The sequence below is a fragment of the Arthrobacter sp. genome, assembly GCF_031179985.1.
GTDB lineage: Bacteria > Actinomycetota > Actinomycetes > Actinomycetales > Micrococcaceae > Arthrobacter.
The window spans coordinates 1-44,049 of record NZ_JAPSHJ010000030.1 but is presented as its reverse complement, the minus strand read 5'-3'; the positions used below and the strand labels follow the sequence as shown (position 1 = coordinate 44,049).

The window sequence follows — 44,049 nt, the reverse complement described above, 5'->3', positions numbered from 1 at the left end:
TGGCGGCAGCGAGACGGGTGGAGCCGGATCCGTTCGTCGGATTGGATTCAGGGTTTGCTCAGGTGGCGGTAGATGGTGGGGCGGGTGACGCCGAATTCCTTAGCGATGTGCTCGACCGTGTGGGCGCGTTTACCGTCCGGGCCCTTTTCCTCGTACATTTCCCGGGCGAGTTTGACCTGACGGGGCCCCAGTTTTGGTTTCTGCCCACCGGTCCGGCCCCGTGCACGGGCAGCGGCCAACCCGTCACGGGTTCGTTCCGACATCAAAGAGTGCTCGAACTCCGCGATTGAACCCAGGATCTGGAAGAACATCCGCCCTATAGCGGTCGATGTATCGATGCCCTGGTCAAGCACGACAAGGTCCACCCGGCGTTCCTGCAACCTCCTGGACAGCTCGATGAGGTTTTCCAGTGACCGGCCAAGCCTGTCGAGCTTTGTCACGACCAGCTGGTCCCCTGCCCGGTTCGTCGACAGCAGCGCCTTCTCGAGCTCGGGCCGGCGGGCGAGCTTCCCGGAGGCCGTGTCGATGAAGACCTGCTCGCAACCGGCCGCGGTCAGTGCATCGTGTTGGGCTTCTGGATTCTGTTCATGGGTGGAAACCCGCCCATATCCGATACGCATCACCAAAACGTATCTCTAAGGGTGGAGAGCATTACGTAGGCGAGTACACGGGAATCATTACAAGCTCGTTTGCGTGTCAGTCGTCAGCAGGGAATCCGACCTCAGGCCGATAGCGGCCCTTTTCTTCGAATCGGGCCACCCCGATGGGACACCCACCGCCAAGGTGCCAATTGTTGCAGAAAGGCCCGCGGACCAGGCGAGGTCCGCGGGCCGGGGTCTGCACTTATACATACCTGGGTGGATGGGTGTGCAGTTGCGGGATGAGTCCATGCGTTAGGGGACCATCTTTACCGTTCCACCGATGGTGAGTACCGCCGAAGCCGTGCGCCCCGCAATAAGCATTCTGAACGAGAGCTGGTTTCCGTAAGTGACTGTTTCATAGTTCTTGACGTTGCTCATCGTGCCGTGGAAAAAGTAGTTCGCAGGAACACTGTGCGGTGCATTCTTTCCCTGAAGAACGCCGGCCTTGTACCAGACGAGTCCCGACTCATTCACATTGCCAGTGATTTGACTGGCAAGTCGTAAGGATATCTGGCAGCTCCAATTGGCATTGTTGTAAGGGCAATTATTCCGGATCTGGAATGCGCCGTTTGTATCCGAAAACCGGTAGTTTCCGATCCTGCAGCTGATGTTTTGATTAGTGACGGGCCCGTTGACCAGCGGAGGAGTCGCGCCACTTTGTATCTGCATCAGGGGCGTCTCCGCAAGTGAGGACTTGATCTGGCGGGCGGCCTCTTTAGAGATCGGGCCATCAAACTGGATTTTTAGCGTTGAATCAACGGTAGCCGTGTCATGAACGATGACGATCTGCGAATCTGCTGTGTCAGCAGCTGCAGCGGTCGGAACAAGACCAAAAAGCAGCAAGCCGATTGCGGTGACCAGCCCTAGGAACAACTGCGTGATTTTCATACTACTTGTCACTTTTCCCGCAAATGGTTGCTATAGAAGGCCGTTTCTTCCAAGTCGGTTTTCTCGGCAGTCGTAGGTACGCTAACAGTAGAATTCACCGCACAAGGGAACATTTGACCGCAATGCAGAGAAAGGAGATTCTTGTGTCCGAAAAGATTGATGAGATCCTTGGCTATGTACTGAGGGACGTGACCTCCAGTGGGCTCGAAACTCCACGCATTGAACCGGTCGATTGGTATAACGATCCGCAAGTATCATCGGCAATGATTTACAGCGTAAGGGACTCGACCGGGCGCGGCGTTTCCGTCCAAAATGATCTTTCACTGGACCGGCAACTAGTCGCCGTCGCTGACCAGATCCAAGAGTGGGTCATCGAAGAAGTCGGGACAACACACAGCAACTGGCCCCAATGTCCCTTGCACCCGAACAATCATCCACTCGCCGCCCGAATCGTAGATGACCGTGGAGTGTGGGCATGCCCAGCATCAAATACCCCTGTGGCACGGATCGGCGAACTCGGCCCGGCCTAGACGACTCCAGCTCCTCCATTCAACGACCAGTTGAACGTCAACGAACAGGGTTGTGGATCCACACCGGGTTCTATCGTTGCCGGTGATTGCGGGTCTTCGCTGGCATGGATCAAGACCTGCCCGACTTACCCGGCACCAAAAGACTGCATCCTCCGCTGATCGCCACGGTCCAAGGTCAGAACTCAATCAGGTTAGAGTTTTGACCGGAAGCAGTTTCGATGTCGATTTTCGACGCACTCCCCCACCATACTTCCGGTCCGGAATACGACTCCCGGGAGTACCAGTCATAAGGGGTCGTTTTTTACGTCAGCAGCGTTCGCGCGTGATGAAACATGTCTTCCAGATAGGGGGCATGCCCGTTGTCCCGCCCGCGGTTGCTTTTAGCGTCCTCAGTCGAGTGCATACACCAGTCCCCTGTAGTGTCGTGGGAACGACAGTATGGGGGTACTGGTAGATGTCACAGTTCAGATTGCGCGGCTACCGTCAATGGTGGACCTTCGCGGCAATCCTCATTCTTGTCGTGATGGCTGCGGTTCCCATTTCCGTCGTCGTTCACCACGTCTTTGACAACGCTGTTGGCCGGACCACAGTAGCCAAAGTCGCCGACGGTACAGAACGCACCGTGTACTGGCGCGAATATCCAAGTGTTGCCGGGATCGATCCCCAGCAGATTCTGGAAGGCCCCACTCCGCAGCAGGGCTACGATGCCGGGCAGACGGTGATTGCCGAGATCAAGGCCGCATTGTCGGAGGAATTTCAGCTCGAATGGGCCCCCATGGCCGACACCCGTGGCGGCAGTCCATTTCATAGGCCAATCGAGAACGGCTACGGAGGCGAGTCGCTCCTTACCATTGTCAATGGTCCAGAATCCCAGAGCACCAGCGTGCCGCAGACGTGGGAAGAAAAGCAGAGGGCAATCAGCATTATCGGGGATGTGACCCGCCGATACGGCTTCGAGGCGCCGGCCATCGACGGGCTTGAAAGCTGGTCTGCCGAAGACCGCATCCGAGACCTCGGCGGGCTTACTCCCGACAAGCAAGTTATTGTTTCGGGGGTCGCGCTGGGTCGGGCCGGTCAGTGGCTATCCTTCAAATTCCAGGATCTTTCAAGGGACACAAACGGCATCTTCGAGGAACGGCTCCGGCCGCCAGAAGGATCACAATGGCAGATGAATACGCTCGCGTTGAGTTACGGGGCTAACGGTCTGCTGGCAGCGGAAGACCGCAATGAATTCAAGTCCCGTCTTGAGCCGTTTCAAGGGCTCACACAGCCGGAGCCACTGGAGAGGTAGTTGTACTGTCCCGGCAGGTCGATGACACGGGGATTCAGTACCTTTCCCCGTGAGATGAGGTGTGGCCGTGAGTTTCATGGAAAGGTGGCTGCGATGATCTCCCGCGCGGGCATGACGGCGGCGTTCAGAACAGTACGGTCACCAAGTGGTCGCTCGAGATCGACTGTGACCGGCGTCGCCGGGTTTGACTGACAGGAGCCCCCTAAACCAGAGGCCCGCACCCCGAGGACGATCTCGACAGTGGACTCGGTTTCGGTGAGCTTAACGAGTTCGACCCGTCCCTCGGCGCTTTGACCCGAATTGCACGCGAACTCCGTGACGAGCAGTGCAAGGCGGTCAGAATCAGGAGCGGGTGGCAACGAGGAGTCGAGAGAGACGGCGCCGACACTCAGCTCGCCAAGGTCGAGCGTGGGCGTGCAGGTCGACGCCCCGACCAGCGCCCATCCCGACTTACCGGGTTCCTCTGGAACGTCGGTTGAAATGACAATGTACTCGTACTCGCGGACATCGCCCCAGCCGTTATCTTCGGGAACTGCGAGCTTGTTCATGAGCATCACGCGGTCGCTACTCTCCTCTGCAATCAGCCATCCGACCGGGTCAAAGTTCGAGACGTCGCGGCCGCCAAGGGCCGGTGCGGCATCGGGTGCCAGCTCGCTCGCCGGCCTCGGGTTCTTCAGCGCCTGCACCGGGACCTCGATACCCTGGCACAGCACTACATCGGGTTGATTGTCGGGGATCTGGCTCTCGGCGGAACGATCACGCGGCGCACACCCCGTTGCCAAGAACATGATGGTTACGCTGACCACAGTCAGTCGCCTGACAGCCGGTGACAGCGCCTTTCCCATGCCGCTCAGGCTACGCCTCTCGTCGGCTGAGGCCGCGTATTCAAGCGTGCTCACCACAGCCCTTCCTCCCCGGATTCAACGTTTCCCATGCCCTGTGGTGTCCGGGAACATCAAAAAGGTTTCACAAGAGCAGAAAAATACTAGGAAATTCGTCGCCCCTTGTCCTGATGCCTGATGATCATCCCCAGCGGTTCCGCACCTCCCTGTTGGTACCTGGCAGCCGGTAGTCCGCAACGTCGCTGCTGCCATATGCAAGGCGTCGTGGCGGATTTGGCTATGAACCTGGGCCTCCGGGCTGCGGCACCCAGGGATCAGGAGTGCGCAGCACAAAAGTGTGATTCCAGCCCGGATTCGTCGTCTCATTCGTCCCCCACCACTGGACCATACGGTCGGCGGCATCATGTAGAGCAACAGTGGCGGCTACGCTGCCTCAGTCCTGGGTCAGCCAGAGCATCGCATCGTTCCTGGAGGTGAAGAAGCGGGTGGGACATGGCGCTATGTGGACACCGAGGAAGAAGTTTGCCAGGACCCGGTCAACAGGGCTGGTCCCAAGCAAGGCGATCCGGGATGCAGCACAGGGGATAGAGAAAACAGCACGGGCATGACGGTGCACGGACTCCGTGGTGGCCATGTCGACCAGCATGGGATATTCCAACCCGTTGCCAACCATGTTCACAGCGGCCATAGCCGCCTGGGCGTCGAAGGCCTCGATATTGACTCTGGCCTTCCATACGAGGTGAATTATCCCGTCAGCCCCGAGTTCAACGGTACCTTTGCCACCGTCGACCGTTATGGCTTCCATTTTCGCCTCCCATTGAGCCGGCACCCCTCACGTATCGGGGACGAGGGCCTTCTGCGCGGTTTGCAGTCCCTACATAATGTTCACAGGGGAAATGGCAGAGGTTACCTTACTTGGGAAATCCTTAGTCAACCCTTCGGCGATGCTGAGGAAGGGCCTCCTCTAGGGGGAAGTGTAGGTGCCCCCACCTGAATCGAACGGCTGCGAAGTGACTGGCGGACCGTCGAATGGTGTCATTTCGAGTTGATAAACGCGATATCCTGCGGCGGTGACTTTTGAAGCCTCGCGTCTGCGCCCGTTCCATCAAGTCGATGTCTTCTCGGATCGGCCCTATCGAGGCAATCCACTCGCAGTCGTGGTCAATGCTGAGGGCCTCAGTACCGAGACCATGCAGCATTTCGCGAACTGGACCAATCTCTCTGAAACCACGTTCCTCCTCCCTCCCACTGATTCGCGCGCCGATTATCGCGTGCGCATCTTCACGGGCAGCGAGGAGTTCCCGTTCGCGGGGCATCCCACGCTGGGTTCTGCGCATACCTGGCTTCAGGCCGGCGGCGTGCCGAAAACTGACGGCGTCCTTGTACAGGAGTGCGGCGCGGGCCTGGTTCGGGTGAAGCACGACGGCGGACGGTTGGCTTTCGCTGCACCGCCGCTGACCCGCTTCGGTCCAGTGGACTCCGCCGTCCGCTCCCAGTTGGCAGCAGGACTGCGACTTCCGGAGAACGCACTGTTGGACGCAGCCTGGCTGGTCAACGGACCTGAGTGGGTTGGTGTCCTGGTTGCCTCTGCCGAGCAGGTGCTGGCCATCGAACCCGACTGGATTGCACTGGCTGACCTCAAGGTCGGTGTAATCGGCGCCCAAGAGCCGGGTGCCGGCACGGACTTCGAAGTCCGGACGTTCATTCCAGGTGACGCGATGATGGAAGACCCGGTGACGGGCAGTTTCAACGCCGGTGCGGCGCAATGGCTTATTGGCAGTGGCCGCGCGCCCGAGGAATACGTGGCTGCTCAGGGAACCGCACTCGGCAGGGCAGGGCGAATCCATGTGAAGGCTCAGGACGGAGATATTTGGATCGGCGGGGAATCGGCCACGTGCATCCAGGGCACCGTCATGCTGTAGGCGCTTGGAACCTCGCAATGCAGGCCAGTTGCGTCGGGCGTCAGTCTTTCTTCAGTTGCTGAGCGAGCATTACGAGGATTCCGCTGGGACCCCGGAGATACGTGAGTTTGTAGACGTCGGCGTAGGTGGCCACGCCGCGTAATGGATGGCAGCCATGCTTTGCAGCTACCTCGAGGGCCTCGTCGATGTCGTCCACTGAGAAAGCCACCCGGTGCATGCCAATGTCGTTGGGACGTGTCGGGTGGGACTCGATCGCCTCCGGATGGATGTATTCGAAGAGCTCAAGCCGCCCGCTACCGTCGGGGGTCTGGAGCATCGCGATCTTGGCGTGGTTTCCATCAAGCCCAACGGCGGTATCGGCCCAATGGCCGCTGACCGTGTCACGGCCCATGACGGCAAGACCGAGATCGGTGAAAAAGGCGATTGCTGCTTCGATGTCGCGAACAGCAATACCCACATTCTCAAATTTGATCGCCATAGGTTGAAAGCTAGCAAGGCAGAGCCATTACCTCCAGTGGCCAGCGGGCACTGCCTGTCCGTCCCAGTTGTGGCACTGCCTACACTTCAGAGCCCGCGATTCAACGCCAGGTCGGCCTCAGGACGACCGAGCCCGGTGGGCAAGGCGTAGTGATCTGCAATCGAGTCCAAAGTGCGTGCTTGAGCGCGGCGCGAATGGCCCTGAACGACCAACATCACCTCGTCCACACCCGTTTGATCATGAAGCTCCTCCAGGCCGGCTGCTACTTCGGCAGCGGTTCCGTGAAGTGTTCGATCCGTGTATTCCCTGATAACCTGTCGCTCCTGGCCGTTGCCTCGGAAGGCCTCCACTTCCTCGGGAGGAAGCAGCGAGAAGGACTTGCGCTGAAACATTCTCAACATTGCCATAGCGGTGGAAGCCGACTGACGCCGGGCCTCTGCGGGATCCTCATCTGCGACCGCCCCAATGCTGACCAAGCTGTACGGTTCGTCGAGGAAAGGCGATGGGCGGAAATTTTCGCGGTATATACGCACGGCATTTAGAACGTCGGCGCTGCCAAATTGAAGAGCAAAGGCATATGGTCGACCGAGTCGGGCGGCAACCTGCGCGGAGTATGTCGATGACCCCAAAATCCAGATATCAGCACTGGTCTCCTGTTGCTGGACCCGGTTCTGCTCGGCCTGCCAGGGCCCCGGCACAGCGTGCACGTGGCGGTACGGATGATCTTGAGGGAAGTCATCATTCAGAAAACCCAGTAGTTCTGCGATTTGCTCGGGAAATTCGTCGTTCGCTGCGTGGTGGCGGCGCAAGGCTGCAGCGGTTGCTCCGTCCGTGCCGGGAGCCCGCCCCAGCCCTAGATCGATCCGCCCAGGCGCGAGCGCGTCGAGCATGCCGAACTGCTCGGCAACGATCAGGGGTACGTGGTTAGGCAGCATAATTCCGCCCGCTCCGAGCCTGATGCGCTCGGTCTCGCCAGTGAGCCGCGCCAACATGAGCTGCGGCGAAGGTACAGAGGCGCCGGGCATTGCATGATGCTCCGACATCCAAAAACGCTGGTAGCCGCGCCGATCAGCCAACTGTGCAAGGGCAATAATCTCATCGAAGGTTTCCTGTACGGGATGTCCAACACCAGTAAAGGCGTTGTCGAGTACCGACAGAACGAATGGGGCAGTGCCGCAAGAGCGCGGACTATTCATGAAAATCCTCATATAACGGGACATTAGCTTTTTTAACGTGATAATCACTGTAGGGGCTCTCACGCCAAACTGCAACTGATACCGTGATAAGCATGAAGGTCCCACTACCTCCCGCTCCCGGAACCAGCAAGCATCCCTGCCTGGCGCTGGTCAACAGCATCGTTACTCTTCCCGGCGAGCATCAGGTGGATGAGCTCAGCAGTCCGGAAAATGCCACTGCATGGCTGGTAATGCACCACCTCGCTCCCGAGGGCACCGGACTGCTGGAATATTGCCAGCTGCAACTCACCAATCTAAGAGGAGACCTCAGAGGGGTGTTGGAGTCGCACATCGAAGGCGTCGCCCCGGATCCTGCTTCCTTGGACGGCATCAATCGCGCCCTGACGGCGGTGCCCAGTGCGGCACCGCTGCGATACCAGCCCAATGATGGGCTGTTCCGGGTTCCGAATCATCCAGTAACCCAACTCGTCGATCACGCAATGGCGACTATCACCGAGGACGCCGCTTCACTGTTGACCGGCCCCGTTGCGCATCGCATCGCTCAGTGCGCGTCCAGGCCGTGCGATCGATTCATGATCCGAACGCACTCCAGGCGACAGTGGTGCTCTGAACGATGCGGCGCCAGACAACGCGCCAATCGCGCCTATGCCCGCAAACAGGACAAGAGTTCCGCAGGATGACAGCAGTGACTGGAGTAGACGATGCAGGTGCAAAATGCTCATAAGTGGGTTGTCTTCTTTCAGCCGCAAACGCTCCGAATCGCCCCCTCAGCACCTGGCGGCTGAACTACGCCGACCCCCACATGCGAGACCTCATGGACAAAGACGGCCGGTTCAAGAAATGTGCCTATGACGGCCACAAACCCTACGCACCGAAGGTCTGGCGTCGCTCCCGCACATTGAACCTGAAGCCGGCATCTTCGGCTGAGGGAAAGGGGGCCGAGTGTCAGTGTAGGAGTGCTGAAGGCGCGAGTCCCAGCCACCCCTCTCGGGCTACTTCCCATATGCCGCCCCTTTGGGAAGCTGGTCGTAGTTAGGAATCGTCCTGCCGTTCGCGATCCTCTGCTATTCAAAAGCCGCTCTCGACTGGATTACGAGAAGTCCTTTACAGGCCCTGAATTGGAAGTCGGTTGAACTCTTCCCATGATCCGGTTCGAGCAAGGCGGGAAATGCATAGCCGACCGCACATTGCTATCAGAATCAGCTTTGCCTTTGTCAGCTCTTGCTGAAGACCAGACATACGTTTTGGCCGCCGAATCCAAATGAGTTGGAGATGGCAGCGTTTTGTGTGCAGTGACGCGGTGACATGACAACGTCCATTCCTATCTGGGGGTCAACGTTGCCTTGGTGGAGATTGCGTGTGGGCGGGATAGCATCATGCGCAATGCTTTTGACGGTCAGGATGGCTTCGACTGCTCCCGCAGCTCCAAAGAGGTGGCCCAAAGAGGCCTTTGGTGCGGTCACGACTGCGGATTGACCGAAGACGGTCCTGATTGCCTTTGCTTCTGCAAGATCGCCGACCGTCGTGCCGGTGGCATGTGCATTGATGTGCCCTATGTCTGCTGCGTTCAGGTTTGCATCTTTGAGGGCTTTACGGATGGCGGTTATCTGGCCCGATCCGTCTTCCGCCGGCGCAGTCATGTGGAATGCGTCGGAGGCGATTCCAACTCCTCGAAGGACCGCGTGGATGACAGCGCCCCGGGCTTCGGCGTGTTGGGCGCTTTCCAGCACCAGAATGCCTGCGCCTTCGCCCAGAACAAAACCGTCGCGGTCCGCCGCGAACGGACGTGAAGCTGAACCCGGGTCGGCGGTACGCGTTGATATCGCCTGAGTCTGGAGAAAGGCTGCGACAGTTATGGGGGTGATCGCCGCCTCAGTTCCACCGGCTATAACCACGTCAGCTTCACCCGAGCGAATCAACCGTGCTGCCTGGACGAGCGCTTCCGCGCCGGAGGAACACGCTGAGACGGGGGTGTAAGAACCGGCCATGGCCCCATAGTGAATGCTCAAGGCCGCAGCGGGACCATTGGGCATCAACATTGGCACGGTTCGTGGTGAGACGCGACGCTGGCCACGACTTTCAAGAACGTCGTCCTCTCGGAGAAGGGTGCCTATGCCTCCGACACCTGTCCCGACAACCACCGCAAGCCTGGTGCCGTCAATCTGCGCAATACCAGCGTCTGCCCAGGCTTCCTCGGCCGCGACCATTGCAGCTTGCTGAACGCGATCCAACCGCTTCGCTGCCACCGGACTAAGAGACGTGGCCGGGTTTGCCGCCATTGGTGCGGCGATCGCGACTGAGAGCCCTGAATCCTGCAGGAAATCCATGCTGACATCCCGAATGCCGGAGTTGCCCGCCAAAAGGGACTCCCATGTCGTTCTCACGTTCCCACCCAAGGGAGTAGAAGCCCCCATCCCTGTCACCGCAATATCTGTTGCGCGCATAGCAACCACTCCATTCACTTTTTGTATGTCATACAAAATAACCACTTTAGTTGTATAAAGTACAATTTTTGAGTGGAAGTTGTACGCAATAGAAGACGCCGCCCGGAGGGGCCATCCCAGGCACGGGGGCATTCAACCCGGCAACGAATTTTGCACAGCGCCGAGAAGATCTATCTCTCCAAGCCAGCCGGCGAAGTCAGCGTTGCGGCCATTGCAGCTGCCGCGGGGGCTTTTCCTAACCAGGTGACCTACTATTTCGGCTCGAAGGACTCGCTCTTTATCCACGCCGCTTTCCTGGCCCTGTTGCATGATGCTGAACGCGTTGAGGGTGTGGGGCTTTCGGTGGAAAGTCCTGCATCGTTCCGCAACGCCATGGCCAGGACCGTGCTGATACTGCCCTCTATGCCGCTCGTTGTGCGCGCCTTGGCGGTGGGAACATCACGCTCGGATCTCTCGGCCGTCGTCGATCAGCATCTGAACCTGCTTTTCCGCCAGTCCGAGCGATACTTGACCCGCCTGCTAAAGCAACGAAGCTGGGAAATCCAGCGTCCTCTACCCATTGAGACGAGGACGTTTTGGAGCGCAGCGTTTGGTGCGACCCTCCTTTCGCAAGCGGGTGTCACAGGAAACGGCAATGATCTGGATCTTGCAGGAACGTTGACCGTAAGAACTGTTGAGAAAAAGCGATAGGATTCTTAGCCCCCGGCCCCTTCTGCGTGCGCTGACGGAGGCCCGGGGGATTCCCCTGCGACGCACCATGCTCCACTAAACGGGGGTCCCCCAGCGCAGGCACCATTTCTACTTCATCGTGCGGCTGAACTCCGGTTGACCGCCAAATGCCCACGCGCGTGACGGGTTGTCCAGGACTATGCAGGACACGGGATCGGCGCCGAGTAGGTCGCTGAGACGCGGGGTCACGGTGGCGAGAAGGGCTGTCGGGCTCTCCCTCCATATGGTGTGGGGCCGAGATCAGCCGACCCCGAACAGCCGACCTGAAGGAGCCCTTTGAGCATGCCACTCTTCAAAGTGAACGGCAGATAGTGAGAGAGGCTATCGTCATGGGGCAGATGACAGTGCCCTTTAGGAGTTCTTCTCGTTGATGTCCTGATCGGGTTGGCGGAGCTGCCGGGATGCCGTCTCCCGGACCGCGTCGGAGAGCAGAGTAAGAACCGGGGAGTTGATTTTCCACCGTTGCCAGTACAACGACACATCCACCGGATGCGCCGGCGCCAACTCCACGAGCTCGCCATTCCGGAGACCTACCAAACACTGCTGCTCCGGCAGTACGCCCCACCCCAATCCCAACCGGATGGCCTCCGCGTACTCCCCCGATGACGGCACGTAGTTCCGCGGTGCAGTCAGTTCTGCTCCCGTCAGCCTGCGGAAGAACCCGCCTTGAAGGTCATCCTTGCGGTCAAAATCCATCACAGGAGCAGCACTGTCTGTGGTGAAGGCCGGGCCGTCCGGCCACCAGGTACTGATGTAGCCGGGGCTGGCCACGGCGCGGTATCTCAGCGCGCCCAGAGGTTCAACACTGCAGCCCTGGATCGGCTCGGGGGTTGCGGTGACAGCTGCCATTACCGTGCCGTCGCGAATGAGCTGCGTGGAATGATGTTCATCTTCCCTGAAAAGTTCAAAGTAGACGCGCGCATCCACGGGAAGGCTTGCCAGCGCTGGCAGGACCCACGTGGACAGTGAATCGGCGTTCACCACCAAAGGAATGGGCACAACGGGCCCTTCCCTGCCGCCGCCAAGCTCCCGCAAAGCATCCGACTCCAGTTGCCGGACTTGCCGAGCGAACCGGAGGACAGCCTCCCCGGCAGGAGTGGCCCGGACGGGGTTGGTACGCTTCAGCAGGATCTGGCCGGCCGCATCTTCCATCGCCTTCAGCCGCTGAGATACAGCCGACGGTGTCAGAATCAGGCTTCGGGCCGCCGCTTCCAGGGTCCCCTCATCCACCACAGCGCGGAAGGTCCTTAATTGCTCAAGCTGGAACCTCGCCATTAGCTCTCCTTATGAAACCTAAGATTGTTTAGCTGGCCTAATCACAGAATCAACCATACGTTGTAGAGATGGATGTCACTGAACTCATGGCTACCGCGGTCCTCGGCTTCGGGACTGGGCTGGCGCTTATCGTGGCCATCGGCAGCCAGAACGCTTTTGTCCTCCGGCAGGGCATCCGGGGTGAGCATGTGGCGGCCGTCGTCCTCGTCTGTGGCGTCTCGGATGCACTCCTGATCGCCGCTGGGATCGCCGGCGTCGGGGCGCTCATTGAGGCCAGCCCCGTGGTGGTCCTTGTTGCCCGGTATGCCGGAGCCGGGTTTCTGGTGGTTTATGGGGCTATGGCGGCCCGGCGGGCAATCAGTCCCGGGGCACTTCCCGGATCCGGAGACCAGAAGGCACTTCGTGCCGGGGCGGCCATTTCAACGGTGCTTGCCCTGACCTGGCTCAACCCGCACGTCTATCTGGATACGGTGCTGCTGCTCGGCTCAGTGGCCAACCAGCAGACCCAGGACCTGCGATGGTGGTTCGGGGGCGGAGCCATCGCTGCCAGCATCGCATGGTTCAGCGCGCTGGGCTTCGGGGGTCGGATCCTACGTCCGTTTTTCACCCGGCCATCCTCGTGGCGCCTACTCGATGGCCTCATCGCCGTCATGATGCTGACCTTGGGAGTGCGCCTGGCGGTAGTTGGATGACCGCTTGGCGGACGCCCAATCTGGTGTATCCAGTGGACGCGTCTTTATATCCTCCGGCATACTGCCACGGGTTCGTGGCTGCCTGAGTCCCGGTTGTGGTGGTGGTCCCCCACGAGTCGTAGTTGTAGGTGGCGGCTTCGCCTGGGCGCTGTCCAACAGAAGGATGGCGGAGCCGAGGGCGTCGGTGGTGTAGAAGAAGCTGGCCCGCTGGTGCGCATGCTGATCAGTGTTGCAGGTCGAGTACTTGGTCGGGACGTCTGTTTTGGCTGCGCTGGTATGGTTGCTGTTCTTGTCGTAGGTCCAGGCTGCGGTGACGGTTCCGGTGACTGCTTGGGTGAGGCAGTTGATGACGTCAGGCAGAGCGATTACCTCCAGTGGCAGGAGCCCTTCCGCCGGCGGCGATAATCGAAACCAGCGGTAAGACAGTTCTCGCGTGCAAAATAAGGAGAAGCGTGAACGCATCAGCGCTCACGCTTCTCCCGGATATCCGCAACAGGTTGTGACCGTTTGCTAGACCCCGGCGGTCTCGACGACGGCTGGCTTTTTGAGGAACAGTGCAACCACCAACGCGGTGGCGAGGCAGAGCCCGGCGTTGACCCAGATCGCCAGCGTGACGCCGCTGAGCACAGCTGGCGCGTCGGTGGAGCCAAGGGATACGAGCTGGGCGGTGAAGATTGCGCTCATGATCGGGATGCCCATGGTGATGCCGATCTGCTGGCTCATGGTGGCCAATCCGGTGGCAAGCCCCTGCTCCCCCTCGGGCAGTCCGGAGGTGGCCGTAACCATGAAGCCCACAATGACAACCAGGTTGGCAACGCCGCCGATAAAGGTGGCGACCAGCAGCAGTGCGATCGCTGCCGGGTCGTTGCTCAGCATGACCAGGGAGGCTGTTGCGATGGCCTGGACGAGGAAGCCGTAGACGATGGCCCGCTTGTTCCCCAGTTTGCCAATGACCTTCGGTCCAAGGACTCCGCCCAGGACGGTGCCTAGACCCAGCACGGCAAAGGCGAGCCCGGCACCCAGCGGCGTGTAGCCCAGGACCTGCTGGAGGTACAACGTCAGAAGGAACACCAGCGAGGTTTCGGTCACGAACGCCAGAACGCCCGCTATGTTGCCCCAAGCGACGGTGGAGCGCTTGAGTATGGCCAAGGGGACCAGTGGGAATTGGGCCCGTCGCTCCACGGCTGTAAAGGCCAGGAGGAGCAGCACTGCTGCGGCCAGCGAACCGAGCGTTAGCGGGTCTGTCCAGGAGTTTTCTGCTGCGTGTGTCATGCCGAATACCAGCGCAAGGAGGCCCAAGGTAACGGTGATGGCCCCGGGGACGTCGAGCCTTGTTTTGGTTGCTGGCCTGCTCTCAGCCAGTACGACAGGTGCGATGACCAGTACAGCGACTGCTACGGGGATGTTGATGAAAAACGCCCAGCGCCAGCTGAAGATATCGGTGAGGAGTCCACCCAGGATGGCGCCGGTGGTGAAGCCGGCTGCCATGAGGGCGCCGTTGAGGCCGAGTGCCTTATCGCGAAGGGGACCTTCAGCGAAAGAGCCCAGCAGCAGTGACAGGGCGGCCGGCACGACGATGGCCGTGGCGACGCCCTGGCCGACGCGGGCGATCAGCAAGATGGCGGGGTCGATTGCCAAACCTCCCATCAGGGAAGCGGCGCCCAGAAGTGCCATGCCGATGAGGAACATCTTGCGCCTGCCTGCCAGATCGGCGACCCGGCCGAAGAGCAGGGTCAGTCCCGCAGCGCAGAGGGAGAACGCCGTGGCGATCCACTGCAGGTTCTCAAGGCTGAACCCGACGTCGGTGCCGATGGTGGGCAGGGCGACGTTGAGGATGGAGAAGTCCACGGCAAGGGTGAAGCTCGCCGTCAGCAGCACGATCAGGGCGAGCCGCTGTTTGCCCGTCATACGCGGAGCTGATGATGTGTTGGGAAGTGGGGGCGCCAGCAGTGTGTCAGGCTCGGTCGTGTCTGGTTGAGTTGTCATGTGGGTGGTCCTTATCTGCTTGTCGGGCCGCGGGCGCGGCATTTCTCACACCCTCAGCTTCAAGGAACCCAACAACATCAACCACACCCCTCCGTGGGTACCCCCGGCAGTGACAGGACAACTGCTCCACTTACAGGCAGAATGGGCGGATGAGTAATCTGAGTGAACTTGGGGAGTTCCTTCGCGTCCGGAGAGCGGCCCTGCAGCCCGAGGACGTTGGACTTATGAACTACGGCATCCGAAGAGTGCCAGGGCTTCGGAGGGAAGAGCTGGCCATGCTCGCAGGGGTCAGCAACACGTACTACACCAGACTGGAGCAGGGGCTGAGCAACAACGCCTCCGAATCGGTCATCGATTCCATTGCCCGTGCATTGGGTTTGAACACCGATGAGCGCGCACACCTGTTCAACCTGGCCCGGCCGGGCAAGACGAAACGCCGCACTTTGACCAAACCAGACAAGGCCAGGCCGGGAACGGTCCGGCTGGTGCGATCGATGTTCACCACCCCTGCTGTCGTGTTGGGCCGACGCAGCGAAGTCCTGGCCTGGAATCCGCTGGGCCACCGGCTGGTCGGCGGGCACCTGGATCTGGCTGCTCCTGAGACGCCGTCAACCCGTCCGAACATGACCCGGATGCTGTTCCTGGATCCGCACACACGGGAGCTCTACTCGCGCTGGCAGGAGGAGGCTACCCGTGCCGTCGCTTCGCTTCGCCTCCTGGCCGGTATGACTTCCGATGACCTTGAGCTGGCTGCCCTTGTGGGCGAACTGACCATGAAGAGCCCCGAGTTCGCCACATTGTGGGCTAAGCATCCGGTGGAGAACTGCATGTCCGGGCTTAAGTACATGCACCACCCTGAGGTCGGTGACCTGGAGCTGAATTTTGAGGTTCTGACGCAGCATGACGAGTCAGGCCATCGGATTCTTATGTACACTGCCGACCCCGGCACACCCGCAGCCGAAGCCCTGCAGTTGCTGCGTGCGGACACGGACATGCCCACTGCTTCGGTCACCACCAGCACGGGGCAGACTGCCGGCGTCTGACCGCTCCAGCGTTGCTTTATCAGAGGCGGTTTTCCCTCCACCGCAAAGATGGCCACCATCCTGCACGAAGGATGGTGGCCATCTTTGTAGGTATTACTACCGGCTGGCGCCGCTGAGGGCATCGTGGGCGGCAGGCTGCAAAAGCGGATCAACCACTAGTGCGCTTGCCGGGGCTGATGCCCCCGGTGAGGGCTGACGCCGTGGTCTGGCCCATCTGTCCATGACCGGCTTTTCCACCAGTGCGTACAGCGCCCAGCCTCCCAGAAGGGTAGCGAGGAAGAACCCGGCGACCATCAGGAGGGCGATTGGTGTTTCGTAGACCTGGTCGCCGAGGAGTATGCGTCCATAGAAGATGACAACTCCTTGGCAAAGGTAGAAGCCGAAGGAGATGTTTCCCAGCCATACCATCGGTTTGGAACCCAGGAAGCCAGTCCGCCCGGCAATGTCATCTGAGGCCACCGTGCAGATGATGGCTGCCACGGGGATGATGGTAGCCACATTGAAGGAGTAGACGAAGGGCACGATCATCGCCAGGACGTAGCCGGCAAGGCAGATGAGGAGGGTCTGCCACATCTTCAGCGGAACCCAGCGGCCCGAGAGAACGATCAGGGCCAGAATGGAGCCCAGGACGAACTCGAAGAGCCTGGATGGCGGGAAGATGTAGCCGAACCAGAACTGCGTGACAGAAATGGGCGTAAGGGCGGAGACCGGCGTCGCAGGAATCAGGTATGTAGTGACGAGCTGCACGGCCAGCATTGCTACGACCATGATTCCTGCCCACAGCCAGAGCCGGTTGCCCGGGATCTTCCGCAGCAGAACGATGATCAGTGGGAACAGCATGTAGAAAAGCAGTTCGCTGTTCAGCGTCCAGGATGGCGGGTTGACTGCGACGTAGACGGCTCCGTCGGGAACAAAGGAATTGACCAGGAACAAATTCGATGCCCAGCCCACGGGACCGGTGATTGCCGCGGCGAACAGGACCATCGACAGAGCCCACATGACCAGGTGGTTGGGGAAAATTTTCAACAGACGACGACGCCAGAACTGGCGCTTCGCCTCTCCGGGTTTGGATGCCCAGGCCAGTAGGAAGCCGCTGAGGACAAAGAAGAAGGACACCCCGACGTATCCTGCCTTGCTGACCAGCCATTCGAGGGTGCCTCCGAGTTGGGCGTCAGCGAACGGGTTGATCGGGTCGTTGGGCGGAATCGGGGAGTTGGACAAGGTGATGTGGAAACAAAAAACCAGAAGCGCGGCGAAGAACCGCAGCCCTGTCAGTGAGGGCAGCTTGCTCAGGCCCAGTCTGGCTGGAGTTGCGCGGACAGCGGTCATGACGCACCGCCGGCGGGAAGCTCAATTCCGAGGCTGTGGGTGAAGAAGTTGGTTGGGTCCCATTCAGCCTTGGCCTTCTGCAACCGAGGATAGTTGCCCCTGAAATAGAGGGTCGGCCAGCCCACACCGGAGCGGTTCCGCCCAGGATCAGCCATATCTACGTCCGGATAGTTGATGTAGCATCCGTCCAGCTGGTCACCGGGTACGGGTACGCCGCCGGTAGCGGCGAACATGCCCTCGAAGGTCTCGCGTTCCCAGCCCAAGTAGAAGTCGTCATCCGCCGGGTCGGGCCAGAACGTCTGCAGGCAGAGCTTGAAGGCGGACCGCCTCTGTACGTTGGCGGTGGCTTCGGGCGAGACTGCGTTGACCTGGCCGCCGAAGGAGAACAGCACGAGCATGGTGTTCGGGTTGGTGAAGTCCGCCCGGCTCATTTGCCGGAACAGGACCGCGATCTGGTCATCGGTGAACCTTGTGTTCAGGTAGGCGGACTTGTGTGCTCCGCGGCTTGTCGGGTTGGTGATGACGGGGTTGTCCGTGCCTACGAGCCGTGTTGCCTGAAGCCACGGGATCTCGCGTGTCTCGAAAAAGTCGGGCATGGCCGGCAGCTCACCCGTAGGCTGGTCGAGAGGTTCAGGGGTGACGGCGACGCCTTCAAGGATGGCAGCGACGTAGCGGGCCATGACGCCTTTCGCGTCGGGGGACGCGGCGTCGATCTGGGTGAACATGCCCATTCGGCCGTGGGCTTTGGAGCTGACGTTGAACAGGCTGCTCAGGTGCGATTCGGGAGTGCCGGGGTCGCGGTATTTCTCGTGCCAAGCGCCAAAGTTGGTGATGAGGCGGCGGAACTTCGATTCGTCGAGCTGGTCCCAGGGTATGGAGATAGCGCTCACGAGAACCGTGGATGGTGCCTTGACCAGCTGCTCTGACGGGTTCTTTCCGGCAGTGCCCGGCGACCGGAACCAGTATTTTGTTACGATCCCCCAGTTCCCGCCTCCCCCGCCTGTGTGAGCCCACCAGAGGTCTCCAAGTTCGCCGGTGTCATCCCTGGTGGCCGTGACGGTGCGGACCTTCCGGTCACTGTCGACGGTAACAACCTCCACCGCGTAGAGGTGGTCGACCACCAGGCCGTGGGAGCGCGAGAGAAGCCCGTATCCACCGCCGGCGATGTGTCCTCCGATACCCACGCTGTAGCAGATCCCCCCGGGGATGGTGACGCCCCAGTTCTTGTAAAGCGATTCGTAGGCGTTCATGATGCGGGCGCCAGGTTCGATGGCGAAGGCGCCCATGCTCTTGTCGTAATACACGGCGGTCATGGGAGAAACGTCGAGGATCACCTGAACAGAGGGGTTGCAGACGAAGTCGGCGAAACAGTGTCCGCCGCTTCGCACCGAAACCTTTTTGCCGGTCCTGACCGCTTCCCGGACGGCGTCTTCTGCGTCTTTGGTGCTGGTGATCAGGCGGACGTAGTCAGGCTGGGCGACGAACCGCTGGTTGTTGCCCGTCATCAGGTCCGGATATCGGGAATCGTCCGGGCGGATGACGGAGCCGTCCGGGAGGTCCTTGAAATTTCCTGCCGCAGCGGCGGGAGCGTTTGCTGTGCCGATGGCGGCCAGTGAAGCTATTGCAGCGGTGCTGGCAGATCCGGTCATGAAGAAGCGTCTTCCCATGCCGCTTTTCTCTGTTGTGGTCATGACTGGCGTCCTTCGCCTTGAGGTGTGAGGTTGGGGTGCAGGGTGATCTGCGCTTTGGGGGCGACGAAATAGTGCTGTACCGAGTAGGAGATGGTGGCGTAGTCCTCGACGCCGCGGGAGTGGAAATCGCCGGCGACGATCCTGGCGACGGATTCCTCTGATACTTTCCATTTCAGGAACAGGCCCTTTGCGAGGTCCACCGCCTTGTAGTAATAGGCTCCCTGCCAAGGCTGGGGGCCGCGAAGTCCGATGAGGAACTCATCGTCACCGTCGCCGTCGAAGTCCCTGCACATTACGGTGTGCCCGGGCCCTTCGCCGTTATCGTTCGGGTCTCCGTAGATGTCCAGGAGGTGTCGGGTCCAGCCTGCGGCTTCGGTGTCGCCACCGGTTCGGGTGTAGACGGCAACCGTGTTGCCGTGGAACGGTTCGATTGCGGCCACATATGCCAGGGGGTCATCCCCTATCCGGCCGCCGTCGACGTCGCCGCTTCCTTTGAAAGTGGTCTGTTCAAACTGGCCATTTTCGCCGTCCCCGATGTGTTCCCAGGACCAAGTGTTCCGGTCAGCGTCGTAATACAGCCAGGTGACGCCTTCATCGGAGGCCATCAGGACGGAATCCAAAGGAGAACCCGGGATAAGGCCTGGTTTGCGGGCAACGCCGTGGATCATGCGGAAATCGGTATCGGAGATGATTTCTTTATCCCACTCAGCGCGCGGGTCATCAGTGGGTGTGAAGAGCACGACGGGCAGGACCGCGTGAACATCCTCGACGGCGACGATGGGGAAGCCGATAATCTGGATACGGTCGGTGCGGGTGAAGTGTCCGACCCGGAGCCGGTGCATTCCGATGGCACGGCCGACGTAGTGCCGCTTCCAGTTCCCGGTCGCTTCTGCGGCGTTTCCCGGGTTCTCGAGCCAATCGATTTTGCCGCCCTCGGGGTCCGCGTGGTGGATGGTTCCGCCCGGGCCGTACAGCTGGTAACAGACCACCAGGTCGTTGGAGCCGTCTCCGCTGATATCGCCGAAGTCCATGCCCACTGGTTCCTTGATCTTGTCCACCACCAGGTGCTTTTCCCAGTTGGGGTTCTTGTACCAGTAGATTTCGCCGATTTTCAATCCATAGCCGACCAGGTCCGGCTTGCCGTCCCCGGTGAGATCGGCTGCTTCGAGCCAGTACCCGTCCCGAAGGAAGTCGCTGACGGTTTCCGTGCCGAAGGCTGGTTCGGTGACGTTGAGGGTAGGCGCCGAGGCTGCCCGGATTACTGAAGATGTCATGGGAGTGCCTTTTCTTTCTGGCTCGCGGGGAAGGGAGTCAGGTCTTGATCCCCAGTGGTGGAAGTCTTCTTGGTCAGGGTGGAGGCGATGTACATCAGGCCAAGAGCGGTCACGGCCAGGATGGCCCCGATCCAGATAGGCGAGGACAGTCCAAGTCCTGCGGTGATGGTCACCCCGCCGAGGTAGGCGCCAATGGCGTTGCCCAGGTTGAAGGCGGAGATGTTTACCCCTGATGCCAGGGTCGGGGCTTCCTTCGCATAGGACAGCACCCTCATCTGCATGCCCGGGACGGCAGCGAATCCGACAGCCCCCAGGAGAAACAGCGTGATTCCAGCACCCCAGGGCGAGTTGATGGTCGCCGTGAAGACCAGGAGGACCCCGGTGAGGGCTGTCAGCAGGACCAGGAGGGACCGGTCAAGGTTCGCGTCAGCGGCCCTGCCCCCGATGATGTTGCCTGTAAAGAGTCCGGCTCCGAAGACGACAAGCATCCACGGTATGGACGCGGCCGGCAGGCCGGAGATTTGCGTGAGCATCGGGGCGATATAGGTGAAGGCGCCGAACATCGCGCCGAATCCGAAAACCGTAATCAGGATGGAAAGCCAGACCTGGCCGCTGGTGAAGGCAGACAGCTCACGGCGCAGCTGCCCCGGCCGCCGCTCTTCTGCGGCATGCTGGGGTACGAACAGGATCAGCCCTGCCAACGCGAGAACGCCGATGGCGGTGATGGTCCAGAAAGTGGACCGCCATCCGTACTCCTGGCCCAGGAACGTTCCCATCGGTACCCCGAGAACATTTGCGATCGTCAGGCCCGCGAACATGATGGAAATAGCCCGCGCCTTGCGGTCCGGGGTGACAAGGTCCGCTGCCAGGACGGCCCCGATCCCGAAGAACGCTCCATGGCAGAGCGCGGCGACGACGCGTCCGGCCATCATCACCGTGTACGTTTCGGCCACGGCGGAGATGAGGTTTCCGAGAATGAAAAGCACCATTAACGCGCAAAGCACGTTCTTGGGTTTCAGGGAGGCTGTCATCGCGGTCACCAGCACTCCGCCAACCGCAACACTGAGAGCGTAACCGGAGACGAGGTAGCCGGCGACAGGGATGCTTACGCCGAAATCGCTAGCGACTTCAGGGAGCAGTCCAAGAATCACGAACTCAGTAAGCCCGATGCCGAAGCCGCCCAGCGCGAGAGCCACCAGCCCAAGAGGCATAGCAGGCGCCTTGACGTTCAAGCCGCCACCGGGACGAATTCCGCCCCCGGCACGAAGGGCATCGCCGCCGGCCCTACTTTGAAGTAGTGGGCCAGAGCCGCGACAGTCCGTTCAGTTGCCCTTCCATCCCCGTACGGGTTAATAGCCGTCGCCATCTCCATGTAGGCCTCCTGGTCATCCAGAAGCCGCCCGACTTCGGCGGTGATCTGGTCGCGGTTCCGACTGACGAGCCGGGAGCTCCCGGTCAGGATTGATTCGCTGCGTTCCGTAATGTCGCGCAAAACGAGCGTCGGCTTGCCGAGCGCAGGGCCTTCCTCCTCGGCTCCGGAGCTGTCGGAAAGAATGAGGTCGCTTCTCTGCAGCAGCTGGCAGAAGCTCAGGTACGGCAGCGGGTCCACAAGATCCACGTTGTCCAGACCGCGCAGGACCGGAACGATGATTTCCCTGACCCTGGGGTTCAGGTGCAGCGGCACGACGATACGGACGTCATCGCGGGTAGCGATCTCCGCTAGTGATTCGGCGATTTCGCGCATGGGCCGGCCGATACTTTCACGCCTGTGGGTTGTGGACAGGATGACTTTGCGCGGGTCGGAGTCGAGGTCCTCAAGCTCAGGGACACCATAGCCATGGAGGTTATTCATGCCCCATGTGAGGGCGTCCACGATGGTATTGCCGGTGACAACGATCGAGTGCTCCCTAACTCCTTCACGGATAAGGTTGGCGCTGTTACCCGGCGTGGGAGCCAGGTGGAGGGAAGCGATTTGTGCCACCAGTTTGCGGTTAACCTCCTCGGGGAACGGGGAGTAGTTGTCTCCGCTGCGCAGCCCTGCTTCAACATGGATGATCGGCACGGAGCGGTGCAGGGCGGCCAGCGCTCCGGCAAGGGTCGTTGCGGTATCGCCGTGGACCATGACTGCGTCCAGGCCGGTCATGTGGTCTCCTGAGCAGAGCCCCTCGAGGATGCGGTGGGTGACCTGGGACAGCGACTGCTTATCCCGCATTATCCGCAGCTCCACGTCCGGGGTGATCCCGAACTCCTCCAAGGTGTTGTCCAGCATCTCCCGGTGCTGGCCAGTGGAAATGAGCACCGGGCGGAAGCGCGGGTCTCGGATAAGAGCATGGATGATGGGGGCAAATTTGACGGCTTCTGGCCGGGTACCGAAGACAATTCCGATGGTTTTCATGGTTCTCCTCCTGAAAATAGGTGTGGGCAGCCCGCCGGTTGTCGCCGGCTGCCAGCAAGCTGGGATTTAGATGCGGTGGTATTCCAAGGCCAACCAGACACAGTCGGTGTCGGCCCGGTACTGGTGCCAGGGGTAGATGTATGAGCCGTCCTGCTCAAGGCAGAAAGGTACGGGGTTGGTGTTGCCCGGGCTCAGCAGCTGGTCCTCGTAGAGAGTGTCATGGTCTTTGTCCAGGAATTTCTGCATTCGCCCGTGGCCGGAGATCTGGGTGTGTACCTCGATGAAGTCGTGCTGGTTATGGATGCCGCAGTCCGTGCCTGCAGGGCTGAACCAGAGATTTGCCTTGATACGGAACGCCTCCGTGCCCTTGGGCAGCTCAGGCTGGTGCAGGACCAGAGCCGCATCCAGTTCCACTTCCCCTACCTCCACCTGGGACGAGCGGAGCAAAACCGGGGTGTCCTTGGCAGGCCCGTAGAAGTCAGTCCAGCCCAATTCCCTGGCGGACTTCTCCCCGTCCTCCTTCTCCCCGACAGCCAGCACGAGCAGCAAGGTACCTGTGACCCGTGCCCCACTCAGAATCGTCGAGCTGAAGGGCGGGATGGCTGTGGGCAGCGCCCCCTGGCCCCAGGCATCAGATGCGGACAGATTCACAACCACCGAACGGCGGGTTACCGGATAGTCCACCGCGTCCCGCAACACTTCAACACGAACAAGCCGACTGCTGAATGCCAGTTCGTCCACTAAATCGCTTTTCATAAAATACCCCCAAGGTATGAACCGATTGATGCTGCTCTGGGCCTTGATACTGCGGACAGAGAAGTGGGACGGTGCGGCAGCCTCCCCTGAGGCAACTGCACTGTCCCACTGAGCAAGTATCAACAGTACTGGCCACCTATATCCACGCCCTGTCAGTGATAGGCAGAACAGGGGCAGGCACGGCACCGAATTGTTCGGAAAGATGGCGTCATGACCTCAGATATCTCCGAACGGCGGCCAACAGGGTACTCGCAGGGAAAAACGATCAAGCGGGATGTGCCGTGGATGGACGCCGAGGTTGAGGCAGGGGACGGAGAAAGTATTCGCCTCAGGATCTACGAGTCTGTCCCCCGCCCGTCGATGACGCTGGTATGGGCTCATGGCGGCAGCTGGACCCGGGGATCAATCGAAAGCTGGCATGAGGCGTGTGCGGCCATGGCGGCCCTCGGTACTGCAAGGATCATCAGTGTCGGTTATCGGCTCGCCCCGGACTGGATCCACCCCACGGCCGTCATGGACGTAGTCGGCGCAGTCCGGTGGGCGCAGGAGACCTTCAATACGCGGACTGCTCTCGGCGGTGACAGTGCCGGCGGAACCTTGGCTGCCGGAGCCGCGTTCTGGCTGCGGGATAACGGCCTGCCCATTGACGGGCTGCTTCTGGCCTACCCTCCCTTGGATCCTGAATGCGACTCGCGCTCTTACCGTCACCCTGACCAGCCCTTTCCGCCGCGTGAAAGGCTCATGGAGGCCTGGCAGGACTACGCAGGCACCGACGATAACCTTCGGAGCCTGCCCTATCTCTCCCCTTTTCACATGGACAGCCTTGAAGGTCTGTGCCGTACTTCGCTGCTGGTAGGCCCCACTGATCCCGTCAGGGACGATGTCGCACAGTTCGCGGCCCTGCTGGAAGCTGCATCCGTCCCCGTGAGTGTCTGTACCGATCCTGCGGTATTTCACGGACAGTTCCTGAACGCTGCACCCCACTGGACAAATCCCGTTCACGGCTGGGTCCAAAGCCAGCTTTTCCTTTTCCAGCAAACAATCACGCAGCCCCTAGGAGCATGATGAGCCACCCGACTCCAAAAGCCGTTTCCAACCCCGACAATGTGGGCGCCCTCCTTCGGCACTTTGCTGACCTGAGAGACATGACGCACGGGGAAGCCGTCACCAGGCAGGATAAAGAGGCGCTCTTCCACGAAGCGGTGGAGCTGTTGGATCCGTACGCCAGACTTGCCCTTGACGAGATTGACGAAGCACTTCTTCTGAATGAGGGGTCGCTCCAAAGCACCGGCGTCATCCGGTCCAAGGACAACGGGCTTGCCTGCACGTGGACACTGACATGGAAGGAGCAGGCCGCCTTTGGTATTCCGCCAATTACCATCCAGGCGTTCTATGGCAGAGGATTCCATCATCCCCACCTGCGAGGCGGAACGGTCGGGGAATGGCCTCTGAACGTCTTCGATTCGGCCCAGGCCGCCGCGGAACTGCCTACCCTGCGCGCAATTGCAGCAGCGGAAATTCACAACCTTGTCTTCCTCGCCAACTATTCGATCGTCCCGGCTTCTAAACCCGGCACGATTACTCCCAGCCGATGAGACTCTCAGTACTTGACCAGTCCCCTGTAGCGGCCGGCCAGACCAGAGCAGCCGCCATCCGGGAAACAGTGGCATTGGCAGAAGCGGCTGAACAGGCGGGCTTCCACCGCTTCTGGGTCGCCGAGCACCATGATTCGCCGGGTTTCGCCGGGACCACTCCCCTCGTTCTGGCCATGGCCGTCCTGGATGCCACCGCAGATCTTCAGGTGGGCAGCGGAGGGGTACTGCTGGCCCTGCACGACACCAGGCACACGGCGGAAGCGTTCGAGGTTTTGGCCGCCCTGCATCCGGGGAGGGTGAACATCGGTATCGGGCGCGCGGGAAGCGGGGGGCCGGATAACTTCGCCGACAAGCTGCTGGACCTGCACCAACGAATGGGCCTGGTCCCGGGATCTTCGACACGATCCGACATTGACCTGTGGCTTTTGGGGGCGGGTCGTGGCTCTGCACCGCTGGCGGCGGCCTTCGGAGCCGGCTACGCTCACGCCCACTTCCTCAATGCCGATAGCGGCCCCGCAGCGTTTGAAATATACCGGTCCAGTTTCACTGGGGGTTCCCGCCGGCTGGCCCCGGAACCTTTGGCGGCGGTCCGGGTCATAGCAGCGGAGACGAATCCGGAAGCCGAGCGCCTCGCCGACGCGGTGAGGCTTTGGCGGGCCCGGAAAGACTTGGGACAGGACAAGCAGTTCCCCAGCTACTCGGACAGTCGCATCGAGCACTGGAACCGGGAAGAACTGAGCCGGCGGCAGGCCAACGACGTGCGGCTCATCGTCGGCGATGGGGCTTCTGTTGCCCTGCGGCTTCAGAGACTCGCAGTCGAGCTTGGCGTGGATGAGCTGATGATCTCCACGCCTCTCCCCGTTCTGGAAGACAGGATACGTTCCCTTGGATTGATCGCGCGGCACGTCGCAGAACTCAACATCCCCTTAGTCAATTCCTGAGCCGCGGGTGCCACCTTCAATCCATCCGATCGTAGCTGCGATCCGGCGGCAGGCCCGCGAGCGCTTTGCCAAGGCGGCGGTCCGTTGGCGCTGCAACGACTACCCCTATGCAGCCCTAATGAGCATGATCGATGCAAGAGCCAGGGTTCTGCAGCTGAAGGGAGTGAGGGCAGGGGACACGGTAGCAGTTCACGCTGTACGTGGTGTAGGTGGGATCGTTGACATCGCCGCTCTATGGTCTGTCGGAGCCTCAGCCATGATTCGATCCGGGACGCAAGGTCCACTCCCCGTGGACGAGTCAGTCGTCAGGGCGCGGGTGGCCGGCGTCCTAACGTCCGACGGAGGGTATTGGCCGACCGGCCTTGTGAAGCAAGGAGGGCAGCCAGGGCCGGCCTCCCTGATCTTTGCAAGCATGGGAGGGCCGGAAGCGCCGGTCAGGTCAAGAACAGCAGGCCAGCTGGAGGACTCTATGCTGCAGGCGCAAACAGTCTTCGGCCTGTCTGAAAGAACCGCCCTGGGGTTGGCCCCTCCCGGTGATGAGGCATCCCTTTTGGAAACCTGGTATGTGCTCGCCAATGGTGGGACGGTGGACCTCTTGAGCGAGTCAGAAGCAATCTGTCCACGACTGTTGCGAGAACATCTTCGAGAATCAAATGTCGATTTAGTGCAAGCTGACCTTGGAACGGCCCCCGGGCTTCAGGCACCACCTGAAGAATGCGCGCTGACGCTTCCACAAGTACGGGACGTCATCCTCCGCGGATCAAAGATAGGTCCGAATGTGTTCAAGCTCCTTTCAGATACTTTCCCCAACGCCGATCTGCGCCCGATGAACCTGGTAAAGATCTCCTAGCGCATGGTCCCGGATGGCACCTTCCCACCTGCACTTTGCCGGAACTTGATGGGAATCTGCATTGGTTGTTGGATCCGTGATGAAGCTGCACAAAGGCTTTCCCACTCCTGCGGAAACGCTGCCTAAATCTGCTCACGTGCGGGGGCATGATTAATCCAACAGTCAGGAAAACCCACGGAAATTGAAAGCGGAGGCCCTCCGGTGGCAACAAAAGCAGACAAGGCGAATTACCGTTACAGCGACTTCTACTGCTTTATGTCCCTTTCGGACTTCACAGCCTACGTCTCCCGGGATGACCGTGACGGCGAGGACTTCTTCTCCATCAGCACCAGCAAGCTGGCAGCTTAAGCAACGCCCTCGGCAGACTGAACCGCCTGGCTCAGCTTTCCTGCAAGGCAGCCTTGAACGAGAACGCCGCGTTGCTCCACACCACGAAAAGCAGCGGCGCCGGCGCCAGGGCCGTTCCCAAAACCGGCTGAGTCAGCGCCGCAGCTGCGATGATACCCAGCAGCGCCAACGCCGCCAGACTGAGGTACCAGCGCTTAACGGTGAGATAGAGCGCAGCCTTGGCGAGGCTTTTGAGCCGGGTTTTAGGAAGCAGCACCATTCCAGCGATCATCAGTACACTGACGCACACCACAAGGGCGGCCGCCGTCACAGTCAGGGGAACCAGGACAGCGGCTCCCGGCATCGACTGCAGGATCACCAGGTCAAAAACCAGAAACCCCAAAAGCACGACGGCGGCCACGCCCACCGGAGCAGCCCTGCTGAAGGACTGCTTGTACCCCCTCAGGAAGGCAGCCACCGGCCTGACCGCCGGCCCGTTCTCCTCGGCCAGAGCATGAAAGGCACTGAACGCGCCGGCCAGAGAGGGCCCCACCGTAACGGCGAGCGCGAGGAAGAAAGGCCACGCCCCCACCGGATCACCCACAAAGGACAAGAAAAACACGAGAGGCGCGTTAGCCGCTGCAAGCAGGAAGTTCACGGCCAGGAACGTGTAAACGAAGCCGAAGACACTGCCAAAGGTTTCAAAGCCGGGTCCCGCCCGCTTCCGCCGCAGCGGCTGCACGGCGGGCTGGCGCCCTGTGCTCATCCCTTCATGCCGCTCGTTGCGATTCCCTGGATGAAGTAACGCTGCCCCACCAGGAAGATGATCAGGATCGGAACCACCGAAATCACTGAACCGGTCATGATCATGGCGAACTCGGCGTCGAACTGGCCCACAAAGGAACGCAGGCCCAACTGCACAGTCCACAGCCGGTTGCTCGTCAGGTAGATGAACGGCCCCATGTAGTCGTTCCACGTGTTCACGAAGGTCAGCAGGGCCAGGCTGGCAAGGGCGGGCTTGGACAGCGGCAGGATGACCCTCGCCCAGATTCCATACTCGCTCAAACCATCGATCCGGGCAGCTTCACACAGCTCGTCGGGGATGGTCATGTAGTACTGCCGCATGAGGAACACCCCGAATGCGCCGAACGCCTGCAGCAGGATCAGCGCATTGAAACTGTTGGTCAGCCCCAGCTGCTGCATCATGATGTACTGCGGCACCATGTAGGCCTGCCACGGTACGGCGATGGTTCCGATGTAGCCGAGGAACAGCACGTCGCGTCCCGGGAACCGCACCTTGGAGAAGCCATAGGCCGCCAATGAACCCGTGAGGACCTGCAGGATGGTGATGATCACGGACAGGTAGAGCGAGTTCTGCAGGTACCCCATCATGGGAATCCGCGTCCAGATGTCCGAATAGTTGCTCCAGACAAACTCCTCGGGGATCCACTGGATGGGAACCGTGAACACCTGGTTGTTCTCTTTCAGCGAGGAGGACACCATCCAGATAAAGGGAACCATCAGCGCCGCCACGAGGACCACGAGCACCGCGTAGGCGATGACGTTGAGCGTGCGTGCCTTTTGCTCCCGCGGACTCCGCCTGCGGAATTCATCCCGGGCAGAGACGTCGCTTGCTGCGCCCGCTACTGCCTCAGCCTTGAGGTCTTGGGTCAGGTGGGTCATCAGCGTTCCCTCCTCTGCTGGATCTTGAACTGCAATACCGTCACCGTCAGGACGATGAGGAAGAGGACGAGGGAGACAGCCGATGAGTAGCCGAACTTACCTTCGCCGATTCCTTCCTGGTAGATGAGCTGGGACAGAACCGTTGTTGCCCGCCCTGGTCCGCCGTTGGTCATGACCACAATGAGGTCGAACACCTTGAAGCTGGAGACGGTCAGCATCACCACCACAAAGAACGTGGTGGGCCGCAGCGAAGGAACGGTAACGTTCCAGAAGCGCTGCCAGGGGCTGGCCCCGTCCACCTCGGCTGCCTCGTAAAGCTCCGTGGGGATCGCCTGAAGGCCGGCTAAGTAAAGGATCATGTAGTAGCCCATGTCCCGCCACACGCTGGTGATGATGACGGCGGGCATTGCCCAGTCGGAACTGGACGTCCAGCCTGGCGGGTTGGCCACTCCCACGAACTGCAGGAACTGATTGATAGGGCCATCAGTGGGGCTGAACAGCATGTTCCAGACGACGGCGACAGCCACCAGCGACGTGATGTACGGGAAGAAGATGGCAATCCGGAAGAAGCCGATACCTTTGAGCTTTCGGTTCAGGAGCATGGCAAGTCCCAGTGCCAGGACCAGGGTCAGCGGGACGTGGCCGACCGCGTAGATGACGGTGTTGCGGAGCGCGATCCAGAACGAATCGCTTCCGAGCATCCGTTCGAAGTTCTCCAGCCCTACCCATTTCGGGGCAGAGAACGAGGTCCATTCCATGAACGCCAAGGCGAACGCCGCCAGGACCGGGATGAGGGTGAAGGCCAGGAAACCCAGGAAGTTCGGAAGGATGAAGGTCCAGCCGATGAGTGTGTTCCGCCGCGCCTGTTTCCGGTTCCCGCGATTGAGGTTCTTCCCTCGATTGAGGTTGTTCCTTCGCTTGGGATCAGGGCCGACGGCAGGTGCCCGGAGGCGTGTTTCGGTAGTCATAATGGGGCCCGGCGTCAGCCAGGCGTTCCTCCGTTCAGGGTCCGTAACCGGGGGCCGTGTGTGTGGCGCGACCCCCGGCGTGGTTTTACTTAAGGACTTCGTCCTTGACTCGCTTCCCCATTTCGGCGATGCCGTCGTCGACGGAACGTTCACCGGCCATGATGAGCTCGTGCTCCTGGGTCAGGATCTTGTCCGTGGCTGCGGACTTGTCGCTGACGGGCATCTCAAGGGCGGTCGTGTCCGGGGCGAAGGCCTCCTTGGACAGTTCATCGGAGGGCAGGCCCTTGAGCTTGAAGTACTCCTCGGTGATTTCGGCGGTCTGCAGGGCCGGAACCACGCCGATCTTGGCGATGGCCTTGGCGCCCTCCACACCTGCGGCCCACTCGATGAACTTCTTTGCTTCGTCTGAGTGCTGGGCGTTCTTGTTCACGGCGAAGGCGGTGGGAGACCCGAAAGTGGTGATGTCCCCGCCCTTTGATTTCTGCGGAAGCTGGGCGAAGCCCCAGTTTACGTTGGTCTTGCCGTCCTTCAGGGCGGCGGCAAAGCTCGAAATGTACCAGGACCCCATGGGCATCATGGCAGTCTGGCCGGTCTCAAACATGGTGCGGTAACTGGTCTTCTGGCTCTTGGCTGTACCAAAGTCCATCAACGCCCCGCTCTTCTGCAGGTCCAGCGTCATTTCGTACTGGTCCTTGAAGAAGGGATAGTCACCTCCGATCTGGTCGCCGTCGTTCTGGGCGGCCGCAACGGCCTGGACCAGGGAGCGCCAGGTGTGCTGGTAGGTGCCGTAGACCTTCTTGCCGTCCGCGGCCGTTCCGGTCAGCTTCTTGGCGAGCTCGGCGTATTCATCCCACGTGATGTTCTTTGGCTCTTCGAGTCCCGCTGCCTTGAACAGGTCCTTGTTGTAGTAGAGCAGCCAAAAGTCCTGGCGGTATGGGGCAGCGAAATACTTTCCTTCCACGTTGAAGGCGTCAAGACCCGCCAGGTTTTCCTTTTCCAGCTTGTCTACGACGCCGTTGATCTCCTGGAGCTGGCCGTTGCTGGCGTAGCGGGAGTAGTCGATGACGTTCTTCATCGTGAGGACATCCGTGGTGTCACCGCCTGCCAGCATGGTGGTGACTTTTTGGGGGTAGTCATCAGCCAGGATGTCCACTGGTTCGATGTCCACGTTGGGGTTGGCGGCCTCGTAAGCATCGAACAAAGCTTTGAACTCGGGCGTGCCCTCATAGTTCCAGACGGACACGCTGAGGGTGGTCTTGCCTTCTGCTGCGGGCTTCTCTGCGGGGCCGGCGGCTCCTGCGCAGCCCGTGAGCCCGAGTCCTGCAGCGGCAGCCAGGGCAATCGCTGCGAGAGTGGTGCGCTTCATTGCGTTTCTCCTTGTCGAGGGGGAGGTGGAACGTGATGGTTGGAGGTGTAGATGGTTTTTGCTACGCGCTGACGCTCAGGTCTTCAGCGGATACCTCTGCGAGCAGGTCCTTTCCCGCGAGGTAGCGTTCAAGTTCGTCCAGAGCCGTATCGGACATCCTGCGGGTTTCCGTACCCAGGGAACCTGCGATGTGCGGGGTGAGGACCACATTGGGAAGGTCGTAGAGTACTGAACCGGCCGGCAGCGGTTCGGGTTCGGTGACGTCGAGGATGGCGTGAATCCGGCCGTCGGAGCACGCGGCCTCAAGGGCAGCTGTGTCCACGAGGGATCCCCGCGCGGTGTTGATCAGTGTGGCGTTGTCCCGGAGCAGGGCCAGTTGCGGTGCGCCGATCATGTGCCGGGTCTGCGGCAAGGCAGGGGCATGGATGCTCACGATGTCCGACTCGGAGAGGAGCTGGTCAAGCTCCACGAGCTTTCCGCCTGCAGCTGCCACGGCCACCGGGTCGGCGTAGGGATCCGCGACAAGGCAGGTGACGTCCTGAAGCTGCTGGACGAGTTTCACCACCCTCCGGCCGATGCGGGAGAATCCGACAACGCCGATGGTGCGGCCGATGTTTCCCAACTCCCCGCGGGCCGACGCATAGGACCAGTCTTCGCGGCCTATCCGCGCGTCGTTGGCGAGGACCTGCGCCTTCTTTCCAGCCAGCACGATGGAGGCAAAGGTGAATTCAGCGACGGGAATGGCATTTGCATCCGCCCCGTTGGTGACCAGGATGCCCCGGTCCCACAGTTCGTCGCTCACAAATGATCGAACCGTGCCGGCGCAGTGGAACACAGCGCGCAGGAGCGGCATGCTGTCCAGCCGGGCAGCATCCAGCTTGGGTACTCCCCAGCTGGTGATCAGGATTTCAACTTCGGCTAAACGGGCACTGAGCCCAGGCTCGTCCAGCGACTCCGTCCAGGCCGGATCCTCCAGCTGAACCAGTTGCGCAAGGCGGCTCATCCGCGAGGCATCGAACTGATCATCCAGAGTTCCGCGGTTCATGAGCAGCAGGGCCTTGGGCTTGCGCGTCATTCTTCGGGCCTCCTTTCCAAATACGTGGGCGGTCCGCCTTGCCCGGCTTTCCGTGTGTTGCATCACAACTGCGAATCAGTAGATACTCAGATGCAACAAAGTTCAATCGAATCAATCATGATCGATCTCAATCGATCATGATCGAACAACCTGACCCAGGAAGTTACGCCGCAGGAGGCACTATGCCAGGCAGCCCTACCAGCCAGCTTTCGACGCCGGATGCTGCTGTAAGGCTTTCCGCTTCAGGCTTGCGGTTCCGCGGCCCACTGGCGGAGGCCTGGGGATCGGCGGCGGGAGCACCCGACCTGCTTGCCCTCCTCCATGGCTTTCGGGACAGGATGAGTGTTCGCCCGGTTGAGGACCAAGCGCGGTGGAGTGGAGTGCCCGTCACCCGCACGGGGTCTCTGGCTCAGGAAGCCGAGAAGGAAAAACGGACCCCTTGGCCGCAGCCCTTGGTCTCGCACTACGCACGGTACTTCCGGGACGGCAACCGCACCGCATACGAAGACCTGGTACGGGCCCGGCAGGAGCGGCTGACGCGTGCCGTTGTGATGGCATCGCTCACTTCAGGCCAGGCATCCCGCGCCGCTTCCCCTGCCTCTGACTCCGGGGCAGAGGCCGAGGTATGGCTGGATGAAGTGATCGACGGCGCGTTCCTCTTGTGCGAGCAGAGCTCCTGGTGCTGGGCGGCCCACGACGACGTCCACGCCCGCCTCGGCCACGTGGTGCCGGACCCTGACCGCCCCTATCTGGATCTGGGCGCCGGCGAAGTTGCAGCCCAGCTTGCCTGGTTGGACCATGTCCTCGTAACTTCGCTGGACCGGCGCGCCCCCGGGCTGCGCCGGCGAATTCGGCAGGAAGTCCAGGAAAGGATCATCAGCCCGTTCCTTGAGGATAATGACTGGCACTGGCTGGGACTCGACGGCCACGTCCACAACTGGAACCCCTGGATCCACTCCAACATCCTGACGGCGGCCCTTTTCCTCGTCGACGACAGTGAACTGCAGGCGAAAACCGTGGCCAGATGCATCGAGGGCCTTGACCGTTTCCTTGCCGTCATCCCCGCAGACGGCGCCATTGACGAAGGATTTTCCTACTGGTGGAACGGCGCAGGCCGGGCGCTCGAGGCCCTGGCGCTGCTGGAGGAGGCCACCGCCGGCGCCCTCGCGGCTGACCTTCCGGTGGTGCGGGCCCTGGTTGCCTTTCCGCATCGGATGCACATTGGGCAGAAGTGGTTCCTTAATGTTGCGGACGGCCGTGCGCTGGCCGAAAGCAACCTTCCCTGGAACATGGTCCGCAAGTGGGCACTGAGGCTCGGGGACGAGAAGTCGGCCAGGCATGCCGAGGCCATGGCAGCGGCGGCGCCGGACGCGGCTTTCGGGCTGGGAAGGACACTGCACGCCCTGCTCGAAGGCGATGTTGCACCCCCGGACAATTCACCCACCGCTCCCCCGCTGACGGCCTTCACCTACCTGCCGTCGGTCCAGATCATGGTTGCGCGCCAGACTCCCGGGACCACCAAAGGACTCCTTGTCACAGCGAAGGGCGGGCACAACGGAGAGAACCACAACCACAAGGACGTCGGCTCTGTCACTGTGGCGGTGGACGGGGTTCCGTTACTGGTTGACGCCGGTCAACCAACTTATACGGCCCAGACTTTCGGCCCTGATCGCTACCAAATCCGCGCCATGCAAAGCGGCTGGCACAACGTTCCGGCTCCCTTCGGCCTGGAACAGGGTGCAGGTGCAGAATTCGGGGCCGACGTAAAGCAGGCACCAACTCCGGAGGATCCGCGGCTCGTCCTGGAACTGGCCCGCGCCTATGGCCTGGATAGTGGTTCACGGTGGACGCGGACGGTTTCCCTTGATCGCCCCGGCTCGCGTGTTCGCATCGAGGACACCTGGGACCTGCCGGCGGCGGATGCGTTTGCGTCCTCCGCCTCCCGTGCGTTCGCAACAGAAGGAACGGACGACGTCGACATCCACTTTCTCCTGTCAGGAACCGTCAGTCTCGGCCCGCAAGGCACGGCGACTGTCCTTCCCCACGGCATTCCGGCCGTCCACGCGAATAGCACCAGTCGCGGTGGAATCCTGCGCTGGGACCTGCCCGCCGCCGTCGTCCTGGTGGACGAGTGGCAGCTGGACGATCCGCTGCTGGCCTCCGTATGGGGTGCCCGGCTGACCCGCCTGCGCTTCAGGATGCCCGTGCATCAGCGGTCAGCCGGTTCATTTACCCTGACAATGGAGGCAACACCATGACGTCACGCCAAGGCCCGGAGCAGGGTGCGGAACCGGCCGGGAAGTCGCTCTTTTCGCTCCAGCGCCGTGAAAAACTCATGGACGAACTCCGGGCCCACGGCTCCATCACGGTGCGTGCCATCGCGGCCGAGCTGGGCGTCAGTGAGCTGACAATACGCCGCGACGTGAACCTGCTGGCCGTCGAAGGACTGGTTTCGCGCGTCCATGGCGGCGCCACGCTCCCGAGTCCCCTGGACCGCACGGCGTCGATGACGCGGCAGCAGACTAACCGCTACTCCATCGGCATGGTGGTGCCGTCCCTGGACTACTACTGGCCCCAGGTAATCAGCGGTGCCCGGGCTGAAGCCGACGAGCGGCAGGCCAAGATCCTGGTCCGCGGCTCCACGTACGATGCCGCCGACAACCGCCAGCAGGTCCAGGCGCTGCTCACCACGCAGAACATCAACGGTCTCATCGTCGCACCGGACACCACCGGGGAGGCCGGCCGGGAATTGCTGCGCTGGCTCAATTCGCTACCCATCCCCGTGGTGCTGGCAGAACGGCGGTCCCCCATCGAGATACCTGCACACCGCCTGGAATGGGTGGCCACGGATCATGCCTTCGGCGCAGGCATGGCAACACGGCATTTGTGGCAGGAGGGGCACCGGAAAATCGGCTGCATGACCGATTCGAACAGTCCCACGAGCGCGCACGTGGTGCGGGGCTGGCTCCAGGCCCTTGGCGCCCTGCGGATCCCGGCTGCCCAGTCCGTCAACGAGGATTCGGCGCACGTCCCTACCAGCGACCGCGCCGAGCATTTCGACCGCATCCTGCAGCTGTGCCGGGAAACCGACACGACCGCCATGCTGGTCCACTCCGACACCCAGGCGGTCGCTTTCGTCCAGCATTGCGTGGACCGTGGCGTGGATGTTCCCGGAAGCATGGCAGTGGTGGGCTACGACGACGAAGTGGCCTACCTTGCCGAACCCGCCATTTCAGCGGTGCGGCCGCCCAAGCAATATGTTGGACGACTCGCAGTTCAGCTGATCACCGCCCGCATTTCCGAAGGGCCAAAGCGTCCCGTCCATCGTGTTCAACTAAACCCCGATCTCATTGTGCGCGATTCCTCCCTCGGTGGACCGCGCTCTTCCGCCCGAGCCCTGGAGGACTCCCTGTGACTGAACCAACCGCCCTGCTGCTCAGCGGAACCGGACGATACTCCGACCCCTGGCACCCGTTCCCGGAGACCTCCGCAGCTATCGCTTCACTACTGCGCGAGGCTGGCCTTCAGGTGAAGATGGCGGACGACGTCGACACCGCCTTGGAGGGTCTGGGCAAATCGCAGCCGCTTCCGGACCTTCTGGTGGTCAACGTGGGCCAACCGCGCGACGGCGGAACTTCGCCAGGAACGCCTGCAGCGACCCGTGGGCTTGAGGCGTGGGCCGTTTGCGGACGCCCGCTGCTTGCCTTCCATGTCAGTTCCACAAGCTTTGTGGACTCCCCGGTCTGGGAGGAGACGCTTGGCGGAAGCTGGCTCCGGGGCACTACGATGCATCCCGACTATGGTCCAGCCCAGGTGCTGATGGATATTCAGTCAGGACCACTTGCCGCAGGCATCCCCGATTTCGAGGTGCTGGATGAGCGCTACAGCTGGCTGAGCACCTTGCCTGGCATCACAGTGCACGCCAGGCACGAGCACGAGGGGACACTGCATCCCCTCGTTTGGTCGTATGAGCGCGGCGGCCGCACGTTCTATGACGCCCTCGGCCACGATGCCGCCTCGTTTGACTCCCCCGAACACCAGGAACTCCTCAGGCGCGGAGTCAGCTGGCTGCTGGAAGGGACTCGTCCCGCAGCGCCTCGGTCCTGATGCTTCCCTTGGGTTCGGCAAACACCCGGAAGCCCAATTCCGGGTCATAGCCGTGGACCTCCCGGGTGTCAAGGGCGGCCATGAAGTCCAGTGCATCCATCGTGATGACCTGGCCGGGAACCAGAATGGGGAAGCCCGGAGGGTAGGGCGTGACGAATCCTGCGGAAATGACTTCCTCGCCCCCGGCTACCCGCCGGGAGAGTTCGGCTGGCTCAAGGTACTCGGTGGCACCCGTCTTGTAAGTCTCAAAGTAGGCCGCCCTCAGGTTCCCATCGGGGTTGCTGTTGTCCGCCCTGAACCTGTCCGCAAACCTGCTGAAGTCGGGAAGGGCAATGGGAGCACACACCGGACCGCCTTCCGGAAGGCTCCCGCGCTGGCTCCCCGGATCGCTTCTGAGCGCCCGAACGCGGGCGTCGCGCGCCTTCAGCCCCCGTGGCCCCAGCGTCCTTTGCTCCGCATCAAAGGATTCAGCGAGCTTTACGAGGACTTCCACGAGGTAGGCCACGGCGCTTCGTGAGGTTCCGATATTGGTCATAAAGAGGACGCTGTTGCGCGAGGTCTTATTGACCTGGATGCCGTACTTATCCATCAGGTACTCGTGCTTGAACGTGTCGCCGTCGATCCCGGTGAGGCCGATGTCCAGGGTCAGCCGGCTGGGGTCAACCACGAACTCGTCGCGCCGCCAGGCCTCATCCAGTACGGACAGGCCCTTACTGAGGGGCATCGAGGTGCTCGTTTCGCGGTATTCCTCCGGGATGAGTTCGCTGGCGCCGAGCACGCGGAAGTACTTCTTCAGCAGCGGGTTCCTGGCCACTGCCTGCGCAATACTGACAGCCAGGTCCGCCTGCTTCTGCACTAGCGCGAAGCCTTCAAGCTCCACCTGCCGCCGGCCGATGTCCAACGACGCCAGGATCTGATAGTTCGGGGAGGTGGAGGTGTGCGTCATGTAAGCCTCCCGGAACGCCTCTCCGTTGAGGTATTCGAAGTCCTGGTCAAACACGTGGACCATGGATCCTTGGCGCAGGGACGTAAGGGTCTTGTGGGTGGACTGCGTTGCGTAGATGCGGAGCCGCGCCTTTGACGGATCCGGGATAAGCCGGGTGTTAAGCCATACCTCGTCGTCCGCGGGGGCGCCGGTTTCCGGATCCCAAAGAAGTTCAGCCTGCTCGGCGTAACGGAGAACGTAATCCGGGTTCCGGAACTCGGTTTCCAGTTTCCGCGCTGCTGCCATTGCAGTCCGGCGCCGGTACACCGGGTGGAAGGCAGCAAACGCGAACCAGGCCTCGTCCCAGAGGAAGACGAGGTCCGGCTTAATGGCCAGGCACTCCTCCATGACCCGCTCGACGTCGTACACAATCCCATCGAAAGTGCAGTTGGTCAGGGTGACCATTTTGACGTCGTCCAGCCGCCCCGCCCGTCGATAGTCCAGGAGCATCTTCTTGATACTGGCCAGCGGAACGGCACCATAAAAGGAGTAGCGGTCCAGCGGATACGCGTCCAGGTAGGCGACCTGCGCACCGGACAGCATCAGCGCATAGTGGTGGGACTTGTGGCAGTTGCGGTCAACCAGGACGATGTCCCCGGGAGCGACGATTGCCTGGTGCACAATCTTATTGGCCGTGGACGTGCCGTTGGTGACGAAGAATGTCTGCTCAGCACCGAACGCCCGCGCCGCCAACTCCTGAGCTTTTTTGATGGAACCATGGGGGTCCAGCAGGGAATCGAGGCCGCCGGACGTGGCTGACGTCTCGGCCAACAGCAGATTCAGCCCGTAGAAGTCAGCCATGTCCCGGATCCAGGGTGAGTTTCCCACCGAGCCTCCACGCGAGATAGGGAGTGCGTGGAACACACTCGCGGGCCGGCGGCTGTATTCCTGGAGAGCAGTGAAAAAGGGTGTCTCGTAACGCTCCGCGACACCGGCCAGCAGCGATAGATGCAGGTCCAGGCGGTCTTCCCGGCGGAAGATCCTCTTGAACGGCCGGGTGAGTGAGCCTGCGAGGCCCTCAATAGCGACGCCGGCAACCAGGTACACATCCAGTTCAGGCCGAAGCGCAGCCATTCCCTCCGCCAGCCGGAGGATCCGGTCGATGGGCCGCAGCGCTTCCAAACCGTCGTCGATGTGGCGTGCGAGGAAACTCTTCAGATCACTACCGAGCCTCCGCCCGCCCCTGATGGTGAAGCCGGGGCGCAGGATGCAGGCCTGGATGTCAGGGTTCAGCAGCACGGCCACAAGGGCGTCCTCGAAGGATGGCACCACGTTGACCTCATAGCTGAACGCATCTGCCGGGCGCCGTTGCGCAAGCATTTCACTCTTGAGGGTTTCTGCTTCTTCGACAGTGAGGTCATCGACCACCAGGACCTCGAACTTGGGCCGTTCCGGAGCGTCCTGGCGGCCCTCAACGGGTTCGCCTTCCCCGCCGTCGGCCGGATCAGCGGTTTGCCTGGCCTGTTCAGAAGTCGGACGGGTTCGGCCAATGCGGCTTCTGACGCCCTCGATCAGGTCGAAAGCCTCGCCATATTCACCGGCGGCAATGATTCTGCGAAGCCTCGCCAGCATCGGCAAGCCGGGGAAGGCCCAGTACAGCTCAATAGCCTCCAGCAGGACGAGCGCCCGGCGGGTCTGGTCCTCCAGCCCGCTTTGGCTGCCCGATCCTTTCGCCGCAGATTTTCCATTCGGGCCGGTTGTTCCTGCGGCTTGCGCTCCTGCTGCGGCGGAAGCCAGTTGCTTCATGGCGTACCCCAGAAAATCCCACGCATCGGCACGAACACGCCACGCCCGGCTCGGTGTGCCTATTTCCGTTCCAGCCACAGTGGTGGGAGAGACGCCGTCGTCAATCATTTCGTTTAGTTCTCATGCTTTCTGGTCAGTATTCCGCACGATCCCGGCGACGTTGCCGGGGTGGTGGTGTATCCAACTCTAGGTCCGGGGGGATAGTTTTATGTTGGTTGCTGGGCCAAGAACGCAAGGATGAATTTGTGCCTCCAGCTAAATTTCTGTCGTCATCGGGCGAGTAGCGTACTTGGCTGTGGCTGTCGCCGCAAAGAGCCGTGCCTGTGTGGCATGTTGCCCAAACAATCAGAAAGGGTCGGGGTGCCGGGGTGAGAACTGAGGAACTCAGCGGAGAGCTGCCGCGGGTGGCACTCAGCGATGTCCTCGAAGACATCGGCATCGACAACGCCCAACTGCTGCTTGCCCCCGCCGCAGACAACGAGACTGTCCAGGATGCGGTCATCACCGATTCCGAAGACCATGACTCCGTCCAGCGCGGGGCGTTCGTGCTGCTGGTGGGAGCGAGGGGACGCGCGGCCCTGCCCGCAGTCCGGGCGCTGATCGGCGACAGGCCAGTGGCCATTGCCATCAAGGGAACGGAAGCCGAGCTCGCCGCAGTCCGGGAAGTCCTGCGTCCCACCGGAATCGGACTGGTCGCCGTCGCCCTTTCAGCGCGCTGGAACCATCTCGAAAGCATCGCGACAGACCGCATCCGTGAATCGTTGCCTTCCGGCGACACTTCCACCCTGATGCAGCGGGACCTTTTCGGGATTGCCCAGACGACGGCGACGCTGACGCACGGCCACGTGGTCATCGAGGATCCCGCGAACCGCGTGCTCGCCTACTCCCCCGCGTCAAACGACGTCGATGAACTCCGCCGCTTGTCCATCCTGGCCCGCCGCGGTCCCGAGCGGTACCAGAAGCTCCTGAAGGAATCGGGAGTCTATAAACATCTCCAGGCCGGAGAGGCGCCCATTCACATCCCGGCCAATCCTGACGAGGGGCTCAGGGAACGCGTGGCCATCGGCATTCACGCCGGACGGCGCGTGCTCGGGTACATCTGGCTGCAGGAAGGGGCAGAGCGGCTCGCCCCGAACACGGACCGGATCCTCGTGGGATCGGCCCGGCATGCCGCCATTGAACTGGTGCGCCACCGCAATGAACAATCCCAATCCATGCGCCAGGACAGGGTATCCAGCCTGCTGAGCGGGACGGCGCAGATCCATTCGCAGGCGCAGTCGGCAGGGCTTGATCCCTCCAGGCCTGCCGCCCTGGTGCTGGTATCGTCCGGAAGCCTGCAGCAAACTCCTCCCGGCCTGCAGTTGCAGCGGGGCGAATTGGCCAACCTGATCTCAATCCATGCCGCCGCCTACCGTCCGGGTGCTGTGGTTGGCGCGCTTGGCCTGGAAACGGCAGTCATCCTTCCCGACCTGGATCCCGTGAAGTCCCCGGCTGCGATCACCCGCCTGGCTAACGTGATTGTGCGGGACGCCCGGGCCCACCTGGATCTGCAGGTCCAGGCCGCCGTTGGACCTGTCGTGGAGCAACTGGACCGGCTGCACACATCTGTTGAACACGTCCGCAACGTCCTGAAGGTGCTCAAGGAGACGCCTTCCATGCGCGTGGCTTCGTTCAGCGAAGTGGAAACCACTGTCCTGGTCAATGAGCTGCTGGACCTCATCGGCTCCCGCGACCGGCTCCGCCATAAGGGCATCACCGTATTGTGCGAACGCCATCCCGGGTTCGCCTCCACACTGCTGGCATACCTTGAGTCCTTTGGCGATGTGAATCTGTGCGCGGAACAGCTGAAGGTCCACCGCAACACCGTCCACTACAGGCTCCGGCGTTCCTGCGAAGTGGCCGGAATTGATCTCCAGGATTCCGGTCAACGGCTCCTGGCCCACCTGCAGATCCGGCTTTGGGAATCAGAACACCGGCCTGCGCCCGCCAACACACCATCCCCCAGCATCGCCTCCCCCAACACCACATCGTAGAAGTAGAGAACCATCGGTTATGGACATGCAGAACCTCCTCGACGACATCGTCGGGACCATCAAGCCTCACCTTGGACAGGGTGAAGTAGCCGGCTATATCCCTGAACTGGGTGCCGTGGGTGCGGACCATTTCGGAATTTCCGTTGCCACCAGAGAAGGGGAAGTTTTTGCTTCCGGGGATTCCGAGATGGCCTTTTCCATCCAGAGCATCTCGAAGGTGTTCGCCCTCGCGCTGGTGCTTGCCGACGACGGGGACAGGATCTGGAAGCGGGTATTCCGGGAGCCATCCGGTAATCCGTTCAACTCGCTGGTCCAGCTTGAGCACGAGGACGGGATTCCGCGCAACCCGTTTATCAACGCCGGTGCACTCGTCGTCACGGACCGGCTCCTGAGCATCTCGGAGAACCCGTCAACCGCCGTCCGCGATCTCTTGCGGCAGGAAAGCGGCAACGACGCACTGGAGGTTGACGCCGTCGTCGCCGATTCAGAAGCCCGGCACAGCAACCGGAACAAGTCACTGGCGCACTTCCTGGCGAGCTGCGGCAACCTCGACAACCCGGTGGACGATGTCCTCGAGGCCTACATCAGCCAGTGCTCGCTGGCCATGAGCTGCACCGATCTGGCCCTGGCCAGCAGGTTCCTTGCCTCCAACGGCATGCGTGGCGACGGAACCGCTCTGCTGTCGCCGCCTCAGACCAAGCGGATCAACGCCGTCATGCTCACCTGCGGAACCTACGATGCCGCCGGCGAATTCGCCTACCGCGTGGGGCTGCCAGGAAAGAGCGGGGTGGGCGGCGGCATTATTGCCGTGGTACCCAACAACTGCACCGTTTGTGTGTGGAGCCCGGGGCTGGGACGCTCAGGCAACTCAGTAGCCGGCATGGCCGCCCTGGACGAATTCACCACCAGGACAGGCCTGTCCATCTTCTGATCGCTTAGAAGGTTTGCTCCGAATATTCGTTGGCCAGGTTAGCGAAAATTGCGAAGAAGAAGATGAGGAAGACAACCGTCAAGGCGATGCCCACGTAGCCCATCACCAGTCCGGCGATAGCCATCCCCTTGCCCGCAGGTTCCTTTTTGAGCGCCATGTGGCCGAGGACCACCGCTGCAATCTGGGGCAGGATAATGAAGCCAAAGCCAATATAAATCGAGATGCCGCAGCACAGGCTGGCGATACTCAGGCCCTTGGGCTCCGGCGCTCCGTAGTAGCCGGGTTGGCCATAGGGCTGCCCGTAGGGGCCGGGCGCCTGACCATACTGCTGTCCGTAAGGCTGCGGGTAGGGGCTTGGGGTTTGTCCGTACTGATTCGCCGGCTGGCCATACGCCGGTTGGCCGTAGGTCGGTTGGTCGTGCTGCGATTGGCCATACGGCGTTTGCCCATAGGCGTGGGAGCCTGAAGAGTCCGGCTGTTCGAACTTGGGCTGCTCGGACTGCTGCCCGGCCGGAGGGGCCGGCGGCGGTGGGACGTCGGAGCCATCGGAGGGAATGTACGATGGCGGCCGGTAGCCATTCGGTGTATCGTCGCCGCCGGTTTTCGGTTGCTCAGTCATGGTGGATCCCCCTCATAAAGTATTTAGGACAAGCCTACCGCCGTGCAGCTCACTACCTTGGTTGTGGAACGCCCCGTGATGTCGTTGCTACAGTACTTTCGACGGCAATCCCGTACGTCTGTCCAATTACGGCAGGGAGGGGCTCAGGATCTACCTGAGGTATTCCCTCTTACTTTCCAAGCACTAGCTGGCTCTGCCCAGAGAGCGGGGCGGAGTTCACCGCGTCAGAGACCACGATGCCATGACGTCAATCGCTGTTGGGAAGGCGTCCAGGTGTGGCCTGTTCAGGAACCCGTGACGGTTTCGGGGTGGAGTGTGCTGTTTGACGTCGATTCCGGCCCTTAGAAGCTCGGTCGCGAACCGGTCACCGGATGCGCGCATGGCGTCGCGGTCGGCATTGATCATCAGGGTCGGGGGAAACCCGCGGAGGTCGTGGCCGCCCGGGAACGCGTAGCGATCAGTTAGCGCAACCCGTGAGCCGGCATAGTTACGGTTCACGGTGTTTAGGAGCCAGCGGGAGTGTGTCAGCCGCCGGTGGTCATGTATCCGCCGCTGGATCTTGCGCGAACGAGGGTGCGACGAGTGGAAGAAGCCGTAGGCAATGATGACGCCTCTTGGGGCCAAATTCATGTCGACGGCCTTGAGTGCAGCTGCGGATGCAAGGCATGCACCGGCGCTTGCACCGCCGAGGACCACGCCTCCTGGGGACTGGCTGCTGACACTTTGAAACGCTGCAAGTACGTCTTCGACCGGGAGGGGAACTCGACCTCGGGGCCGCCCTCCAGCTCTTCTTGTCCAAGGCAAGCCGGGAAGCGGGGCAAGACGGTAGTCAACCGTTAGGACCGGAAGCCCTCGTTGAGCAAGTGCCAAGGCGACATTGTGTGCTTCAGGTTGATTAAGACCGCCAGCAAAGAATCCTCCACCATGTACCCAAACGATCGTCGGGACCGGTGCAACCTCCGGACTCGCGACTGCTGGGTAGTACCAGCGGATCGGGACTAGACCGTGCGGCCCTGTCACCGGATCGCGAACCGGTAGTTCACCAACACCACTGAAGGACACGGCCATGCACTCGACCCTAGCGCGGCCACAACGGAGGTTAGTCTTAGCGGGCCGCGCGTCAGCGGTCTTGCTTGACCAATTCGTTGGTAAGGCGGGCGATGGCAGCCTCGGCCGTCGGCGGGGGCCCGAACAGCTGCTCCTGTCGGCGGGGGTTCGCGACATACCGGCCGGTATCGAACCAGCCGAACATAGCTGTCATGTCCTGGACTATCGGCTTGAAAGGTCCGGCGATAACGCCTACGGCGCGGGTGATGGCTGAAGGAATTGCGCGCACCTTGATCGGCTTCCCGGCGCTTACTCCCATGAGTTTCGCCACCTCAAGTACACTCACTGGCCGGTCCCAGCCGATATCGATGCGT

General features: G+C 61.4%; 41 protein-coding genes and 1 pseudogene. 18 read left to right on the top strand and 24 right to left on the bottom strand.

Annotated features, from left to right (window positions below):
* Nucleotides 1–47: 47 nt before the first annotated feature.
* Nucleotides 48–620, bottom strand: a complete 573-nt coding sequence (locus RIN13_RS13900; protein WP_309107932.1) for a recombinase family protein — start codon at nt 618–620, stop codon at nt 48–50.
* 273 nt (nt 621–893) lie between these two features.
* The gene (locus RIN13_RS13895) at nt 894–1,529 is read right to left on the bottom strand and encodes a hypothetical protein (RefSeq protein ID WP_309107931.1); all 636 of its coding nucleotides are present in this window, start codon (nt 1,527–1,529) and stop codon (nt 894–896) included.
* Nucleotides 1,530–1,672: 143 nt separating this feature from the next.
* Here RIN13_RS13895 and RIN13_RS13890 point away from each other — a divergent pair, with 143 nt between their 5' ends.
* Together RIN13_RS13890 and RIN13_RS13885 are read left to right on the top strand one after the other, a co-directional pair.
* Nucleotides 1,673–2,059 carry a hypothetical protein gene (locus tag RIN13_RS13890; protein WP_309107930.1) on the top strand — a complete coding sequence of 129 codons (387 nt, stop codon included), beginning with the start codon at nt 1,673–1,675 and terminating at the stop codon, nt 2,057–2,059.
* A 454-nt stretch (nt 2,060–2,513) separates the two neighbouring features.
* Nucleotides 2,514–3,350, top strand: a complete 837-nt coding sequence (locus RIN13_RS13885; protein ID WP_309107929.1) for a hypothetical protein — start codon at nt 2,514–2,516, stop codon at nt 3,348–3,350.
* Nucleotides 3,351–3,424: 74 nt separating this feature from the next.
* On the opposite strand, the gene RIN13_RS13880 is transcribed toward RIN13_RS13885, so the two are convergent.
* Nucleotides 3,425–4,249 (bottom strand): hypothetical protein, encoded by an 825-nt coding sequence (locus RIN13_RS13880; RefSeq protein ID WP_309107928.1) that lies wholly within the window; start codon nt 4,247–4,249, stop codon nt 3,425–3,427.
* 376 nt (nt 4,250–4,625) lie between these two features.
* Nucleotides 4,626–4,997 (bottom strand): STAS/SEC14 domain-containing protein, encoded by a 372-nt coding sequence (locus RIN13_RS13875; protein ID WP_309107927.1) that lies wholly within the window; start codon nt 4,995–4,997, stop codon nt 4,626–4,628.
* A 265-nt stretch (nt 4,998–5,262) separates the two neighbouring features.
* Here RIN13_RS13875 and RIN13_RS13870 point away from each other — a divergent pair, with 265 nt between their 5' ends.
* Nucleotides 5,263–6,114, top strand: a complete 852-nt coding sequence (locus tag RIN13_RS13870; RefSeq protein WP_309107926.1) for a PhzF family phenazine biosynthesis protein — start codon at nt 5,263–5,265, stop codon at nt 6,112–6,114.
* Between the two features lie 40 nt (nt 6,115–6,154).
* Here RIN13_RS13870 and RIN13_RS13865 read toward each other — a convergent pair whose 3' ends face one another.
* A complete protein-coding gene (locus tag RIN13_RS13865; RefSeq protein WP_309107925.1) occupies nt 6,155–6,592 on the bottom strand; it encodes a VOC family protein in 438 nt (145 codons plus the stop codon).
* Nucleotides 6,593–6,678: 86 nt separating this feature from the next.
* Nucleotides 6,679–7,788, bottom strand: coding sequence for an LLM class flavin-dependent oxidoreductase (locus tag RIN13_RS13860; protein ID WP_309107924.1), 1,110 nt, complete (start codon nt 7,786–7,788; stop codon nt 6,679–6,681).
* A gap of 92 nt (nt 7,789–7,880) precedes the next feature.
* Between RIN13_RS13860 and RIN13_RS13855 the strand changes: the two genes are divergently transcribed.
* Nucleotides 7,881–8,468 (top strand): CGNR zinc finger domain-containing protein, encoded by a 588-nt coding sequence (locus tag RIN13_RS13855; RefSeq protein WP_309107923.1) that lies wholly within the window; start codon nt 7,881–7,883, stop codon nt 8,466–8,468.
* 44 nt (nt 8,469–8,512) lie between these two features.
* Nucleotides 8,513–8,824, top strand: coding sequence for a DUF4913 domain-containing protein (locus RIN13_RS20530; RefSeq protein WP_375164776.1), 312 nt, complete (start codon nt 8,513–8,515; stop codon nt 8,822–8,824).
* 178 nt (nt 8,825–9,002) lie between these two features.
* Here RIN13_RS20530 and RIN13_RS13850 read toward each other — a convergent pair whose 3' ends face one another.
* A complete protein-coding gene (locus RIN13_RS13850; RefSeq protein ID WP_309107922.1) occupies nt 9,003–10,232 on the bottom strand; it encodes a beta-ketoacyl-[acyl-carrier-protein] synthase family protein in 1,230 nt (409 codons plus the stop codon).
* Between the two features lie 72 nt (nt 10,233–10,304).
* On the opposite strand from RIN13_RS13850, the gene RIN13_RS13845 reads away from it, so the two are divergent.
* Nucleotides 10,305–10,922 carry a TetR/AcrR family transcriptional regulator C-terminal domain-containing protein gene (locus tag RIN13_RS13845; protein WP_309107921.1) on the top strand — a complete coding sequence of 206 codons (618 nt, stop codon included), beginning with the start codon at nt 10,305–10,307 and terminating at the stop codon, nt 10,920–10,922.
* Nucleotides 10,923–11,312: 390 nt separating this feature from the next.
* Here the strand turns inward: RIN13_RS13845 and RIN13_RS13840 are convergent, their stop codons facing one another.
* Nucleotides 11,313–12,236: a LysR family transcriptional regulator ArgP gene (locus RIN13_RS13840; RefSeq protein WP_309107920.1), complete on the bottom strand. Its 924-nt coding sequence runs from the start codon at nt 12,234–12,236 to the stop codon at nt 11,313–11,315.
* A 68-nt stretch (nt 12,237–12,304) separates the two neighbouring features.
* On the opposite strand from RIN13_RS13840, the gene RIN13_RS13835 reads away from it, so the two are divergent.
* Complete coding sequence (locus tag RIN13_RS13835; protein WP_309107919.1) at nt 12,305–12,928, top strand: LysE/ArgO family amino acid transporter; 624 nt, start codon at nt 12,305–12,307, stop codon at nt 12,926–12,928.
* A 510-nt stretch (nt 12,929–13,438) separates the two neighbouring features.
* Here RIN13_RS13835 and RIN13_RS13830 read toward each other — a convergent pair.
* On the bottom strand, nt 13,439–14,836 hold the full coding sequence (locus RIN13_RS13830; RefSeq protein WP_309107933.1) for an MFS transporter: 1,398 nt from the start codon (nt 14,834–14,836) through the stop codon (nt 13,439–13,441).
* Nucleotides 14,837–15,063: 227 nt separating this feature from the next.
* Between RIN13_RS13830 and RIN13_RS13825 the strand changes: the two genes are divergently transcribed.
* Nucleotides 15,064–15,957 (top strand): helix-turn-helix transcriptional regulator, encoded by an 894-nt coding sequence (locus RIN13_RS13825; protein WP_309107918.1) that lies wholly within the window; start codon nt 15,064–15,066, stop codon nt 15,955–15,957.
* 96 nt (nt 15,958–16,053) lie between these two features.
* On the opposite strand, the gene RIN13_RS13820 is transcribed toward RIN13_RS13825, so the two are convergent.
* The 6 genes from RIN13_RS13820 to RIN13_RS13795 all read right to left on the bottom strand — a co-directional run bounded on the left by RIN13_RS13820 (nt 16,054) and on the right by RIN13_RS13795 (nt 23,402).
* Nucleotides 16,054–17,286: an acyltransferase gene (locus tag RIN13_RS13820; protein WP_309107917.1), complete on the bottom strand. Its 1,233-nt coding sequence runs from the start codon at nt 17,284–17,286 to the stop codon at nt 16,054–16,056.
* Nucleotides 17,283–18,977, bottom strand: a complete 1,695-nt coding sequence (locus RIN13_RS13815) for an FAD-binding protein (RefSeq protein WP_309107916.1) — start codon at nt 18,975–18,977, stop codon at nt 17,283–17,285. Before RIN13_RS13815 ends, RIN13_RS13820 begins: the two co-directional genes overlap by 4 nt.
* On the bottom strand, nt 18,974–20,251 hold the full coding sequence (locus tag RIN13_RS13810) for a VCBS repeat-containing protein (protein WP_309107915.1): 1,278 nt from the start codon (nt 20,249–20,251) through the stop codon (nt 18,974–18,976). Before RIN13_RS13810 ends, RIN13_RS13815 begins: the two co-directional genes overlap by 4 nt.
* Nucleotides 20,248–21,462: an MFS transporter gene (locus RIN13_RS13805; protein ID WP_309107914.1), complete on the bottom strand. Its 1,215-nt coding sequence runs from the start codon at nt 21,460–21,462 to the stop codon at nt 20,248–20,250. Before RIN13_RS13805 ends, RIN13_RS13810 begins: the two co-directional genes overlap by 4 nt.
* A 17-nt stretch (nt 21,463–21,479) precedes the next feature.
* The gene (gene wecB, locus RIN13_RS13800; RefSeq protein ID WP_309107913.1) at nt 21,480–22,646 is read right to left on the bottom strand and encodes a non-hydrolyzing UDP-N-acetylglucosamine 2-epimerase; all 1,167 of its coding nucleotides are present in this window, start codon (nt 22,644–22,646) and stop codon (nt 21,480–21,482) included.
* Nucleotides 22,647–22,712: 66 nt separating this feature from the next.
* A complete protein-coding gene (locus RIN13_RS13795) occupies nt 22,713–23,402 on the bottom strand; it encodes a hypothetical protein (RefSeq protein WP_309107912.1) in 690 nt (229 codons plus the stop codon).
* A gap of 210 nt (nt 23,403–23,612) precedes the next feature.
* Between RIN13_RS13795 and RIN13_RS13790 the strand changes: the two genes are divergently transcribed.
* From RIN13_RS13790 to RIN13_RS13770, 5 genes are all read left to right on the top strand, one after another.
* Nucleotides 23,613–24,467 (top strand): alpha/beta hydrolase fold domain-containing protein, encoded by an 855-nt coding sequence (locus RIN13_RS13790; protein ID WP_309107911.1) that lies wholly within the window; start codon nt 23,613–23,615, stop codon nt 24,465–24,467.
* Nucleotides 24,464–24,997 carry a hypothetical protein gene (locus RIN13_RS13785; protein WP_309107910.1) on the top strand — a complete coding sequence of 178 codons (534 nt, stop codon included), beginning with the start codon at nt 24,464–24,466 and terminating at the stop codon, nt 24,995–24,997. Before RIN13_RS13790 ends, RIN13_RS13785 begins: the two co-directional genes overlap by 4 nt.
* Nucleotides 24,994–25,938 (top strand): LLM class flavin-dependent oxidoreductase, encoded by a 945-nt coding sequence (locus RIN13_RS13780; RefSeq protein ID WP_309107909.1) that lies wholly within the window; start codon nt 24,994–24,996, stop codon nt 25,936–25,938. The genes RIN13_RS13785 and RIN13_RS13780 overlap by 4 nt, the downstream gene beginning before the upstream one ends.
* Nucleotides 25,939–26,407: 469 nt before the next feature.
* A complete protein-coding gene (locus tag RIN13_RS13775; RefSeq protein ID WP_309107908.1) occupies nt 26,408–26,788 on the top strand; it encodes a hypothetical protein in 381 nt (126 codons plus the stop codon).
* Nucleotides 26,789–26,989: 201 nt separating this feature from the next.
* Nucleotides 26,990–27,136: a hypothetical protein gene (locus tag RIN13_RS13770; RefSeq protein WP_309107907.1), complete on the top strand. Its 147-nt coding sequence runs from the start codon at nt 26,990–26,992 to the stop codon at nt 27,134–27,136.
* Between the two features lie 31 nt (nt 27,137–27,167).
* Here RIN13_RS13770 and RIN13_RS13765 read toward each other — a convergent pair whose 3' ends face one another.
* The 5 genes from RIN13_RS13765 to RIN13_RS13745 all read right to left on the bottom strand — a co-directional run bounded on the left by RIN13_RS13765 (nt 27,168) and on the right by RIN13_RS13745 (nt 32,207).
* Nucleotides 27,168–27,881 carry a DUF624 domain-containing protein gene (locus tag RIN13_RS13765; protein ID WP_309107906.1) on the bottom strand — a complete coding sequence of 238 codons (714 nt, stop codon included), beginning with the start codon at nt 27,879–27,881 and terminating at the stop codon, nt 27,168–27,170.
* On the bottom strand, nt 27,878–28,798 hold the full coding sequence (locus tag RIN13_RS13760; protein WP_309107905.1) for a carbohydrate ABC transporter permease: 921 nt from the start codon (nt 28,796–28,798) through the stop codon (nt 27,878–27,880). The genes RIN13_RS13765 and RIN13_RS13760 overlap by 4 nt, the downstream gene beginning before the upstream one ends.
* Nucleotides 28,798–29,766: a sugar ABC transporter permease gene (locus tag RIN13_RS13755; RefSeq protein WP_309107904.1), complete on the bottom strand. Its 969-nt coding sequence runs from the start codon at nt 29,764–29,766 to the stop codon at nt 28,798–28,800. Before RIN13_RS13755 ends, RIN13_RS13760 begins: the two co-directional genes overlap by 1 nt.
* Nucleotides 29,767–29,851: 85 nt before the next feature.
* On the bottom strand, nt 29,852–31,132 hold the full coding sequence (locus RIN13_RS13750) for a sugar ABC transporter substrate-binding protein (RefSeq protein WP_309107903.1): 1,281 nt from the start codon (nt 31,130–31,132) through the stop codon (nt 29,852–29,854).
* Nucleotides 31,133–31,193: 61 nt separating this feature from the next.
* Entirely contained in the window at nt 31,194–32,207 is a 1,014-nt protein-coding gene (locus tag RIN13_RS13745; RefSeq protein ID WP_309107902.1) for a hydroxyacid dehydrogenase, read from the bottom strand.
* Between the two features lie 182 nt (nt 32,208–32,389).
* Between RIN13_RS13745 and RIN13_RS13740 the strand changes: the two genes are divergently transcribed.
* The 3 genes from RIN13_RS13740 to RIN13_RS13730 are packed head-to-tail and all read left to right on the top strand — an operon-like array spanning nt 32,390 to nt 36,314.
* Nucleotides 32,390–34,465: a heparinase II/III family protein gene (locus tag RIN13_RS13740; protein WP_309107901.1), complete on the top strand. Its 2,076-nt coding sequence runs from the start codon at nt 32,390–32,392 to the stop codon at nt 34,463–34,465.
* Nucleotides 34,462–35,622: a substrate-binding domain-containing protein gene (locus tag RIN13_RS13735; protein ID WP_309107900.1), complete on the top strand. Its 1,161-nt coding sequence runs from the start codon at nt 34,462–34,464 to the stop codon at nt 35,620–35,622. Before RIN13_RS13740 ends, RIN13_RS13735 begins: the two co-directional genes overlap by 4 nt.
* On the top strand, nt 35,619–36,314 hold the full coding sequence (locus tag RIN13_RS13730; RefSeq protein ID WP_309107899.1) for a ThuA domain-containing protein: 696 nt from the start codon (nt 35,619–35,621) through the stop codon (nt 36,312–36,314). Before RIN13_RS13735 ends, RIN13_RS13730 begins: the two co-directional genes overlap by 4 nt.
* Here RIN13_RS13730 and RIN13_RS13725 read toward each other — a convergent pair.
* Nucleotides 36,268–39,153 (bottom strand): aminotransferase class I/II-fold pyridoxal phosphate-dependent enzyme, encoded by a 2,886-nt coding sequence (locus RIN13_RS13725; protein WP_309107898.1) that lies wholly within the window; start codon nt 39,151–39,153, stop codon nt 36,268–36,270. The genes RIN13_RS13730 and RIN13_RS13725 overlap by 47 nt on opposite strands.
* Before the next feature lie 260 nt (nt 39,154–39,413).
* Between RIN13_RS13725 and RIN13_RS13720 the strand changes: the two genes are divergently transcribed.
* On the top strand, nt 39,414–41,078 hold the full coding sequence (locus tag RIN13_RS13720; RefSeq protein WP_309107897.1) for a helix-turn-helix domain-containing protein: 1,665 nt from the start codon (nt 39,414–39,416) through the stop codon (nt 41,076–41,078).
* Nucleotides 41,079–41,097: 19 nt separating this feature from the next.
* Nucleotides 41,098–42,009 carry a glutaminase gene (locus tag RIN13_RS13715; RefSeq protein ID WP_309107896.1) on the top strand — a complete coding sequence of 304 codons (912 nt, stop codon included), beginning with the start codon at nt 41,098–41,100 and terminating at the stop codon, nt 42,007–42,009.
* Nucleotides 42,010–42,013: 4 nt separating this feature from the next.
* Here RIN13_RS13715 and RIN13_RS13710 read toward each other — a convergent pair whose 3' ends face one another.
* The 3 genes and pseudogenes from RIN13_RS13710 to RIN13_RS13700 form a co-directional block, all read right to left on the bottom strand.
* Complete coding sequence (locus RIN13_RS13710; protein ID WP_309107895.1) at nt 42,014–42,628, bottom strand: DUF4190 domain-containing protein; 615 nt, start codon at nt 42,626–42,628, stop codon at nt 42,014–42,016.
* Nucleotides 42,629–42,844: 216 nt separating this feature from the next.
* Nucleotides 42,845–43,696: an alpha/beta hydrolase fold domain-containing protein gene (locus tag RIN13_RS13705; protein ID WP_309107894.1), complete on the bottom strand. Its 852-nt coding sequence runs from the start codon at nt 43,694–43,696 to the stop codon at nt 42,845–42,847.
* Between the two features lie 52 nt (nt 43,697–43,748).
* Nucleotides 43,749–44,049, bottom strand: a pseudogene (locus RIN13_RS13700) (SDR family NAD(P)-dependent oxidoreductase); the annotation flags it as partial.

Bases quoted from the DNA above. Each gene is read 5' to 3' on its own strand.
- RIN13_RS13900 (WP_309107932.1), bottom strand. From the start codon at position 620: ATGCGTATCGGATATGGGCGGGTTTCCACCCATGAACAGAATCCAGAA.
- RIN13_RS13895 (WP_309107931.1), bottom strand. From the start codon at position 1,529: ATGAAAATCACGCAGTTGTTCCTAGGGCTGGTCACCGCAATCGGCTTG.
- RIN13_RS13885 (WP_309107929.1), top strand. From the start codon at position 2,514: ATGTCACAGTTCAGATTGCGCGGCTACCGTCAATGGTGGACCTTCGCG.
- RIN13_RS13875 (WP_309107927.1), bottom strand. From the start codon at position 4,997: ATGGAAGCCATAACGGTCGACGGTGGCAAAGGTACCGTTGAACTCGGG.
- RIN13_RS13865 (WP_309107925.1), bottom strand. From the start codon at position 6,592: ATGGCGATCAAATTTGAGAATGTGGGTATTGCTGTTCGCGACATCGAA.
- RIN13_RS13860 (WP_309107924.1), bottom strand. From the start codon at position 7,788: ATGAATAGTCCGCGCTCTTGCGGCACTGCCCCATTCGTTCTGTCGGTA.
- RIN13_RS13855 (WP_309107923.1), top strand. From the start codon at position 7,881: ATGAAGGTCCCACTACCTCCCGCTCCCGGAACCAGCAAGCATCCCTGC.
- RIN13_RS13850 (WP_309107922.1), bottom strand. From the start codon at position 10,232: ATGCGCGCAACAGATATTGCGGTGACAGGGATGGGGGCTTCTACTCCC.
- RIN13_RS13840 (WP_309107920.1), bottom strand. From the start codon at position 12,236: ATGGCGAGGTTCCAGCTTGAGCAATTAAGGACCTTCCGCGCTGTGGTG.
- RIN13_RS13835 (WP_309107919.1), top strand. From the start codon at position 12,305: ATGGATGTCACTGAACTCATGGCTACCGCGGTCCTCGGCTTCGGGACT.
- RIN13_RS13830 (WP_309107933.1), bottom strand. From the start codon at position 14,836: ATGACGGGCAAACAGCGGCTCGCCCTGATCGTGCTGCTGACGGCGAGC.
- RIN13_RS13825 (WP_309107918.1), top strand. From the start codon at position 15,064: ATGAGTAATCTGAGTGAACTTGGGGAGTTCCTTCGCGTCCGGAGAGCG.
- RIN13_RS13820 (WP_309107917.1), bottom strand. From the start codon at position 17,286: ATGACCGCTGTCCGCGCAACTCCAGCCAGACTGGGCCTGAGCAAGCTG.
- RIN13_RS13815 (WP_309107916.1), bottom strand. From the start codon at position 18,977: ATGACCACAACAGAGAAAAGCGGCATGGGAAGACGCTTCTTCATGACC.
- RIN13_RS13810 (WP_309107915.1), bottom strand. From the start codon at position 20,251: ATGACATCTTCAGTAATCCGGGCAGCCTCGGCGCCTACCCTCAACGTC.
- RIN13_RS13805 (WP_309107914.1), bottom strand. From the start codon at position 21,462: ATGCCTCTTGGGCTGGTGGCTCTCGCGCTGGGCGGCTTCGGCATCGGG.
- wecB (WP_309107913.1), bottom strand. From the start codon at position 22,646: ATGAAAACCATCGGAATTGTCTTCGGTACCCGGCCAGAAGCCGTCAAA.
- RIN13_RS13795 (WP_309107912.1), bottom strand. From the start codon at position 23,402: ATGAAAAGCGATTTAGTGGACGAACTGGCATTCAGCAGTCGGCTTGTT.
- RIN13_RS13790 (WP_309107911.1), top strand. From the start codon at position 23,613: ATGACCTCAGATATCTCCGAACGGCGGCCAACAGGGTACTCGCAGGGA.
- RIN13_RS13785 (WP_309107910.1), top strand. From the start codon at position 24,464: ATGATGAGCCACCCGACTCCAAAAGCCGTTTCCAACCCCGACAATGTG.
- RIN13_RS13780 (WP_309107909.1), top strand. From the start codon at position 24,994: ATGAGACTCTCAGTACTTGACCAGTCCCCTGTAGCGGCCGGCCAGACC.
- RIN13_RS13775 (WP_309107908.1), top strand. From the start codon at position 26,408: ATGCTGCAGGCGCAAACAGTCTTCGGCCTGTCTGAAAGAACCGCCCTG.
- RIN13_RS13765 (WP_309107906.1), bottom strand. From the start codon at position 27,881: ATGAGCACAGGGCGCCAGCCCGCCGTGCAGCCGCTGCGGCGGAAGCGG.
- RIN13_RS13760 (WP_309107905.1), bottom strand. From the start codon at position 28,798: ATGACCCACCTGACCCAAGACCTCAAGGCTGAGGCAGTAGCGGGCGCA.
- RIN13_RS13755 (WP_309107904.1), bottom strand. From the start codon at position 29,766: ATGACTACCGAAACACGCCTCCGGGCACCTGCCGTCGGCCCTGATCCC.
- RIN13_RS13750 (WP_309107903.1), bottom strand. From the start codon at position 31,132: ATGAAGCGCACCACTCTCGCAGCGATTGCCCTGGCTGCCGCTGCAGGA.
- RIN13_RS13745 (WP_309107902.1), bottom strand. From the start codon at position 32,207: ATGACGCGCAAGCCCAAGGCCCTGCTGCTCATGAACCGCGGAACTCTG.
- RIN13_RS13740 (WP_309107901.1), top strand. From the start codon at position 32,390: ATGCCAGGCAGCCCTACCAGCCAGCTTTCGACGCCGGATGCTGCTGTA.
- RIN13_RS13735 (WP_309107900.1), top strand. From the start codon at position 34,462: ATGACGTCACGCCAAGGCCCGGAGCAGGGTGCGGAACCGGCCGGGAAG.
- RIN13_RS13725 (WP_309107898.1), bottom strand. From the start codon at position 39,153: ATGATTGACGACGGCGTCTCTCCCACCACTGTGGCTGGAACGGAAATA.
- RIN13_RS13715 (WP_309107896.1), top strand. From the start codon at position 41,098: ATGGACATGCAGAACCTCCTCGACGACATCGTCGGGACCATCAAGCCT.
- RIN13_RS13710 (WP_309107895.1), bottom strand. From the start codon at position 42,628: ATGACTGAGCAACCGAAAACCGGCGGCGACGATACACCGAATGGCTAC.
- RIN13_RS13705 (WP_309107894.1), bottom strand. From the start codon at position 43,696: ATGGCCGTGTCCTTCAGTGGTGTTGGTGAACTACCGGTTCGCGATCCG.